The sequence below is a fragment of the Thiohalocapsa sp. ML1 genome (assembly GCF_001469165.1).
GTDB lineage: Bacteria > Pseudomonadota > Gammaproteobacteria > Chromatiales > Chromatiaceae > Thiohalocapsa.
In genome coordinates this window covers 1-57,086 of the sequence record NZ_JABX01000007.1, presented here as the reverse complement: position 1 = coordinate 57,086, position 57,086 = coordinate 1, and the positions used below count along the sequence as shown (strand labels likewise).

Genomic DNA, 57,086 nt, shown 5'->3' with positions numbered 1-57,086 from the left:
GCGCCCGCCCCTGCCGATCCAGTTGGACCCGCTTGGCCGGCGGGGTTCCCGCCATGGGGGCGCCGTCGCCGAGCACGCACAGGATCTCTGCCCGCCGCGCGATCCAGTCCGCCGCCGCGGCGTCGCCGGCGAGCGGGATGCGCCGTTCTGCCGCCTCCAACAGCCGCAGGATCGCGGTGCGTGCCTCGGGCTGCGCGCCCGCGAGCAGCCGCGGCAGCGCGGCCGGCAGCAACAGGAAGAGCCCCGCGTCTGTCTCGCGCAGCGCCTCCTCGGCCAGCCGGCGGGCGAGCGCATCGGACGGGTCGAGCACTAGGGTCAGACCGCGATCGGGGTAGCGCTCCAGGAGCCGCCGCAGCAGCTCCGCGAGCGCCCGACGCGGCACCCCGGGTGCCGCCGCCTCGCCGTCGCCGCGCACGGCCACCAGGAGCCGGCGCACGACCCCGAGCCCGGAGCGGGCCAGTAGTGAGGGCACCAGCCGCACGGCGAAGCGATCTAAGTCCTGCATCGCGTCCGAGAGCTCGGCGTAGGGGATTAGCTGCGGGTGCAGCTTGCGGGCGTTGTCGCGCACTGGCGCGAACGTCCAGCCGTCCAGCCAGCGCTCCACGGCCCAGCGCCGATGCTCGATGATGGCGAGCCGCTCCACCTCCGTCGGCGCGAAGGCGAAGGACTCCACCTGCTCCTCCGGCACGGCGCGACAGTCGGTAACGGCGAGCTTCGCCCATAGGTGATCGGCCTGGTGGCGGTTGGCGTTGCGATAGGACGCCGGCAGCTCCGGCCAGGGCCGCCCCGACGGCGCCGCCGCCGGATCGCGCCCCTGGGCCGCCGAGGTATCCCGGTAGTGCTCGTGGATCACCTCGGCCAGCACGTCATCACGCCCGAACAGCAGCCCTTCCCGCGAGAACGCGAGCGCCAACGGGCGCACCGGCACGAGCTGGCCGTCCCAGTCCCCGCGCGCGGCCTGCGGCCAGTCCGCATCCGCGGCCAGCAGCACCAGCGGCGAGGCGCCCTGCTCCGCCGCCGCATCCCGCAGCCCGCGCGCGCAGGCGAGCGCGGGCGCGGGCGGCAGATCGCAGACGACGATGGTGGTCACCGGCGCTGCGTCGGCAAGGTCCGGTGCCGGCAGCGACGCGAAGCGCAGCCGGCCGCAGACGCCCGCCTGCGGATGCTCGGCCTCGAGCCAGTCGCGCCACGCGCCCGGGTCATCCGCGGCGAGCGTGACCACCGGCGCATGATCGGCATACTGGCCGATGCGCAGCGCGTGCAGCAGCAATGCCCGCGCGAAGGGTCCGAACCCGGCGACGACCAGGTGCGGGTCCTGCCCGTAGGGCGGGTCGAAGGCGCGGTGCAGCGGCCAACGCGCAAGCAGGGCGCGCGCCGCCGTGGCCTCCGGATTGAGCCATTCGAGCCGCAGCCCTGCGCCCTGCTCCGCCGCGTCCTCCGCCGCCGTGGCCTCTGGGGCGCCACCGAGCACCACCGTACGCAGGGGCCGGCTGCGGCCCCGGCTGGCGTGGCGCGCCCAGTCCAGCTCGCGCCCAAGCCCCGTGCCGCGCGCGAGCAACAAAAGCGCCGTGCGCCGCGGCAGGCGGGCGCCGGCCGCGTCGCGCACGCGGCGCACCGCCACGCCCTGTGCAACGAGCGCCGCGGCGGCCTGCGTCAGCAGCGGCGCGTCGCCGACGACGAGCACGGCGCTTGCGCTCGCACCCATCAGGCCGCCCGGGGCCGCGGCGGCTCAGTCCGATGCATGCAGTAGCTGCCCGGCCTCGTCGACGACGGAGACGGCGATGGGGATGCCGTCGCGGATGCTGGCGGAGACGACGCAGAAGTCCTCGAACAGCGTCTTGCAGCGCTCGAAGCGCCGGTTGCCGACGACCTCGTCGTTGACGATGAGCTTGACCTCGAGCCCGCCGATGCGAAGGCGCTTCTGCGCGTTGCGGATCAGGATGCAGGTGGCCTCGGCACGCAGGGTGCTGTCCGGCGGCTCTTCCTTATAGAGGCAATAGAGCAGGCTCGCGGACAGACAGTTCGCGGCGGCCGCGGCCAAGAGCCGCGAGGCGTTCGGCCCGCCGGTCTCGCCGAGCGGCGGCGGCTCGTCCATGAGCAGATCGGCGGCGCGCTTCCAATCGAAGCGCACGTTGATCTGGTAGCCCTCCTGCTGTTCCAGGTGAATCGTGAAGCGGCCTTGTTCTTCCGACATGGCAAGGGTCCTCGTCGTCGTCGGCCGGCGCTGCCGGACGCTCAAGCGTCGCCGCCACGAACACGGCGGCGGTGGGTGGGGTTTTTGGGATCACGGCGGGTGCGCACCGCCGCCGCGCGCGGATGCCCGGCGCCGGCATAGCGCCGCCAGTCGCCATGGGCGAGCCGCGCTCGGTCGTGGCGCGGACCGCGGTAGAGATAGACCCAGGCGCTGCCGTGCACGGTCGGGATGATGCGCCGATCATAGAGCCTCGGGTAGTCCTCCAGCCGGTCCAGCCGCCGCAGACCCGCTGCATCCACGCCATAGACCTCGCCGGATACCGCCGTGTCGCCGCCGTCCACGAGACCCGGATAGGCGCCGAGGAGCAGCAGCGTAAACCTGGGCTCGGTGCGATGCGCGCCGAGCAGGCGCGCATCCTGCAGCAGGTAATGGTTGACCTCGCCACGCAACAGCGTGCCGTAGACGAAGACGCGGTGCTCCATGCGCGGGGGCCGCTCGCGCTGTCCGCGCTCAGGGCTCGATGCGGCTGCCGAGCACGGCCAGGAACTGCCGCATCCACTCGGGGTGGGCCGGCCATGCCGGCGCCGTCACCAACGTGCCGTGGGTGTGGGCGTTGTCGAAGGTGGTCGCGACCTCATGCCAACTGCCGCCCGCCATCTCGATGTCGGGCTTGAGTGCCGGATAGGCGGTGCAGGTCGCGCCCTCCAGCACCCCCGCCGCCACCAGGATCTGCTGGCCGTGGCAGATGGACGCGATGGGCTTGGCCGCTGCTGAGAAATGCCGCACCAGCTCGATGACGCGCGGGTTCAGGCGCAGGTACTCGGGTGCGCGCCCGCCGGGGATGACGAGCGCATCGTAGGCATGCACATCGACATCCGCGAAGCTCGCGTTGAGCGTGAAGTTGTGGCCCGGCTTCTCGCTGTAGGTCTGAGCGCCATCGAAATCGTGTACTGCGGTGCGTACCTGCTCGCCCGCCGCCTTGTCCGGGCAGACCGCGTGCACGCTGTGCCCCACCATGGTCAGGATCTGGAACGGCACCATGACCTCGTAGTCCTCGACATAGTCGCCCACCAGCATCAGGATTCGCTTGGCCGCCATCGTCTGCACCTCCACCTCTGGGTTTACTGGAAGCCGGTCACGCCGACCCCCGCGACTATAGCCAAATCCCCCCGAGCCACGCATCCCGATGTCAGACAGACCCGTTCCGGCACCAACGCGCGGTCGCGGCAGCCAGAGCAACCCCGACAGCCGCTTTGCAGCGCACGCCCGCGAGGCCGTGGACGACGGCTGGTGGCAGGAGCCCGCCGACGGCGCCCCGCGCACGGAGATCGGCATCGACACGAGCCGCACCGTTATCAGCTACAACAGCTCCCCGGACCTCCCGTTCGACCGCAGCGTCAACCCGTACCGCGGCTGCGAGCACGGCTGCATCTACTGCTACGCCCGGCCGACCCATGCCTGGCTCGGGCTGTCGCCGGGGCTCGACTTCGAGCGGCGCCTGTTCCACAAGCCGGACGCGGCACAGCAGTTGCGACAGGCGCTCGCGCGACCGGGCTATCGCCCGGCGACGCTGGTCCTCGGCGCCAACACGGACCCCTACCAGCCCATCGAGCGCAGGCTAGGCGCGACGCACGCGCTGCTCGCGGTGCTGCTGGAGACCCGCCACCCGGTGGCCATCACCACCAAGTCCGCGCTGGTGCTGCGGGACCTGCCGCTGCTGCGGGCGCTCGCCGCGGAGCGCCTAGTCGCCGTGCAGGTGTCGGTGACGACCCTTGATGATGACCTCGCGCGGCGTCTGGAGCCGCGGGCGGCGGCACCGCGCCGGCGGCTGCGCGCCGTCGCCGAGCTCGCCGCCGCCGGCATCCCCACGGGCGTGCTCGTCGCACCGCTGATCCCGGGGCTCACGGACAACGACCTGGAGCGCATCGTCGCCGCCGCGGCGAGCGCCGGTGCCGAGCGCGCCGGTGCCCTCCTGCTGCGGCTGCCGCTGGAGCTGAAGCAACTGTTCGAGGAGTGGCTGCGGGCGCACTACCCCGAACGCGCCGACAAGGTGCTGTCGCTGATTCGCCAGTGCCGCGGTGGCACGCTGAACGCCAGCGCCTTCGGCACGCGCATGACCGGCACCGGACCCGTCGCCGAGTTGCTGCAACAGCGCTTTCGGCTGGCGCTGCGCCGGCATGGGCTTGCGCGCCAATACAGTGGCTGGGCGTTGGCCGCGGACGCTTTTCGGCCGCCTGCGGCGGACCCGCGGCAGTTGTCTTTGTTCGATTGAGCCGGTCCAGGCAGCTTACAACTCAGGGTCACGCCGCGTCACAGGCTATAGCAAGGCAGAGCCTCAGACCGGCGAGGGCACGGGGCGTCGCCGTGCGCGGTCGGCTCGTTGCCGCACGTAAGCCAAAGGGCCGACGGCCAAGGGCCGAGGAGGGCTCCCTCGGCCCCGGCCCTTTTGCCCTCAACCGCTTTGTCGCCATGAAACTCGACTCATCTGCACGCATTCGGCGTCGTCAAGCAATCTAGGCGTCGTTCGGTACCGCACCCCGTCGTGTGAGGGATTGCAATCTGGAAACCGGCGCCATATCGTGCCGCCGTTCGGGGAGCGCGGCTCTCGGCAAGCGACGGCGCGATCAGTTGGAGCCAGCGCAACGCCCACCAACCTTGGCCGACAGGACTCTGGCTCAGGCTCGCGTGTACGCAGCGCCGGCCCCGTCGTCTTTGTAGCTTCGACGCAGCACGACACCTGCGCCGAGAACGTGATTCCGTGTCAGGAGCGTCGCTGCCTATGTCTGCGCTTCTCGCGCACACGACACTCCGAGCCCTACGCTGCCGTTGCGGCGCCCCTGCACCGAGGTACTGATGCACGTCGGCACACCAACCGGCACCAACGCGCCTTCCCTCGTTCGGCATGGGCCTTTGGCCCTGCGCCGGTTGCTGATAGCGGCCGGGGCACGCTGCGCCGTAGGCTTCGGGGCGCCTCGCCTGTCGGTCTTGATCTTCCACCGCGTGTTGGCGAAACCGGACTCGCTCCTGGCGAGCGAGCCCGACGCGAAGCGCTTCGCCCAGATCATCGATTGGATTGCCACACGCTTTACGCCGCTGCCACTGGCGGAGGCTCTTGAACGGCTCCAGACCGGGACGCTTCCTGACGGCGCCGTGTGCCTCACCTTCGACGATGGTTACGAAGACAACCTGACCGTGGCCGCCCCAATCTGTCGCCACCGGAACGTCCCCTTTACCGTTTTCATCGCGAGCGCATACCTGGACGGGGGGATCATGTGGAACGATCTCGTCATCGAATCCATCCGGCGCGCTCAAGGCGACGTCATCGATCTCACGGACTTGGGCTATGGACGCCATCCTCTCCCAGATACGCAGGCCCGGGCGTCTCTAGTCGATTCACTGCTCCGAAGCTGGAAGTATTTGCCCTTCGACCGCCGCGAGCAATTGGCCCATGAGCTTGCGGCGCGCTGCGCACCCAAGGTTCCATCGCCGATGCTCTCCCGAAACCAAGTCCGCAAACTGGCGTCCGCCGGCGTTGAGATAGGTGGCCACACCGTCACCCACCCTATCTTGACGCTGACCGAAAAATCCGCGGCCATGCGCGAGATCGCCCAGAATAAAGCGGATCTGGAGGGGTTGATCGGGCATTCTCTTCGTTTCTTTGCTTACCCAAACGGGTCTCCGGACAAAGACTTCACGGAGTCCCACGCAGGCATGGTCCGGAGCGCTGGTTATGCTGCAGCCCTGACGACCGAGTCCGGCGTTTCCAGCCCAGATACGGATACCTATCGTCTGCCGCGATTCACACCCTGGGATAGATCGGCGCTGCGCTTTTCCGTCCGTCTGCTGCTCAACGCACGCCATCCCCGCTAGTACCAAGCCCATACTTATTCCCATCCTCATCCGACGATCTCACTCCGTCCGATCGCCACCCCTAAGGCCCTAGCCCCATTCGCGAGCCGCGCAGTTCATGCCCTATCTCCTCCATCAACTTATCCATCGCTCGGCGCTTGCCACGCCGGACGCACCCGCGCTGCTCTTCAAAGGCCAAACGCTCTCCTACAGCCAGTTGGCCAGCCTCGTCACTCAGGTTGCAGGGGGGCTTCGCGGACTCGCAGTCGCCAAGGGTGCGCGCGTCGCCATTTATCTGCCGAAGCAGTTTGAAACCGTCTGTGCAATCTTCGGTGCATCAGCCGCCGGTGGTGTATTCGTGCCTATCAATCCGCTGCTCAAGCCAGAGCAAGTCGGCCACATTCTGCAAGATTGCAGCACCCACGCCCTCGTCACCAGTCCCGATCGCGCGAAGCTGTTGCGCCCCGTGCTCGACAAGTGTCAACACCTGCGCCATGTGATCATCGTTGGTGACTGCGACGCCGAGATAATGAACAACGCAGCTTATCGGTGCACCCCTTGGCGCGAGCTCATCGATGACGCGCTGACGGCAACCGCGGATCACCGCATCGATGTTGACGTCGCCGCCATCCTCTACACATCGGGAAGCACCGGACGCCCCAAAGGCGTTGTGCTGTCTCATCGCAACATGCTCGCCGGCGCAGAAAGCGTCGCTACCTATCTGCGCAACGCACCATCTGACCGGATGCTAGCCGTGCTGCCGTTCAGTTTCGACTATGGGCTCAGTCAATTGACGACTGCATTCTCCGTCGGGGCATCCGTCGTGCTTATGGACTATCTCCTGCCGGCCGACGTCACCCGGGCGCTCGCACGCTACGGCGTCACCGGCCTCGCGGCGGTCCCGCCGTTGTGGAATCAGCTCGCTGCGTTGGAGTGGCCGGAGCAGGCAGTAAGGAGCCTTCGCTACATCACGAATTCCGGCGGCGCAATGCCCCTGGAAACCACTCGGCGTCTACGCGCGCTACTGCCGGACACCGCTGTTTACTTGATGTACGGACTCACCGAGGCGTTCAGATCCACCTATCTTCCCCCGGCCGAGGTCGATAATCGCCCCGACTCCATCGGCAAAGCCATTCCGAACGCCGAAATCATGGTTGTTCGCCCCGACGGCACGGAGTGCGACGCGGACGAACCGGGCGAGCTCGTGCACCGCGGTGCACTCGTCGCGCTCGGATACTGGGGCGATCCGGACAAGACCGCAGCACGCTTCAAGCCAGCGCCCGGACAGTCGCCGGAGCTGCCGCATCCCGAGCTGGCGGTATGGTCCGGCGATCAGGTGCGGCGTGACCGGGACGGCTACCTCTACTTTATAGGCCGAACCGATGAACAAATAAAAACGTCCGGCTATCGCGTTAGCCCCGGGGAGATTGAAGAGATTGCGTACCAACTCCCGACGATCGAGCAGGCCGTAGCTTTCGGCGTGCCGCATCCGCAGTTGGGCAGCGGAATAGTCCTGCTCTTTCAAGCCGAATCACCGCAGCTCGACGCGGAAGCCGTACGAGCACACTGTCGTGCCCATCTTCCGGCATTCATGGTCCCCGGGCTCATCGAGCGCGTCGACGACATGCCCAGAAACCCAAACGGTAAGCTCGATCGAAAATCCTTGTCGGCCCGCTACCAAACTGCCTTCGCAGATCAAACACCAGCACAATGAAAGCAAAGCTCGCCCACGCGTCCCTTGTGCAGTTTCCGGTGGTGGAGGATGAGCTCGTCATCGGCGGTGTCCCGATTGGTCAGCTCGCCGGCCGGGTGGGACGTACCCCTTTTTACGCCTATGACCGATCGGCAATCTCTTCCCGGATTGCCGACCTCCGTGCGACCTTGCCCGCCGGCATTTCGCTTCACTACGCCATCAAGGCCAACCCGATGCCCGCCGTTGTCGGCCACGTTGCACAGCTTGTAGACGGGCTGGACGTCGCCTCCGTTGGGGAAATGCACGTCGCGCTCGACACGGGCACGTGCTCCTCTGCAATCAGCTTCGCCGGACCGGGTAAGAGCAGCGCAGAACTCAGCGCCGCGGTCAAGGCGGGCATCTGCCTCAACATCGAGTCATCCGGAGAGTTGGAGCGTGTCGTACAGACTGGCGAAACGCTCGGCTTAGGACCCCGGGTCGCGGTCCGCGTGAACCCGGATTTCGAATTAAAGTCATCCGGAATGAAGATGAGCGGTGGCCCAAAGCCCTTCGGCATCGACGCCGAGCAGGTGCCCGCGATTCTTCAGCGAATCGGCGAGACAGGGCTCGACTTTCAGGGATTTCACATCTTCAGCGGCTCCCAGAACCTCAAGGCCGGAAGTCTGATTGAGGCGCACGATAAGACATTCGAGCTCGCTTATCGCCTCGCCGATCACGCACCCTCTCCGGTCAATACACTCAACATCGGCGGCGGCTTCGGTATCCCCTATTTCCCGGGCGAGCAACGCCTCGACTTGGCCCCCATATGCAACAACCTAGCCGAGCATAGGGACGCGTGTCGCGAGCGACTCGGCAATGTGGAGCTCGTCCTGGAGCTCGGGAGGTATCTCGTGGCCGAGGCCGGCGTCTACGTATGCGAGGTCGTAGACAAGAAAATCTCTCGCGGAACCACCTATCTCGTCACCAACGGCGGACTGCACCACCATCTCGCCGCATCAGGCAATTTCGGCCAAGTCATTCGCAAGGATTACCCGGTGGTGACCGCTCATCGCGTCCATGGCGGCCCACGTGAGCTGGTCAGCGTGGTGGGGCCGCTGTGCACACCGCTTGATATCCTCGCCGATAGCATGGAGCTTGGCCAAGCGGACGTGGGCGACCTGATCGCCGTACTGCAATCCGGTGCCTATGGATTCACAGCTAGCCCGCACCTCTTTCTCGGGCACCCGGCACCGGTCGAGGTTCTCGTGTGATACCTCAGCGCCCTGCCTGATCAAGGCCTAGTATCCATTCGCTAGTCCACAAGCTTACCTGGTCGCGCCACTGCCGGCTTGCGAAGGTATGGTCGGCCTCCGGCAGCCTCTTCACCGTCACTCGGTCGGACCCCAGCCAGTCGCTCCACGGCGTCGATTCCGCGACCCGCGCTTCATACTCCCTCGCCGTCAAGTCCTGGCCGCTCAAAATGATCAGTGTCTGCCCAACGAAGGATGTCTGGGCGGCACGCAGTCTTTCCGGCAGCGCCCCCTTGCTTCCGGCGTCAGTCCCGCCGCCGCCAGCGCGCCGCGATGCGAACCAGTTTTTCACGAAGTCCTTCACCGCATACGCAGCATCGGTTCTGCCGCCGATCAGATCAGCCCAAAATCCGCGACTCAACAGGCGCTTCAGGTAATAGTGGCGTACGTACGCCTGTGCTTGTCCTTCCGCCGTTCGCACCCAGGGATTCAGCGCAACCTGGCCGACAAGACGCTCATCATTGCTGCGCGCCCCGTAGAAAGCATTTGCGGTGGCGGCGTCGCACAGACCCCAAAGGACCATCCGGCGAAGGTGCGGGCAGGCGTCGAATAAGACATCCGCGGCCGCCGCGATGTCATCGTGGATGGACCCAAAATCCGTTGGCGTGCCCTGGCTATCGCCCATGCCGCGGTAGTCGAAACGCAGCACCGCGATCCCGGCATCCGCAAGGGATCTTGCCAGCATGACGAACTGGCGGTGACTGCCGATGCGATACTGCGGCCCGCCCACGACAAGCAAAACGCCCACATCGACCCCGACGACTCGCGGAGCGTGAACGATGCCGCACAACTCGTCGTCTCCGCAACGGAAAAGGACTGCTTTCTCGGAGTCCAAGGGGTTAGTCCTGCCAAGCGGAGACGATGGCGTCGATCAACGCCGGGCACGTTGCAATCTCCTGTGTTGCCCAAAGCTGCGCGCAGCCAATTACGGCCGTGGAAACGTCCACGCCGTTGCTCAACCAGTCGTCGATCACGATCTGGCTCGCCGGCAACAGCGGACGCTCCGCCGACACCGCAAGCTCCAACCAATTGACGCGCCCTAGGTTCCCCACAAACAACTCCTGAAGCCTCAGCGCCGCCAGCCCTTCAGCGAGCCGACGCGACAGCAGATAGCCAGCAATCTCAATACGGTCTTCGTCGATCAAGCGCTGCTTCAGGTCGGCAATTGATTCGCGGGGGCCTTTACCGAGAAAGCTTCCGGCCAGGCCAAGCCGAAGAAACTGATCGAGGTGCCTCGCACCGTCGGTCACGGGGTGGACAAGACTCAAGACATCGACGCGATGCCGTCGAGCAAAATCGACAGCGAGCAGCGCTCCCGCCCTCATCGCAACGACATGCAGAGGGCCGTCGTTAGGCAGCAGGCCGCGAGCAACGTCGAGATCGGAACGCCAGATCTCCAGAGTGGCGTCGCCGAAGTCTCCCTCACTGTCCCCCGTACCGAACAGGTCCGGCAACAGGACGGTATGACCTAGGGCGCCAAGGGAACGCGCGATCTCAGCCAGCACGTGTCGCGACTTGTTCATCTCCTCCGCGAAAGGGGGGATGATGAGTGTCGAACAGCGGTGGCCGGTCCCAGATGCAACGGTGTTGACGCACAGCAGCCGGCCGGCGGCGCCCCTGACGAAAACAATATCCCGCAAGACCGCGCCCGCCTACAGCTTGCCATCCACGAAGGCAGCCAAGGATCCGAGCGTCTCGAAGGTCGCGGCGTCGATCTCGTCGTCTTCGACGATGATCCCGAAGTTGTCCTCAAGTGCGGTGATGACGCTGACCACGGCCATGGAGTCGAATTCGGGGATGTTGCCCAACAGCGCACTGTCCGCCGTCAGCGCGGCCGTGCGCGTGCCTAGCTGCAAAACGTCGCCGACAATCAGCCGAACTCCCTCGAAAGTGTTCATATGGTAACTGGACCCTAAAAAAAAGCTGGCCGCGAGTATAGCAAACCCACTTAGGGCGCACGGACCCTCACCTTCGGCGGATGCCTGCGCCCCCAACACAGATTCACGAACGGCCTGACGGTGAAGAACGAGATCTGCAGTTTGCCGGCGACGAAGAATATACCGCGGCCCATAACCCTTGCACCAAGCCGTCTATGCGCGCGAATCGACGCGGGGTTGAATCCATCGATACGACTCATCGTCCACCGGTAACCGTTATCCTTCAACCACTGGAATGCCTCGTCCCACAGATACGCGAACACGCGTCCACCCCGGTGTTCCGGCTTGACGTAGACATCGAAATCCCACACCGCCAAATGTGCGGGCTGCGGCACGAAACGGCACGCAACCTCATCCTCCCGGTATTCATCCCGCGCCAGCCACAAGCAGCCGACAGCCTCGTCGCCTTTGAACGCCGCGAAACATAGGCCGCCTTGCCTGAACCGATCCGCTATCACGTGTGCCGGCCTCGGGAACCACGCCAGCCTATAGTTTTCAGGCGCGACGATGTCAACGCGAACCTGCCGACGTCCTGACACCCTAATCAACGGACGCTCCGAAACAGGCTGCGCGGTGAACAGATAATACCGGAGCATGTCGCGCCCCGTGACAAGTCTCAGTACGCGGGACACCGAGTACAAAACCGCATTTGCGATTCCCAAATCGCCCATGCGACCCATCGATCGCGCATTCATCGGCCGAGCACCGTGGTGAAGAAGCCCAATCGCCCAGCTCGCAAACGATCCTGGTGGAGCGAAGAGACATCGAGACTGCGGGCTGTAGACCGCATTAATTTACGCCACTGTCGCCGCTAGCCGCCCGGATTCACATGCTCGTTATCCCACCGGGCATCTGAGAGGGATCGCTGCTTGGTTCGGCATGCCGCCTCAACAGGGGGAGGGCTGGAAACATTGCTTATACGCGCGTTACCAGCGACAGCGGGAAGGGTGATCAGGCCCACATATCCGTCGCGCCAGCGATCGCCCGAACCATAAACGCCCAGTCACCGCTGCCCTGTTCCACAACATCACCGACCATTACGGAAAGCTTCCCGGATTCTCTGGCGCGCACGAACCAGCATTGATTTCGCGCCACCGAAAGTCGATGCGAGAAAAGGCGTCATATCTCCAAAATCGAAATACACACCGACAAAGCCCGAAAGCACCGCACGCGGCCGGTGCAAAACAAGCCATGCGAGAGCCATTGAATGGCGCTCGCCGTTTAACCAGGTGCGCGCTCCCTTCTGCTGACAGAGTGGTAGCGGAAGACCCAAGGTCGCCGCATACTCGATCAGCGGAAAGTTAACTCCATTCGCACTGCACAACCCCGTCCAAAAATCCGTCCGCCCGACTGTCGGCTCGATCACCCAATACCGACCATCGCAACCCATCTTGACTTCGAGCGACACGGGGCCCGACAGATCCAGGCCATCAAAAAAGCAGACCGTCAGCGCGTTAACCTCATCGTCAGGAGCAGGCACTGCGATCGTTGTATGCCCCATTGGTCGCGAGTAAAGCTTACGCCCCTCAAAGCGAGCCAGAACCTTTCCCTCATCGAGGTATAGCGCCCCAAAATGGATCCGGTCGTCGCCGCCCTCTATGAACTCCTGTATGAGTACCGGGACGCACTCTTCAATCCTGCCGCGCTCTCGTTCGAGGGCTCGCAAAGAACGGACGACGATCGTCTTGAATGAAGAAAGCGGCCTAACTGGTTTTACAATCACCGGAAACGAGAGCGACCGAACTGTGTCGTGCAACTCGGACAAATCATCGAGCAGCCGCGTTCTCGGGTAGTTCAACCCGACACCGTTGCACCGTTCTTCAATCTTGCTTTTATCCAGCAGGGGCAGCAACCTCCCGGCGGAATCACCCCACGACAATCTGTACGAATTTGAAAGGTACGCCGCGTGTTGACCTAGGACTTGGACCATCCTGTCGTTTGTAGGTATAAGAACTGGCCTGCAATCGCCCGGAAGGCGACTCGCCAGATCTTGCAACGCGCTGATCAGCATGTCGCCATTGATATCCTCCACAAATGACACTCGCCCCCATCGTGAGCGCGTACCGGGTAAGGTTTGGTCTACTTCCAAGGCAATGACTGGCACACCAGCCCTCGCGATATCCCTGACGATTCCCAGGCCATGCGCACAGAGGCCGATCACAACTGCAGGTGTGCCCATCATAGTCGTACCCAGCATCCGAAATCCATCGATCAGTTATCTATTCCAACGCAAGCGCCAGCATGCGCCCCGTAAAAACGCACCAACGCCGACCGACATATTGCGAGAGCGCCAACCTACGACCCAGGGGGGGGAAAGCGCCGACAGCCGCCTTATTTGCCTGGCCAGCCTCAAAAGCGACCCACTTTAAATCCGGAATGACGATATCTGACGCTTATTCCTATGTTGAAGTTCGAGACAAACGCGCTACAGAGTGCACAACGAGGATCGGCATACGTTAGATGATGCCCTTGCGGCCCTGACCGAAACCCGACCAGCGCCACACGCGGGATCCGTAGTAAAACCTCGGCCCCTGATGCTGTCAGGCCAGGTTGGTGCGACTGCGCAGGCGACCGCTAGGCTGTTCAACTTCACGGTCTTCAAACACTTTTCGGTCCGACAGTTCGGTGTCGGCAAGGTGGCTCCTTAAGATGCATGAGACCATTAGTGCAATGCAAACATCGAACGATAAGCGACGCAATGAAAACCAGAACGGGTCCAATTGACTGCCTAGGCGACCGCTACCGTGGTCGGGGTAATGATTAAGGGCATGGATCGACACCGCCGAGCTGCACGCTCCAATCGGCCTGGCCCAGGGCGCTACGATGGCTCAGATTCAACATCTTCGAAAACAGCCACTCCTGAGATGCACTTTCACGCGAGATCACGCTCAGTCAACCAAGCATCAATGGCGAACTTCGCCGACCAATTCAGGTATTCATAACGCCCATAGTCCCCGTGAACGGGGAACGCACCTTTTATGCCCCCGCGCTCGCCGACGTCACCCGTCAATAGCAGCGTTCTCCGCACAAAGGCATTGGCGTCGCGCGCGGCCCTGAGCAGCGTGGCATCGTTTAATGTCGTCCCCAGATAGAACCAGCTATCGGCGATCTGGACATTCCCAGTCAAGCAAGACCAAGAGACAGCCGCACGCCACTGAGGCGTCAACCGTCCAGGCAACGCCCCATCAGCGCGTTGCGCGCCGGCCAACCCTTTAGCTGTCAGCAAGGCAGCGGCGAGCAAGTCCTCATCCGGTCGCCAACGATGCGCCTCGACCAGGCCTTTCAGATAGTACCCGAGGGTATGCGTCAGCGGAATGTCCGGACGATTGAGACAGCAATCGCGAACCCAGCCATTCGGTTGCTGTTTGGTGAGTGCCCACTGCACCTGTCGCCAGCCCGCCGCGCCATAACCTTCATTCGGCGCTATGCGATCCGCCGCAAACAAGCCCCAGGCCACATGGGTTTCGTAAGCCTTTTCGCCAGCCGCGGCAAACGGGGTGGGATGTTTCCGCCAACATCCGTCCGGGTCTTGTGAATCCCGCAAGAAACGCGCGGCAGAGTGCATCGCACCGTGATAGCGCCCAAAGCTCTCAACCCCTGCGGTAAGACCCAAAAGTATCTGTCCAGTGTTGAAGGTCACCGGCACCACCGGCTGTGCATCCACCCGGCCGCCCTGAAACCCTCCGCCCGGAAGCTGAATGCGCACGCACCAATCGAGCATTCTTGCGGCTCGTTCGCTGAGATCATCGCGGCGCCGCAACTGCGCCACTGCCAACATGGTGGGGATGATATATCCTGTCGTTTCCGGATAGGAGCTTGCCCACCCGCTTTGCAAGCTGTAATCGCGGGCAACGCCCCCGTCTTGCGATGCCGAATGATCCTGAGCCTGACATAGCCAGTCGGTTGCCGCATCAATGCAGGCATCCAATCCAGGGTCTTGAGCGTGTGCGAGACCGCAAGCATCACGCCGATATGCCTCTTGCGCCGCGGTCGGTAGAGCGCGCGTGTGCCACCAAGAATACAGCGGTTGTAACATGCGGGTTAGCAATACTCTACGTTAGAGTGATGAATGCCATTCTTGGCGGAGCTGGCCTGGAATCACTTAACTTCGTGGGCTACATCTGACGCCGCGCGCGCTCGCGATCGGTGGACAGCCAACGTTTCCCGTAACGGCTATAAGCGACCGAATGTCTTCCAGGTACGATTTATTGCCATGCGGCCCCTTGAAAATGTTGATGGAATTTCAGTCGGGCCTGGCGCGGCGCATTCTTTCTAACAACGATTCTCTGTGGTAACCCATCTTTCTCAAGAAACGCTGGCTGCGACCGCCACGATCGAGCAGATAGAGCAGTTCCAGAAATAGGGCAGACAGACGGCGTGGTATATGTTCGTAAACAGGATAATCCAGCTCTTTTAAAAGTGGCCCCGCAATTCGCTCGAATACGATTCGTTGAGTCACTGTCATTTCGTGACGCCAACGCTCAACTTTCGAGGCCTGCGGCGGCAATTTCAACGCCGGCCACAGCCACTGCTTTTCTTGGGGCACCCGTTCATCAACGCTCGCACCATAGTTCAGCATCTCGCGCGAGAACGGTACGCCGATAAATCCGCATAACTGTGTCAGCGTTTGCTCGGCGTCAAGAATCAACTTTTCGTACCGAACCACATGATAATGGTCGGAACCCAAAATCGCACCCATGCGTAAATTCGTTCTCAGGCTTGCGGTCCACTTTTCGGCACACTCATAAATGTTGCCCCGTCCATAAGGCGTTGTTTGATTGGAAAGCGCCACATCGCGCCCGTCACGGATAATATGCACAAAGCGGGCATTCGGAAACCAATGGTAGGCACGGTGCATCTGATCAAGGGTAGCAATGTCGCTATTCGCCCAACAACGCTTCTGCTTCTGACGCGCATATTCTTTATGGAACGCGGCAACAACAGATTCAATTCCCCCTTCGTGGACGTCGCTGACGATCCGTGCGAGATCCAGCTCGGTACGCCACAGGCGTATCCGCTCGTGTTCGGCGACATCGTTGACAATACGTTGTAAATCTCCCGATGTGCGCAAATTGTGGTAGTTGCCCAGTCGGTCAGCAAACTCATACCACATGCCCGTCGTTGCCAAGGGAACAGCGATCTCAGGATGTGCGCCAACCATCATCGCCAGCAGCGTCGTCCCACTACGGTCCATGCCGAACAGAAAAATTGGCGTGCAATCTGACATTGATTGATTCCTGGAGTAGTTTTTCAGCTGATCATATGCTCGAGCAATCCGGCAAACTGTTCCGTGCGTGCACGCCGGGAAGTATGTCGTATGCCCTCTTCCGCTGTACTAGGATCGAAACGATCGAGCAAGCTTGGCAAACGCGACAATAGTGCAACAATCTGTTCTGGGGCATCCAGAGATGCTTGCGTGTCAATGCCGTACTTTCGTAAACACCACGCCGTATCACCTGCGGGATCGGTCAACGCGATAATCGGCTTCCGTGCGCGCAAGTATTCGTATAATTTACCGGGAATCTGCGCATTGCAATTTGAAGCTTGCAAAATTAGTAGAGCATCGGCACTGAGCATTTCATTGATCGCATTTCGGTAATCGACAGGGGGCATTACTTCGATCAGATGACCCACGGCAAATCGTTGTGCGAGTGATAGCAAGAATTGAGTGTCCCCAGGGGCGCGAAATCGAAACCGCACGCGATCCGCCACATCCGGATGACGTGCTGCCAGAAACGATAATGCAGCAAAAAGATGCGTCGGGTCGCGTTCTTTCGGATACACAACGCCACTATGCAGCACGGTAATCTTGTCGGGAACTAAGGGCGGCGCCGCAACAGCACCAGAAAACAAGGCCTCGTCATAGCCGTTTTCCAATAAATGAATGCGCTCTGCCGCCCCCGCATAACGCGCCCGATACAGGGTGACTGCCCCAGGAGTAGTCAGCGTCACAAGCTTCGCCTGCGCGACGGTTGTCTTCTCCAACGCGTAATATGCCTGCCTTAGCTGTGGGTCGCTAGGATAGTCATGCTGCGCCATCGGATCACGAAAATCAGCCAGCCATGGCTTTCCGCTACCGCGCTGCAACGCGAGGCCAATGGCGTGCGCAGTACCGATAGGGTAGGAAGACCACAGGGCGCTTACGTCATGTTCGCGCAATAAGCGCTTGCCGCGACGAACGGCGTCAAAGCGCCAGCTTGTCCAGCGATCCGGAGTCGCCCATGCGCGTGGATAGCGCCCGCCAACGGAAAGATGTCGGGCTGTATCGAGCGCCCAGGCACGTTCGACATGCAAATGCGCCGGAACTTCCTCTGTCAACCCGACGCGCTGTTCGGGGTAGGCCTGGGGTTGCACGGTAAGCACCAGTGGTGTCCAGCCAAACTCAGGTAAATATCGGGCGAAGCTGAGGGCGCGATGGACCCCACTACTGCCCAGTATCGGCGGGAAGTGATACGCAATAAGTAACACCTTCTTTGTCATTGCATGACGTCCAACAACAGCGTTCGCACCAGAACATTGCTGAAAATACCGATCGAACAACCGCGGAAGCGATCTCAGTAGCCGGGCGAAGAACAAATCCTCATCCCGGCTCAGCATGTCGCCACTGCACTACCGGCATCGGGGACGAAGGACTACGCGCAACATCGGCGGAAGATCTTCGCTCCGCTGTGGCGATCCGCGCGACCGCTCGTGGAGTTTGCAGCACCGCCGCCATAGGCACCGCCCCGCATTATTATCGCGACACGCTGCGACATTTTCCATATTACTGTCCCCCTACGCCGGTAGATTCGCAGGCCCGGAACTCGCTTTGCCGCGGGACGGTCTGCCTCGGCAGCACGCTGACGCCCTCCGCCGCGCAACAAACTGAGCTTTCGTAGCGTCGACTTCTCGTGCCCATGGATCTCCCTTCGCAAGGGTCAGCCCTTCGTTGCTGCCTTAGCTCTGTATAATTCCACCTCCGGGAACGGGGCGTCACCTTAACTCTGCGAGGCCGAACCCTAGGGCCCTGGCACCGCGGCGCAGCCGATAACTAGACCCGAAGCGTTGCAAAGATGAACGCCTTGGAGGCCCTATATCCCGTTCCGCTCCGTTCCGGCCCTGACGATAGCGCCACGGCCTGCGGTGTCGGCGCGCGTACACTCCTGACCGGCACGGCCTCGACCCTCATCGCGGCACTTGATAGGGTCAAGGGCAGGTTTCCTACCGAATTGGCGCGCGCCCGCACCGACTAGGACCTAGCCGAGTTACTCGCACAGCGCCGACTACGCCCGGTTGCACCTAATCATAAGTAATCTTACCATCCATTCCTAAGCGGTGGTCTTGCGCTTGGTCACTCTGCCTGCGACATCGGCGTCAGCGGCAAGCCAGGCGAACCGTTGCGCTGGACTTACACAGGCAACGTAACCGGCGGCTTGAGCCGCGTATGGCTCTGGGTGCGGCCTCGAATTAGTGTCAGAACCCGTCGCGATGCGGCAACAGAACGCTCTCGCAGAAGGACGATAAGAAGAAGCTCTCGCAGAGGCGCAGAGGAAGAAAGAGCATTGCTCAATGTTCCCAGTACGCTTCTCTTCTCCTTCCCTTCTTCTCTGGGCTTTGTGTCGTCTGCGTCACATCGCACCATCTGAGGGACATTATGCGGGGGCCGCACACCCTGGTCCCGATTATCTCAGCGCAACGTGCGCGCACAACTTCTATCAATTCCTACCGAGCCATGATCTAGCCGAGAACTTCACTATGATCTCAACTCCAAGCGTTACAGTGTTCATCCCTACGTTCAACTATGGCAGTTATATACCCGACGCCATAGAGAGCGTAATTCGGCAGACCTACCCGCAGAAGAACATCGAGATCATCGTCGTAGATGACGGTTCGACGGATAACACCCAAGAAGCAATATCCCCGTATCGGGATCGGGTCAGCTACCACTTTCAACCCAACGCTGGAAAGGCTGCTGCAACACAGAAAGGAATAGACCTCGCTCGCGGAAAGTATTTCTTCAACCTCGACGCCGATGACATCTACATGCCGGATTGCATCGCGAAAGTTGTCGCAGAATTCGAAAAAGACAACACGGTTTCGCAGGTAAGCTGGCTTCGGTATCGATGGAGCGGGTTGCCATCGGACCTGCCCCTGGCCGAAACTTACTATCGTCGCCACGGTACCGTGACCATAATTGGGAACCAGTGCCTAGGCGAATATCTAGCAGGCAAGCGACGAGTTGTGCTGGGCTCGGGATACGCTGGCCTTACGCAAATACTCCAGCGGCAAACAATACCCGCAGATGTGGACATGTACATTGACCGATACCTGTTAATCATTTGCGCGTGCTACGGCAACATTACGCTACTTGATGACGTGCTAACCAAATTCAGGCGCCACCCGACGTGCTTCTCCGAAGGCGAGATTTCGCGGGAGACCACGGCACGGCGAGCGCAGCGGTATGAGATGAGCGCCCTAGGCGTGCTTAATGCGAGTAGAAACCTGCCCCTGAATCGCCGCGCATTGAAACTAATGGAATTGTTTTACATGGAACACAAAGCAGAGGCCGAACGCCTTCGAAGCCATTTCTCGTTAGAAACTATCTCATCGTACACGTTTAGCCTGAGTGTTAATATAATGGCCAGACCATTGTTGGCTACATGGAAGGGATATGTATGGCTGAGCAAACGCTGTGCAGGACAGGTGCTTCGCGTCGTCGGACTGCGAACCGTCAGCTCATGACACCTTTTGGGGATTCTCCTGCGGGCACAAGATTGTGATGCGGCCAACTGTTTAGCCTTACCGAACTGCCCGCGCGGAACATAAAGCCCCTCAGGGCCCTGGCCCTGCGTTCCATCGCCCGAAGTCGCCTCCGTAGTGCTTCGCGAACCATGCCCCTACGATCAACCGCGAACCGCTGGCTTTTACATGGCGTGCAGCGCGACCCGATTCGCGACATGACGCCAGACAACCCGGAAAATTGGCCAGCGAAACAGCGCGCCGATGACAAGCCAAGCGACGAAGCTGAACAGGCCGGCCATAAGGGTGGCAGCTACGGGCCCCACCTCGCCTGATTTATCTAACCAGAGTGGAACCCACACTCCGATCATAAATGTGGCAGCAACGGCGACTGCCGGCCCCCTAACTTCGCGCAACAACTCTATGCTCGTAACGCCCATCATGCGCCGCAGCTCCATCTGCATTAGGATGACGTATGCAACTGCCGCTACCATTAAGCCAATGGCGACAGGGACAAGTCCAAACCAGACGAGCGCCAGCAATGCCGCTAAACGGAGCGCAAACGCCTTTAACTTGAGCGCGAAGAGTCGGCGCACCAGACCCTCGGCGATCATAACCCTTTCTCCCAAAGCGAACGTCGTCGTCAGCATGAATTCAACGGCCGCGATCGTTGCGATCGGGGCAGCGGCACCCCATTGAGCGCCGAAGAGTATATCGATCAAAGCTTGCGCATGAACCGCTAGGAACGCGTAGGTCGGGCCAAGAATGCTGGCGAGGATGCCAAAGTACGCGAGAAAATCTTCCTTATGGGAAAGACCCAGCCTGCGCTTCTCCGCGAACACCGGCAGCAGCACGCGCAAAATTTCGGTAATCAGTTGTTCTGCCACGAGTCGGGCGAGGGCGAAGCCCTTGTCAAACATCGCCGTCGCGTCGACGCCTAGATGCTTGCCGATCACGAGCTCGTTACCGCGGGCGCTGAGCTGGTTGGCCAATGTTACGCCGCTCGACCAAGCGCCAAAGCGCAGCACACCGCCCAGCTCCCAGAAGCCGGGCAGCAGGGTGAACGCGGGCAACCGAAGCAGGAGAAACGCAAAGAAGCCGGACAGCGAATGGGCGACGACGCCGAGCGCCAAGGCGAGCGGCCCCAGTCCGGCGAGAACCAAACCGATACCCACTACTGCATGGACGATACCCGAAACGGTCTCGATGAGCACCAAGTCTCGGAATCGGTGCTGTCGGATGAGTATGGCGGTACCGATGGCCAGCCATGGCGCGAACAAGAAGTTGACGGCAAGCACATTTGCGATGTTTCGCATGTCTGGCTGTTCGAAGAACTGCGCCAATGATTCACTCGAGACAGCAAGCAGTGCGCCAACGGACCAGGATATCAGCGCGGTGACGGTCAGGGCCGAGGCCACGCTGCGTTTCGTCAGCTCGGGGTTCTGGATCAGATAATTGCTGGTTCCGAAGTTCTTGAAAGCTGCCAGCAGGGCGGATAAACCAGCCACAATCGCATAGGTCCCGAGCTCTTCGGGCGTCAGCAGTCGGGCGAGAATCATGGTGCTCCCAAGCATCAGGAACAATGCCACGACCTTCCCTGCGAGACTGATGGAGACGTTTGAAAGGACGCTCATTCGGACAGATGCTCTGAAGCGAACTCACGCAAATGCCAAGCGCGTTGCGGTCTGGCGACCCACTGCAGGCCCTGTAGATCCTGCGGCTGGAGCATGTCCATACTGAGCAAGGCCAAGACAAGGCCCGGGGGCGCGAATTGCTCAAAGGGTGGGATACCTTCCTGGCCGTGGGTCCCGCCAATGGCGTGCTCGAAGGCCGCGTGCGTCGCGAGCCGCACGGCTAGAAGGCGGCGACGAAGGCCGCGATGAAGTCCTCCACTCGCGCGTCCGGAAGGTCGTTAATCCCCGCCGCCGCCTTGCGCCCGCCACCCGTTTCGAACTGTCGGCACAGGGCGTCGGCCCCGTCGCGGGTGACTAACGGCGCACGCACGCTCACCACATAACCGCCGTCTTCGCGCGCCGTGAGCAGGGCGTGCGCGCGTTCGGGCTCCCGCTGGGCCAGCGCGTTGGCGAAGACGCCACCGACGCGGCGCGCCCAAGCCGCGGCGGGAAGCACGACATAGGTATGCCGCGGGCCTGGATGCACGCGCTCCGCGGCCTCGGCGCGGGCCATGTCTTCGCGATAACCATCGCGGAGCTGCGCGAAGGCCGGGGCCTCGCGGGCGAAGGCGAGCGGGTCCGCGTACGGTGCAATGCTGCGGAACAGCGCATCCGGCGCGAAGTGCAGGTCTGCGACTTCCGCGCCATAGCCGTTGTAGTTGATCAAGATCCCGAGCTCCCGCAGCAAGGCCAGCTCGGCATCCGCGAGGCCGAGGGGCTCGGCAGCGCGGGCGGCGGCCTCGTCGAAGTTGTCGCCGTAGGTGCCGACGACGGCCCAGGCGCGATGCGCGCCGCCGAGGTACTCGTCCACAAGCAGCGCGGTGCCCTTATCCGGCAGCGTCTCGATGTGCGTCTCCAACGCCGGGTGCTCTGGCACTTCGCCCGCGTAGTGATGGTCGAAGTAGCGAACGAACGCGCCCCGCTCCAAGAGTGCCAAGCAGGCATCGCGGTTCTTGTCGAAGGACACGTCCAGCACCGTGACGCTGTCCCCGGCGACGGCGGGCACCCGCGCAACCAGTGCGATATCGCGCTTGACGCCGGTCACGAGCACGGAGTCGCGCGGGGCGGCGAGCCGGAGCTGCTGCAAGGCGCAGATGCCATCGGCATCGCCGTTGAAGACGTCGTAGCAGGCCATCGGTGCGTGTCAGCTTCACGGTGGAGCGCGGGTCAGGGCGCGAAGAGTACCCGGCCGGCGGCAAAAAGGCGACCCGGCAGGCACCGCTGTCTCACCGCTGTCGCCCCCCCCCCGCTCATCGGCTCCCCGACGGCCGCCCGCCGTCGTGATTCGCCACGGCATCGTAGGCCATCGACTTGTGCGCCCCTCCTCCACGCCCAGGCGTCTCGATGCGGCAACTGGCGAGCCACACCGGGAAACCGTGGCGATCTGCGCAGCCCCTGATCGCCGTTTCCTTGGAACCGGCCTCAGCCTAGTTCGCTATACTGCCGGGTCGCCGCCAAGCGCAGCGATCCGCGGGCCAATCCGCCGGCGGCGACATAAGCCACAATGCATGCAGCGCCGACCACGCGAGCGCCTCACGGCCGGCGCACATCCGACATCATGACGACACCAACGCCAAATCACATCGTGGCCACCGACGGGCGACTCGACCTCCTGAATCTCGACTTGCGCGGCTGCGAGGCCCTGGCGCAGTCCCTCGGCTGCAAGGCGTTTCATGGCCGCAACCTGTTCAAGTGGGTGCACAAGCATGGCGTCGACGACTTCGACGCGATGACCGATCTGCCCAAGGGCCTGCGCACCGCCTTGCCCGAGCGAGCGTACATCGGCCAACTTGATGTCGCCGCCGAGCTGCCATCCGCGGACGGCACCATCAAGTGGCTGCTGCAGTTGCCCGAAGGGCAGCGCGTGGAGACAGTCTTCATACCCGAAGAGCGCCGCTCGACCCTCTGCGTGTCCTCGCAGGTGGGCTGCGCGTTGGACTGCGCCTTCTGCGCCACCGCGCGGCAGGGCTTCAATCGCAACTTGAGCGCAGGCGAGATCGTCGCGCAGGTGCGCCACGCCGCGCGCCGCCTGGGCAAGCCGCCGAGCAACATCGTGCTCATGGGCATGGGCGAGCCGCTCGCAAACTTCGACGCCGTCGTGCGCGCCACCGATGTCATGCGCGACGACCTGGCCTACATGCTGTCGAAGTATCGCGTGACCCTGTCCACGTCCGGCATCGTGCCGAATATCTACCGGCTCGCCGAGGTCAGCGACATCTCCCTGGCCGTCTCCCTGCACGCGCCCGACAATGCGCTCCGCGACGAGCTGGTGCCGATCAATCGCAAGTACCCGCTGGAAGAGCTGATCCCCGCCTGCCGTGCCTATCTGCGCGGCGACAGCCGGCGGCGCATCACCTGGGAATACGTCATGCTCGACGGCGTCAACGACAGCATCGCCCAGGCCAAGGCGCTCGGTCGGCTGCTGGAAGGCACGCCGTCCAAGATCAACCTGATCCCGTTCAACCCCTTCCCGGACAGCGGCTTCGAGACCAGCCCGCCGGAGCGCGTCGCGGCCTTCCGCGAGCGGCTGCTGCGCTCGGGTCTCGTCGCCACCACGCGCAAGACGCGCGGCGACGAGATCGCCGCCGCCTGCGGCCAGCTCACCGGCCGGGTCCAGGATCGCAGCCGCCGGGTGCCCGCGCCGGCTGTCGTCGTGCCGCCGCCGGTGGCGCTGGGCCGAGCGGTGTCGCCGCAGCTATGAACCGCGCCGAGGAGGTCAAGCTCAGGCTGCCCGGCGCCGCGCTTGCGCTCTTGTGCATCGGGCTGCTCGCCGGCTGCGCCGGCAGCGAAGCGAAACGCGAGGCCATCGCCCTCGGCGTGGAGCCGAGCTCGAGCCCCGCCGACCTGTACGTCGAGATGGCCTCCGCCTACTACCAGCGCGGCCAGATCGACGCGGCACTCGAACGCGGCCTGCGCGCGGTGCAAGCGGACAAGCGCAACAGCGACGCACATTATGTGCTCGCCATCATCTTCAGGCGCTTGAACAAGGAAGCAGAAGCCGAGGAACACTTCGCCGAGGCGCTCCGGCTTGACCCCAACAACCCGGATTACCTCAACGCCCAAGGCACGGCGCTGTGCACGCGCGGGCGCTATGCCGAGGCCATCGAGCTGTTCGAAAAGGCGGTGGCCAATCAGCTTTATCGCGCGCCAGAGGTGGCGCTGATGAACGCGTCGGACTGCTCCCGCCGCGCCAATCGACTCACCGAGGCGGAGCGCCTCCTGCGCGAGGCACTGACGCGCAATCCGAGCTACCCGCCGGCGCTCCTCGCCATGGCGACATTGAGCTTCGAGCGCGGGGACGCGCAGGCGGCGCGCGACTACATCACCCGCTACGGGCGCGTCGGCGCGCCGACGCCGACGGCGCTGCTGACGGCCTACCGCATCGAGCGCAAGCTCGGCAACAAGGACAGCGCCAAGGCGCTCGCCGATGCATTGCGCGCTCGCTACCCTGATGCCCCCCAGGTGATGGAGCTCTAACCAGGCTTCGCCTCAGACCGACGAGTCGTGCTCATCGCTATCGAAATCCCTATCGAAATCGGAATCGAAATCGGATCGAGTGGCAACCGATCCCAATCCCGATGCCGACGCACCTGGCCAGTCCGACCCCGCTCGAAACTTGACTCATCTGCAAACATTCGGCGCTTCCAAGTAATCTAGGGCGGAGTCGCTGCCGCAGCCAACAGCGCTGCGCAGCCCTGCCTCCCCGCGCCGCCCCCGAACAACCCGAGACGCACGGAAACCAACCAACCGATGTCTGAGCGACTGCAAGCCATCCGCGGCATGCACGACGTGCTCCCCGAGCGCGCGCCCATTTGGCAGCATCTCGAAGATCGCGCCCGGGCGGTCATCGAGGGCTACGGCTACCGCGAGATGCGCACCCCGCTGGTGGAGCCGGTGGAGTTGTTCAAGCGCTCCATCGGCGAGGTCACCGACATCGTCGAGAAGGAGATGTACGCCTTCGACGACCGCGGCGGCGACCGCCTCGCGTTGCGCCCCGAGGGCACCGCGAGCTGCGTGCGCGCCGCCATCGAGCACGGCCTGCTCGATCAGCCCCAGCGCATCTGGTACCGCGGCCCCATGTTCCGCCGCGAGCGCCCGCAGCGCGGCCGTTACCGGCAGTTCCATCAGATCGGCGTTGAGGTGCTCGGGCTCGCCGGGCCGGACGTGGACCTCGAGGTCATTACCATGACCCGCCGGCTCTGGCAGGCGCTCGGTCTCGCGGACCTGCGCCTGGAGCTGAACAGCCTGGGCGACAGCGACGAGCGCGCCCGCTATCGCACCGACTTGGTGGCGCACCTGCAAGCGCATGAGTCGGCGCTCGACGACGACAGCCGCCGGCGGCTCGACACCAACCCGCTGCGCGTGCTCGACAGCAAGAACCCGGCGCTCGCCCCCGTCATCGCCGCGGCGCCGAGCCTGCTCGACTACCTGGGCGACAACAGCCGCGCGCACTTCGAGGCGCTCTGCGCCGGGCTCGACGCCGCCGGCATCGGCTATCAGGTCAACCCGCGCCTGGTGCGCGGGCTCGACTATTACAATCGCACCGTATTCGAATGGATCACCGACGCCCTCGGCGCCCAGGGCACCGTCTGCGCCGGCGGGCGCTACGACGGGCTCGTCGCCCAGCTCGGCGGGCGCGACACGCCGGCGGTGGGCTTTGCGCTCGGCGTCGAGCGGCTGCTGGACCTCATCGACACCAGCAGCATCGACACCGGCCCCGACGCCTATCTGGTGACCTTGGGCGAGGCCGCCGCCGCTGCCGCGCCGGCCATCGCCGAGCGGCTGCGCGATGCGGTGCCGGGCCTTAAGCTGCTGATGCACTGCGGTGGCGGCGGCTTCAAGAACCAGTTCAAGAAGGCGGACAAGAGCGGCGCGCAGCTCGCGCTGATCCTCGGTGACGAGGAGGTCGCGCAAGGCACCGTCGGCTGCAAGCCGCTGCGGGGCGCCGGCGAGCAGCGCAGCCTCAGCTTCGACGACCTGGTGGCGACCCTGCACGAGCGCGTCAACCAACGCACCTGAGCCACGCCGGGCGACAGTCAGCCGACCACGACCTCACGACCACGACCTCACGACCGCGACCACGACCTCACGACCACGACATCACGACGGAGCACCCCAAGGAGTACCCAATGGCCGAGCTGGACACCGACGAAGAGAAAATCGAAGCCATCAAGAAGTGGTGGAAGACCAACGGCGTCGCCGTGGTCGCGGGCGTCGCCATCGGCCTCGGCGCCGTCCTCGGCTGGCGCACCTGGGTGGACTACCGCACCAACCATGCCCAGCGCGCGAGCCTCGCCTTCGAGCAGTTGCAAATGACCGCGGACGCGGGCGACGCCGCCTCGGTGCAGAAGCAGGCAGAGCTGATGGTCAAGGACTTCGGCGGCACCCCCTATGCGATGTTCGCGGAGCTGACGGCGGCCCGGGTCGCGCTCGACAACGGCGACTCCGCTGCGGCGGTCGCCGCGCTCACGCGCGCCATCGACCGGGCACCGGACCCGGCCCTGGCGACGCTCGCGGCGCTGCGCCTGGCCCGGGTCCAGCTCGATCAGGGCGACCTTGATGCCGCGGCAAAGACCATCGAGCGCCACGGCACCAGCGGCGCCTTCGCCGGTGACTTTGCCGCGCTGCGCGGCGACATCGCCGCGGCCCGGGGCGACAGCGACGAGGCCCGCGCCGCCTATCGGACCGCGCTGGATAGCAACGCCGGCAATGCCCGGCTGATCGAGCTGAAGCTTCAGGATCTGCCAGCGGGCGGGGCCTCGTGATGCGACGCCTCGCACCCCCGGCGGCAGACCGCACGACCCGCCCGGGCGCGCCCTCGCCGCGCGTGCGCTTGGCCGGGCTTCTGGCCGGGCTGCTGGCCGCCGCGCTCGCGCTTACGGGCTGCGCCAACCTGCCCGGGCTCGGCGGCGAGCGCGACCCGACGCCGCCCACCAAGCTCGACAAGAAGATGACCCAGCGCGCGCAGCCGCGCGTGCTGTGGAAGACGCGCATCGGCAAAGGCACCAACGAGCGCCAATTGCGCCTGCGCCCGGCCGTGGCGGGCGGACGCGTCTTCGCCGCCGACCCAAGCGGCGTGGTCGCGGCGCTCTCCGCCACCGACGGCCGCACGCTGTGGGAACGCAAGACCCGCCTGCCGTTCAGCGGCGGACCCGATGTGCAGGGGGAGGTCCTGGTGCTCGGCACCACCAAAGGCGACCTCCTCACCCTGTCCACCCGCGATGGTGCGCAGCGCTGGCGCACACAGCTCGACAGCGAGGTGGTTTCCGTCCCGCGCATCATCGGTGACCTGGTGCTCGTGCATACGGTGGACGATACCGTGTATGCAATCGAGCTCGCCGACGGCGCCGAACGCTGGCGCTACGAGCTCCAGGGTCAGATCCTATCCCTGCACGGTGCGAGCTCGCCGGTGCCGACGGCCGAGGGGGTCGTGGTGGGGGTCTCCGGCGGCCGCCTGGTGCACTTGGAGCTCGAGCGCGGCGCGCCGCTGTGGGAGGCCGTCATCACGCCACCACGCGGTCGCAGCGAGCTCGACCGCATCGCCGATCTGGACGCGGACCCGGTCGTTACGGGCGACACCGCCTTCGTGGTCGCCTTCAACGGCGACTTGGCCGCCGTGGACATCCCGAGCGGCCAGGTGCTCTGGCGGCGCGAGCTGTCGTCCCATGCCGGACTCACCGCGGACGCATCCCGGCTCTACGTCACCGACTCCGATGACAACCTGTGGGCGGCAGACCAGATCGACGGCGCCGGCATCTGGCGCCAGGAAGGGCTGCGGCATCGCCGCCTCAGCGCACCGGCGCTGCTCGGCAACACGCTCGCCGTCGGCGACCTGGACGGCTATGTGCACCTGGTATCCGCCGACGACGGACAACTGCTCGGCTTCGAGCGCGTCACCAAAGGTCGCATCGGCCACCAGCCCGTCGTCGCCGGCGGCGTCGCCTACGTCTACGCCGACGACGGCACCGTCGCCGCGCTGCGCGCCGGCGCCACCGGTGCCGCCGGCGGCGGCGGGGGCAGCGCCGCGGTGCGCGCGCCGGCGCTCGGCATCGATGCGCTGCCGGACCTCTCCCCCGTGATGAGCCCACCGACGGCGCCGACGCTCGGAGCCGACGGCCCGCCTGCCCCATCACCACCGCCCGGCGCCACCGATAGCGGTGCGCTGCCGCCCGAGCCCACCCCCTGAGCGACACGCCCATGCTCCCGGTCATCGCGCTCGTGGGGCGCCCCAACGTCGGCAAATCCACCCTGTTCAACCGGCTGACCTGCACCCGGGATGCCCTGGTCGCGGACTTCCCGGGGCTCACGCGGGATCGCCAGTACGGCATCGGCAAGGTCGGACCGATGCGCTATGTCGTCGTCGACACCGGCGGCATCAGCGGCGGCGATGGCGTGGAGGCGCTGATGGAGCGCCAGGTGCAGGCGGCCATCGACGAGGCAGATCATCTCCTGTTCCTGCTCGACGCCCAGGACGGTGTCACCGCCGGCGATCTGGACATCGCCGCGGCGCTGCGCCGCACCGGCAAGCCGCTGACGGCCGTCGTGAACAAGATCGACCACCTCTCGGAGGACCTGGTCGGGGCGGAATTCCACAGTCTGGGGCTCGGCCGGCCCTGGCTCGTCGCCGCCGAGCGGGGCCGTGGCGTCAGCACCCTGATGGACCACCTCGGCACGCTGCTGCCGCCCGCGACGGATGAAGCCGAACAGACCGACGACGGGCGCGTGCGCATCGCCGTCGTCGGCCGACCCAACGCCGGCAAGTCGACGCTCATCAACCGCATCCTCGGTGAGGAACGGCTGGTCGCCTTCGACACCCCGGGCACCACCCGCGACAGCGTGTACATCCCCTTCGATCTCGGCGAGCGCCGCTATACCCTCATCGACACCGCCGGCGTGCGGCGCCGCGCACGGGTCTCGGAGGTTATCGAGAAATTCAGCGTCATCAAAACCTTGCAGGCCATTGAGGCATGCAATGTGGTGTTTCTGGTGCTCGATGCCCGACTCGGCATCGGCGAGCAGGACGCGACCCTGGCGGGCCATGTCGTCGAGAGCGGGCGCGCACTGGTGGTCGCCATCAATAAGTGGGACGGGCTCGACGCCGAGCAGCGCAACCACCTCCGCAATGAGTATCAGCGCAAGCTCGCCTTTCTCGACTTCGCCGAGGTGCACCGCATCTCCGCCCTGCACGGCAGCGGCGTCGGCCTATTGCTGGAGGCGGCGGATGCCGCCTACGCCAGCGCGATGCGGGACCTGCCGACACCGCTCCTCACGCGCCTGCTGGAGGACGCCGTGCAGACGCACCAGCCGCCGTTGGTGCACGGGCGCCGGATCAAGCTGCGCTATGCGCACCAGGGTGGACGCAACCCGCCCATCATTGTGGTGCACGGCAACCAGACCGACGCCGTGCCGGCAGCGTACCGGCGCTACCTGATCAACCGTTTTCGCGAGGCGCTGAAGCTCGCCGGCACGCCGCTGCGGATCGAGCTCCGCTCCGGCGTTAACCCCTACGAGGGCCGGCGCAACACGCTGACGCCGAGGCAGGTGCAGAAGCGCCAGCGGCTGAAGGACTTCGTCCGCCGCAAGCGCTGAGCGGCCCCGGCAGCGCGCTGCGCCTCGGCCGCGCGGCGGCACGGGATCGGGATCGGGATCGGGATCGATTGGCACTCGGTTCGATTTCGATTTTTCGATAGCGATCCCGACGCGCCTGGCCGGTCCGACGCCCCGCTCGCCGTCAAGCAATCTAGGGATTTACCCCGTCAGACGCCTTCTTAGTCGAGGCAGGCGCGGCTTCTTAGCCGCAAATCAGCCGCCTCGGCCCTAGGCCCGCAGCGGCGCGCTTCCGATACTACAAGGCAACAGGATCACACCCGACCCATGTCGCCAGCTCGGCGCGCGCATCCGAGGAAACTTCATTATGTTCCGGGTACTCGTTGTCGATGACCGGCCACTGTTCGCCGACGGCGTGCGCCGCATCGCCCTGAACGCGGGCATCGCCATTGAGGAGCCGCGTTACGTCTCAACGCAGGACTTCATGCCGCTGCAGGCCACGGCGGCGTTCGATACGGTGGTCATCGGCATTGCGTCTCCCGGCCTGGATGATGGCGGCCTGAGCGCGCTGCGAAGCCTCGGACAAGCGGCCTGCGCACCGCCCGTGCTGGCCGTCTGCACCCCATGCGACAGCGTTTACGGGATCCGGCTCCTGCGCCTCGGTGCCCGCAGCGTAGTGGCGGCGCAGGCGCCGGAACAAGAGATCGCAACCGCGCTGTCGCGCACCTTGGCTGGACGCCGCTACCTGAGTGAGGCATTGGCCGAGCACCTGGTCGCCCATGTCGTCAGCCATCGCGACGGCGACGGGATCAGGCTGCGCGACGCGGTGGCATGCGACGCGCAGTTGCGGATCGTGCAGCTCATCGCGCTCGGCAAGCCCTTGGACGTCATTTGCAGCACCCTGCGTATCAGTGCCGACGCGGCGCACGCACATCGCCACGACATCCTCCGCCGCACGGGCCTCGCCGACGAGCAGGAGCTCAAGCGTCAGGCATTCGAGCAACGGCTAATTCCGGACCGGCGCGGACGTTCGCCGTCACAGCGCCGGCTGCCGTCGGCGGCCTGATCGGCTGCGCCGGCGTTTCGGCCCTAACCATGGGTTCAGCGCGGCACACCGGCCGCGCAGCGCCGTCAGTGCTTCACCTCCACCCGGTCCACGGAGACGCCGATGCGGCCGTAGACGGTCGGCCCCGATGACGCGGCTCCGTCCGCCTCGGCGCTGCGCCTTGGCGCATCGGCCGAGCAGCCGCCGAGCGTGACGGCGACGATGAGTGAGAGCAATAAAGGCAAGTGCGGCATGGGTTGAGAGCCTCCCGGGGTGTTCAAGCAGCGCCGAGCATCTGCAACCGGTACACATGCTCGGCAAGACGATCCAGCCCCCGGGCGGCGAGGCCCGGATTCTCCGGCAGCACGTCGAAGCTCGTCAGCTCGTCGATGCGAAAATCACGCTCGAACAGGGCCTGCACCTCGCCCGCCGCAACGGCGAACGGGGGTCCGGGCATGCGCGACTGGTCATAGTCGAAGGTCACGAGCAGGGAGACGGGCGCAGAGCCGCCCGGCAGCTCGCGCAGCAGCGGGGCAAGACACTGGGCATAACGTGCCCGAAGCTCTGGCGGCAGCGCGACCAGTGCGGCGCGATCGTACACCGCATCGATACGGGAGATGCCGATCGCACGCAAGGCCCCTGCCGACAGGTCGAAGAAGTCGCCCACCAGCAGCCTGATCTCATCGACGTGATAGCAACAAAAGGGATACGGCGCCAAGTCGGTAACGACCGGGCTCAAGCCGTTCTCGGTGAAGAAGGCCTCTGCGGCCGTCGCGCTCAGCTCCACACCCACAACGCTATACCCCTCGCCGGCTAGCCAGAGCATGTCCAGGCTCTTGCCGCACAGCGGCACCAGCACGCATGTCGCCTTTGGCACGGCAAGGCGTGGCCAATAGTCCGTGAGGTGGCGGTTGACGGCGTCGCTATGCCAGCCGATCTCGCCACGCTGCCAGCGCTGCTGCCAGAACTCGGGCGTCATGGCCGGTTCAGTCTCCCAGTTTGCGGAAACGCAGGAAATAGTTGGTTTTCAGCTTCACCGGCTCGTCCACGTAGACGAAGCCGGCGCGCTGCACCTCGTTGATGACCTGCTCCCGCCCAGCCCGCACGTGCCCCATGACCCAAGGGCTCGAGAAGCCCGGCTGACGCCGGAAGTCGATGATCGCGAGTGTGCCGCCGGGCACCAGCGCCTGGTGCATAGAGCGCAGCATGCTCTGCGGATAGGCAAAGTGGTGATAGGTGTCCGCGAGAAACACCAGGTCCACGGCGCCTGGCGGTAGCTCGGCGCTGTGCTCGGCGTTGACAATGCCGATAATGTTGTCCACGCGATAGGCCGCAGCCCGTTCCTCGATGGACTCGACGAAGGTCGGCGAGATGTCCACCGCGTAGACCTTGCCCTGGTCGCCGACGGCGCGGGCGAAGAGCATCGTATACAGCCCTGTGCCGGCACCGATGTCCGCCACCCGCATACCAGGCTCAAGCTCAAGCGCCTCGACGACCCGGAAGCGCTGATCGAAGACCTCGCGCCCGCTGCCCTCGAAGATGCTGCGCCACTGCGGCACGTCGGCGTCCAGATAGTGCCGGTTCATGCTCGGCGGCACGGCCGGCTCCTCCGTCGGGGACGGCGCCGATACGGCAGCCTGTGCCGCCAGCGCCGTGAGTGCGAGCACAGAACCAAGCAGCCTGAGCACAAGGGGTCGAGATGCGAGCATGGTGTGCGGGTGCAGGTGCGGGTGCGGGTGCGGGTGCGCGCCGATGGAAGTGCTCACGGTTGGACCGGCGCGGTCGCGGATCAGTTCAGTCGCGCCAGGATGCGCCGGACATAGTGCTGAGTCTCGGCATAGGGCGGGATGCCGCCGTGGCGCTCCACCGCGCCCTCGCCCGCGTTGTAGGCGGCGAGCACGAGCGCCAGATCGCCGTCGAAGTAGCCCATCAGCCAGCGCAGGTAGGCCATGCCGCCGCGGATGTTCTGCTCCGGGTCCCAGACGTTCTGCACGCCGAAGCGCTCCGCTGTTGCCGGAATGAGCTGCATCAGCCCCTGCGCGTTCTTCGGCGAGCGCGCGCTCGGGTTGAAGCTCGACTCCGCCTCGATCACGGCCAGCACTAGGTTCGGGTCGAGTCGGTATTCGGGCGCCAGCCTGCGCACCATCTGCGCCAACCGCCCCCGCGCCGGATGCTCGCTGGTAATGCTGGCATACTGCCGACCGCCGCCGCCGGCGTAGCGCTTGGCCTGCTCGATACCGCCGCTCGAGGTGGCGCGCCCGCCGTCCGACAACAGGCAGACGGTCTGCTGCCGCGGCTTGCCCGCGTGGCCCAGGCGCTCCAGCATCCGCTGTGCGTGCGGGTCGTTCTTCTGCGCAGCGCGGTGGAACCAGGCCGCCGCGAGGTCATCATCGCGGTCGCCGGCGCGACCGACCGCGTAGATCCAACCGAGGTGATAGTGTGCCGCCGCATCGCCCTTGGCCGCCGCCTTGCAGTAGAGCCGGATGGCGTGGTCGATGTCGCGCTTCACGCCCTCGCCATGCTCGAAGCGCTGCCCCCAGCGGGCCAGCTCGCTCGCGTTGTTGCCCTTGATGACGGCATTGAAGGACTCTGCCCCCGCCGGCGCTGCCGCGGCAAGCGCGACGCCGAGCAGCGCGCCGAGCAGCCCGAGTCGCGGGCCTGCCGAACCGGGTTCTTGCTGCGGGCAGCGAATGGCGTCGGTAGTGGCCTGCATGCGGGGTACCTATTGCAATACGATCAACGCCTTGGGAGGCCGATATGATACCCGCTCTAGGTGCGCTGCACACGGGCCGGCTGGTGCTCGTGCCGACTGATCCGCTGCAAGCGGCAGATCAGGCGACGATTGCCAAGAACCTCGAAGCCATCGGCCTCATCGGCGCAGCCCTGCCCACGACCGCGGCCGGTGAGCTGCGGTTTCGCATTGGCCCCGCCTTCGGCAGCCTCATCGCCTTCACGGGCTGCGCCGTGAGCTTCGGCGACGCCGACGCGGCAGACTCCCCTGGCCCGCGGATCGCCTTCCCGCCACCAAGCGCGGCGCCCCGGCTCTTCGTCGGCCGCAACACGCGCCCGCCGCGCTGTCCCGCCTGCCGGGCGCCACTGCGCGACTGGCTCGGCCCGTTGCGCGCCGCAGCAAGCCGCGCCGACCCGACGGAAAGCTTAGAAGCCGCGGCCAGCCTGCTGTGCCCCGGCTGCGGCACAGAGGCCTGTGCGTACCAGTGGGACTTCGGCCGCCACGGCGGTGCCGGGCGCAGCGTCGTGCTGATCGACGAGGTATTCCCCGGCGAGGCCGCGCCCTTGCCCGGGTTGCTCAGGGCATTGGAACGCAGCACCGGCTGCGCCTGGGGCTATTTCTATCAGCAGGACTGAGATCGCGCCGCAAGGACAAGACAGCCCGCAAACGCCAGCGGCGGCCTATCGAAGGCCGCCGCCGGTGTCACGAGCCGGGCAGATCGGCAATGGCGACGGGGATCAGCGCGCGGGGCGCCGTTACTGGCTCAGACCCTCGATGTAGGCCGAAACGGCCTGGATTTCCTGATCGGTCATGTTCGCGGCGACGCCGCGCATCATGCCGTTCGGGTCATTTGCACGCTCGTGGGACTGGAACAGGTGCAGGGTCTGGGCGACGTACTCGGAGAACTGCCCGGACACCCGCGGGAACTTAGCCAGGTTGCTGCCGCTGCCGGCGGGGCCGTGGCAGCCGGTGCATGCCGGCACGCCGGTCACGGGGTTGCCGGCACGGTAGATCTTCTCGCCCAGCTCGACAAGCTCGGCCTCGGCGGTGCCGCCGCTCTGCTCCAGCGACGAGTAGTAAGCGGCCAGGTTGCGGACCTCATCTTCGGTCAGCGGCATGGCCATGGGCGACATCATCACGTTGTAGCGCTCGTTGTTCTTGAAGTTCATGAGCTGCTTGTAGATGTACTCTGGATGCTGGCCCGCGAGCTTGGGCCAGATCGGCTGCCCCGGGACGCCGTTGCCGTCCAAGCCGTGGCAGGCCTGGCAGATCTGGCCCGCCTTCTCCTTGCCCAGCTCCGGGTCGCCGCCGAGGCCGGTCGCGGCAGCCGCCGGGGCCTCCGATCCGAGCGCGGCCCCGGCCGTCAGCAGGGTAGCGGCGGCAAGAGCTGAAATCAGCGAAGTCTTCATGGCACCTTCCGAGTCGATGATCATTGGTTGTCGTCTGGCCTCCGGTCGGCTGCGCGCCGAAAGGGCCTCGTGAATTAAGCCGTTCATGTATATCAGCAATCGCGGATATGGGTCAATTTCGGAAGGCCGATAATCGGCATCCCGCGTCCGCTCAACCCCATCGGGTCACGGCGCTATGGATCGCCGGGGCCGCGTCGAGTTCCCCCGCGAATCCGCGACAATGCTGCGCAAATCCGACCGTGAGCGCTGCATCCTTGCTCCTCAGTCACCCTTGGCCAGCAGCCGCCGCAGCAGCGCGCCGAGCTCGGCCGCCGGCGTCGCGTGCGGCAGCGTCGCAACCAGCGTTCCGTTCGGATCGATCACGTAGGTGAAGGCCGAATGGTCCACCAGATAGCCCATCGCCGAATCGGATTGCTCGACGATGCGGTAGGCGGCGCCGTACCGCCGCGCCGCCGCGGCAACCGCTGCCGCCGTGCCGGTGACGCCCAGGAACGCAGGGTCCCAGTAAGCCGCATACTCGGCGAGCCGGTCCGGATCATCGCGGGCCGGGTCCACGCTGACGAAGATCACCTGCACGCCGGCGCGCTCCGCCGGGGCCAATTGCTTGAGCGCATAGGCGATGATCGCGAGGTTCGTCGGGCAGATGTCCGGACACGCCGTATAACCGAAATAGAGCAACACCACCTTACCGCGGAAATCCGACAACGCCACCGGTCCGTCCACGCCCATCAGGCGGAAATCGCCGCCGGTGGGCTCGCCGGCGAGGTCGAGACGCCGGTGCGTCACCCCATCCGCCTCGCCAACGGCGCCCGGCTGCCAGACCCACACAAGCCAGACGAGCAGCAGCGCGAGCAGCGCCGCGAGCACGGCAGGCAATGCAAGCCTCGTCGATAGGCGCGTCATCATCAGGGCCGGGCTCCCTCGGGTCGCTGCGGGTCGGGCCGCGCCGCACAGGCGCTGGCCGATAACGGTCTCAGGCCGCGGTGGCGCGATGCCGGATCGCGAGCTCCATGTAATGGAGCGCCGCGTAGTCCAGATACTCCAGCTCCAGGTCCGTCAACATTCGGGCGCGCTTCGCCGGCGCACCGACATAGAGCCAGCCGCCGTCGAGGTGCTTGCCCGGCGGCACCAGAGCGCCGGCGCCGAGCATGACGCGCGGGCGCAGCACCGCCCGGTCCAGCACCCGCGCGCCGATGCCAACCAGGCAGTGATCGTGCACCTCGCAGCCATGTAGCATGGCCTGGTGGCCCACGGTGACGCGCTCATGCACGATCGTCGGCGCACCGCCGGGCAGGAAGCGGCTGTCATGGGAGACGTGCAGCACGCTGCCGTCCTGGATGTTGCTGCCGGCACCGATGCGGATGCGGTGGATGTCGCCGCGAACCACGACCATGGGCCAGATGGACGCCTGCGGCCCGATGTCCACGTCGCCGATGACGACGGCGCTCTCGTCGACATAAGCGTCTGGTGCGATGCGCGGCTCCAGTCCCTGGTAGCTGCGTACGTTGTTCATGTCGCCCTCCGGCGCAGGCTGGTCACGGCAAGGCGCGCATGCTACCACGCACGCGCAAACAGACCCCGGACCTCGATCAATGACAACGCGCCGAGGAGTCCGTCCGCCGCCGGACCCCGGGGGCACGAAACGCCTTTTGCTATGATCTGTGGCCTTTGCATCGCCGCCCGGAGAGCACCGTCATGCCGCTCGCGCCACCCACTGTTCGCAAGGCCCATCCGTTGCCGTTGACAGCGCTCGTCCTACTCGCCCTGTGCGCCGCGCCGACGGCCGCCGGCCCGCATCCGGACACGCCCTTCGTCAACGACGCGGCGCCGGACGCCCCGAAGAGCGTGCGTCCGGGCCGTGCGTGGGAAGAGGCTGATTACCGCCTGCCCGCCTGGCCGCGGGATGCCGACCTCATCGAGGTCAAGCTCGACGGGCCGCAGCAGCCCCTGACCCACTACATCGATGCCCGCAGCCTGCAAACGGGCAGCGACGGCGTCGTGCGCTACACGCTCGTGACCGAGACCGCCTCGGGCGCACGCAGCGTCGGCTTCGAGGGACTGCGCTGCACGCCCAAGGGCCGCTGGAAGCTCCATGCCGTCGGCAGCGACGGGCGCTTCACGCCGCCGCGCATGGGCGACGACTGGCAGGAGATCAGCGCCACCGCGCCCGACCCCCTGCACGACGAGCTTTGGCGGCATTACCTCTGTATCCCACGCGCCTTCAGCGCGCGAGCGACGCGAGATCAGTTGCGCATGCTGAAATCCGGCCGCGTGCCGCGGGTCGAGAACGCGGGATTCCTGTCGGACTGAGCGCAAGCGGCCGCCGCCGGTGGCGCCGAGCGCTGGCAGCCGGTATTGAAACCGGCCCGCCGGCACCGAGTTCCGGGGGCAGTCGGCACGCGCCGAACCACGCACCCGAGAGACCTTCAACCCATGACGAACCCGCTCCTCGACGACCGCACCCTCCCCGACTTCCAGCGTATCCGGCCCGAGCACATCGAGCCCGCCGTCGATCAGTTGCTCGCAGACGGCCGCGCCCTGATCGCCGAGCTGACGGCACGGGCGGACGAGGCCACCTGGGAGGGCTTCGTCGAGCCCATCGAGCTTGAAGACGACCGCCTGTCCCGGGCCTGGTCGCCGGTGAGCCATCTCAACTCCGTGGTCAATTCCGACGAGCTGCGCGCGGCCTACAACGCCTGCCTGCCGAAGCTCAGCGACTACGCCACGGAAGTGGGCCAGAACCCGGAGCTCTATCGCGGCTACCGGCGGGTCGCCGAGCAAGCGGGCCTGAACGATGCCCAGCGCAAGATGCTGGCCAACACGCTGCGCGACCTGCACCTCGCCGGCGTCGACCTGCCGGACGACAAGAAGGCGCGCTTTCGCGAGATCAACCAGCGCCTGAGCCAGCTCACCAACCAGTTCGCCGAGAACGTGCTCGACGCCACCAACGCCTGGCACAAGCACATCACCGACGAGGCCGCCCTCGCCGGTCTGCCCGCTGCGGCCAAGGCCCTGGCCCGGCACGAGGCCGAGTCCCGCGGCCTCGACGGCTGGGTGCTAACGCTGGACTTCCCGTCATTCGAGCCCGTCATGAAGCATGCCCGCGACCGCGCGCTGCGCCGCGAGGTGTACGAGGCCTACAGCACCCGCGCCTCCGACCAAGGCCCGCACGCGGGCAAGTGGGACAACACGGCGGTCATGGACGAGATCCTGGCGCTGCGCCACGAGCAAGCCCGGCTGCTCGGCTTCGGCAGTTACGCCGAGCTGTCGCTCGCCCCAAAAATGGCGCGCGACACCGACGCGGTCATGGGCTTCCTGCGCGATCTCGCCGAGCGCGCCCTGCCGCAGGCGCGCGCCGAGCTGCAGCAATTGCGCGACTTCGCCCGCGAGACCGACAGCCAAGACGACCTCGCGCCCTGGGACCTGATGTACTACGGCGAGCAGCTCCGCGTCGCCCGCTTCGACATCAGCGACGAGGCGCTCAAGCCCTACTTCGCGCTGGAGGGCGTCATCGGCGGCATGTTCCGCGTCGTCGAGAAGCTGTTCGACGTGCAGATCGAGCAGGCCCCCGCCGACAACACCTGGCACCCGGACGTACGCCGCTATGTCGTCAAGGACCCGGACGGCACGCCCCGCGCCGAGTGCTTTCTCGACCCCTTCGCGCGCCAGAAGAAGCAGGGCGGCGCCTGGATGAACGGCGCCGTGAGCCGCATGGTGATGGCCGGGCGCCGTCAGCTTCCGATCGCCTACCTGGTGTGCAACTTCACCCCGCCCGTGGCCGGCCACCCGAGCCTGCTGACCCATCGCGAGGTCGAGACGCTGTTCCACGAGCTCGGGCACGGCCTGCACCACATGCTCACCCGGGTCGACTACCCGCCCGTCGCCGGCATCCACGGCGTGCCCTGGGACGCCGTCGAGCTGCCGAGCCAGTTCCTTGAGAACTGGTGCTGGGAGCGCGAGTCGCTGGATCTCTTCGCCCGCCACCACGAGACCGGCGAGCCCATCCCCGATGCCCTGTTCCGGCGCCTGCTGGACGCCAAGCACTTCCAATCCGCAATGCAGATGGTGCGGCAGCTTGAGTTCGCACTGTTCGACTTCCGCATCCATCTGGAATACGACCCGGACCAAGGCGCCCGCGTCTACGACATCCTGGACCAAGTGCGCGACCAGGTCGCCGTGCTCAAGCCGCCGGCCTGGAACCGCTTCCCGCACGGCTTCTCCCACATCTTCGCCGGCGGCTACGGCGCGGGCTACTTCAGCTACAAATGGGCGGAGGTGCTGTCGGCGGATGCCTTCTCGCTGTTCGAAGAGCGCGGCGTCTTCGACACGGACACCGGCCAGCGCTTCCGCGAGCTGATCCTGGAGCGCGGCGGCTCCGCAGACGCCATGGAGCTCTTCACCGCCTTCCGCGGCCGGGAGCCCCGCGTCGACGCCCTGCTCCGCCACAGCGGCATCGGCACCGCCATCGAGCCCGCCAACGCCGACGGCGATATGCAGCGGGTAGCCTAGCCGCTATACTGCTCCGCTTCGCTCCGGCCGCCCGACCGGAGCGACCTCCCGGAGAGGTGCCAGAGTGGCCGAATGGGCCTGACTCGAAATCAGGTGTACGCGCGAGCGTACCGTGGGTTCGAATCCCACCCTCTCCGCCAAATCCACGCCTTAACCCTCCTGCCTTCCCCGCGACCCGTATGTTTTCGCCGCCGCGTGGCCGCTGCGTGGCGTGCCGGCACGGCGCGGTCGCGCAGCATGGGCGGCCGGCTCCGCCGCACGGTACGCCAGCCCATTGGCGCAGCCACCCCGTCGATCCCGCGATCCGCGGTGCCGTGGACGGCCGCCTGCGCGGCGGCCGTCCGCGTCCGGCTCAACATCAGGCTAGTTGACCGTGACCTCGCCGGTGACGACCCGCCGATACTTGACCACCACGCCGTCGCCGACCTTGACTTCATCGAGCCTGACCGGCTCCTGGACCGGGAAGACCTGCGTGCTGTCGGCGCCCTGAACGGTCACCGTGCCCGCGGCTTTGTTGACGTCGACGATCTTGCCGTACAAGGTCATGCTCTCGGCGATGCTGCCGGCGGGTTTGTCGCCGGGCAGCCCCTGCACTTGGACATCGCCCACGGCACCCATCGCCCCGGCATCACGACCGCTTTGCAGCTCGATCAGCGCGGCGGTGGTCTCGGTGATGGTGACCTTGTCGCCGATCTTGATCTCGTCGAGACGCTGCACCTCCGGCGGCACATGCAGCACCTCGTAGGTGCCGTCGGGGGTCTTGAGGGTCATGAGCCGGGTGTCGGTGTTGACCACCATCACCTCGCCCTCGAGGCTGGCCTCCGTCACCTCGGCTCGCACGGGCTGGGTATCGAGATCGACCTGCGCGTAAACGGGTGCGGCCAGCAGCGTAGCGATGGCGGCAATGAGTGCGGGGTTGTGAAGCATCGATGGATTCCTCTTGGTTTCGGGGCTATTCGGACACAGCGGCGCGGGAGGTTCAGGCACGGCGCAAGCCCGCCCGGACCAAACGGCCCGGCCGCTGGGCGACCGACTGCGGACCCACAGTCGCGCTTTGTTAGCCAGCAAAGAACGCGCCAGGCGGGCGCAGCCAGCACCCGCGGCGCGATGTCCGAGCGTTTAGGGACATGCCATGCCTCGCGGCCCGGTCGGGGCGACGCCCTAACCTGCTCACCCGGCGTATCGTGTTCTCTATGACTTGGTGGGACCTGGCCGACGTGGCAAATCGGCACACCACGACGCCTTGGGCAGCGGCGGACCGGTGGCAATCCACACCCGCGGGGGACCGGTCCGTGGGAGTCACCAGGCGCTTGCGGCGAAAGGGCCGAGCGGCAAGGGAGCCCTGCTCGGCCCTTGGTTCAGTTGCGCCAACTGGTGCAATTGCGCCAACGCGCGCTGGGCAAGACGATGCGCCGAAGTATTCGGCGTTTCCCGCCGGCCAGCACGCCCGGCCATGCCCAATCAATCGGTGCCTGCGGACGCGCTCGGCGCTTGCTCATTCTCCAGCGCCTTGGCGCTGATCTCGCTGTACAGATTGATGACCTGGGCAACGAGGCCCTGATACTCCGGATGCCGATCGATGATGGGCTTGGCGAGCTTCGCGTCTTCCACGATCTGATGCAAAAAGCTCAGATCCTCGTCGGCGAGCTTTTCGCCGGCATCGACCTTGTCCTTTACGGCCACGAGCCGCGGGCCGCGACGCTCACGCTCAATGCCCGCTCAGCACCAGGGCCTGGACCGGCATCAAGAGCGACTGGATGCGCAGCAGCAGCGCATGCACCAGGCCCAGGGTGTCGATGGCGTGCAGCCCCAAGCTGCGCCCGAAACCGATGTCCGGGTCTTGCAGCGCCTCGTGGTTGCTGGTGTACAGATTCGCGATGCAGTTGCCGCCCAGGGGCAGATCATCAAGCTGGCCCGCGTAGAGGGGCTCCATGATGACCGTGATGCTGCCGGGGCGCCCGAGCTGCTGGAGATCGATCAGCGTCTCTGTCGCCTTTACCTGGCCGGAGGCAATCACCGGCTGGACCTCGGTCACCACCATCGGGATGATCTGCCAGGGCTTTGCGATGCAGGCGACCTCGCCGATCATGCCCACCTTGATGACCTGCGCCTCTATCTGCCCGAAGCCGGCCACGAGACTCGCGGCCTGACGGTCCGGCACCAGGATGCCGGCCGGTCTGAGCATCGGGTTGACGATATCCCCCGGGCGCAGCGTGAACTGCTGCAGCATGCCGTCCGTCCCGGCCGTCACCAGGGTCTTGCCGAGCGCGACCTCGGCCTCGTCGAGCGCGGCCTCGGCGCTCGCCTTCTGCGCCGGCAGGGCAAACTCGATCTCCGACTGCGTCGCCTCGCGGCTCGCGAGGGCCGCGTCGACGGCCCCCTGCGCGGTCTCCACCTGCACCTGCATGCGCGCGACATCCGCCTCGGCGATGGAGCCCGGGCTGCGCCGCTGCACGTCCTGCCGCCGCTTGAGCTCGTCGACGGCCTGTTTCAGCGCCCCGCGCGCCTGGACGATGCGCGCCTCGGCTTCCGCGAGCCTGGACTTCGCCGTCACCATGGCGGCCTCAGTCTCCTCAATCTTGCGCTTGGCGGTCTCCACCGCGGCCTCCTGCTTGCTGCTGTCCAAGCGGAACAGGGGCTGCCCCTCCTTGACCCGTTCATTGATGTCGACGAAGGTCTCGGCGACCCGCCCTACCCCCTCGCTCGTCAGCGTCACGGTCCGGTACACCGAGGACGCGGCCTTGGTCGATGGGTGGAAATAGAACACGCTGGTGATCAGCGCCAGCGTCAGGAGCACGCACAGCGTGATGCCGTAGCGCAGCTCGAACCACACCGTAAACAGATTAATGTCGCGCCCGAGCCGCTTGCCCTGGACAAAGCGCCGATACAGGAAGTCCGGGAAGATGGTGACCAGCGAGCAGAGAAACAGCTCCAACATTGTTTATGCCCTCCGCTGCTCTGGCAACGGCTCCTCGGGCACCGTCGGCGGTGGCAAGCGCGTCGCCGAGACGGGCTCTGGGCTCGCCTGCTTCACCGCCTGACCATCGGCGGCCGGCTGCGTCTCCGCGACGGCGGGCGGCGGCGCGCCTGCTGCAAGTCGTTCCAGGGAGCGCGCGATGGACCGCAGCGGGCTCGTGAAATCGGGCAGCGGAATCAGTGCGAGCAACAGCGCGGCGATCCAGAACACATGGTTGTGGGTGAACAGCGCGATGAGGGTCAACACCGCGACGATCTCCATCTGCACCTTCTCGCCGCGATGGGCGAGCTGCTCGGGCAGGGCATGGAGCCTAAAGTAGAAGACACCGATGCCGATTACGCCGAGCACGACGACGATGGCCGTGAAGACGAACAGAACATCGGTCTCCCCGGGGGCGGTAACGAACACCGGTAAGTGGTGCGTCGCGGCCGGGTGAATTTCGTCAGCCATCAAGGGCGGGTCCTCTCCAGTCGTTTGTGCTTGCGGGCACCGCAGAACAGTGTCGGGGTGCCTATGCGGGGGCATGATGGCCTGCACGCGGTCGGGCTTGCGCAGGTGCTCGCTACAGGCTGCGCATTCTCCGCTGCGGATCAGTCGCCTGTCGATGCCGACGCGGCATCCGACGGCGGTCGCAATGCTCATCGGTCGGCGCGATGTCGGCCTGCGACGCTCAGTCCGCCCGCCTCGCCGGTGTCCCGGCACCGCCCGCTGCAGGGGCACCGAGGGGGCGAAAACGTGCTGCGCGCGGGGCGGGCGACGCAGACTTCGCATTTCTTTCTGCCAGCGCACCCCCAACTGCCGAGGACGGGCGAAGTATTGCTGACGGCAGGCGATTCAGGCTGGGCTCAACAGTCCGGATCGATGTGCCCGGAAATTTATCGCAGGCTTACGGACGAAAGCCTGTACAGTCTGGAGCTGCGAGTTGCCCGCGCAAGCTCCCGGGGGCTTGCGTTCGCGCCCACGCCGCAGAGCGTGCCGTTCGGTGGATGGCGCCGGCATGTTGCCCGGATTGGCGTGCGGTAAGCCGCGCTGCCTTGCCGCCATCCGACTCAGACCCTTACCACGTGGATGATCCTTCCACCTCGACGTGGTGTCCCCCGTGCGCGTGCGCGCGCATCAACAACAGAAGCAGAAATAGAGGCAGATACTCATGACCACCCTTATCAAAACCGTCGGCATCGCCGCCATTGTCGGTCTCGCCAGCGCCTCTTTCTCGGCCAGCGCCTGGTGGGGCGGCCCCGGCGGCTACGGCGGAAACAACGGCATGATGGACGGGCTGACCGACATGTTCGGCGACGGCACCGGGGACTTCGACATGAACATGAGTGGCGGGGGCAGCGGCCGCGGGTATGGACGCGGTTATGGACGCGGCGACGGCTACGGACGCGGCTACGGACGCGGCTACGGCGCACCCTACGGCTACGGTGGGCCGGGCTACGGTGGGCCGGGTTACGGTGCTCCGTACGGCGGCATGGGCGGACCCTATGGCGGCTACGGCGCCCCTTACGGTGGTGGCGCACCCTACGGCGGCATGCCCCCCTACGGCCCGCCGCAGCAGGCCCCAGTCGCGCCGCCCGTGCAGTAAGCCGCACGAGCGATTCGAAATCGCACCGCCCCACGGGGCGGTGTGAGCGGCAAGCCACAACTAGCTCAAGGGCCGAGGGCCGAGGGCCAAGGAGCGTGTCCTTGGCCCTCCGCCCACGCCCGGACTACAGCGCCGATACCCAGACCCCGACGTTGAGGTCCGTCCCCGGCGCGCCGACGTAGCTACCGGCAACCGGCGGAACGGACTCGGGCAGTCGCGCCACGGCCACGGCAATATGCTGCGCACCGGCCATCGCGCCGATGGAGGGATCGAACCCCTTCCAGCCAGCCCCCGGCAGATAGACCTCCGCCCACGCATGGGTCGAGCCGTAGTTGAATGCCGACGGCTCGGCTTGGAGGTACCCGCTGACAAAGCGTGCGGCGAGCCCCAGACAACGGGCGGCCTCGATGAAGAGCGCGGCGGAATCGCGGCAAGAGCCCGTGCCCAGCCCAAGTGTTGCCGCGGCGTCCTGAACACCGGGCTCTTCACGCATCCGGTAGGCCACGCGCTCATGGATACTGACGCAGAGGCGTTGTAGCAGCGCGTAGGTCTGAATCTGCTCCCCGGGTCTCCAAATCGTTTCCACCCAGGCCATCAGCGGGTCGCTGCTGCTGCGTGGAGTACCACCCATATAGGGGAAAAGTACGGGTTGGTCTTCGGCAGCATAGGCGAAGGGGTAGTCGACCGCTCGATCGTCGACCAGAAAATCGAGCGGCGCCGCGTTGAACTGCTGAATGACGACGTCGCTCTCGATCGCGAGCTGGGTGGCGGCTACCTCGAATGTGGCAATGGCCACGGAATTGTCTTCCACATCCCGATGCCAGCGCAGTGTGGCCGCGGGCGTGATCACCAGCGTCGCCGACTCGATGCGAAGCTCGTGATGCTCCCTAGGCCGCAGCCGCAGAACATGCGGGCCAAGCTGGACCTCGCCCGAGAACGTGTAGTAGGTCCGATGCAGGATGCGGTAGCGTTGCATGAGTTAGGAACGCTTCAAATACAAGTGGTACAAATACAAGTGGTACAAATACAAGTGGTACAAATACAAGTGGTACAGTCCGCGGTCTCGCCTCGACGGCCAAGCGTTTCAGGATCGCCCACGTCGCTCGGTTTGGGCTCCTTGCCATCTCCATCGAAATCGACATTGCGTCCCTCATCGCCATACCCAGTGTCGTGCCCTGTCGATCCCGATAACGATTTTTCTAGCGATTTCGATAGCGATTTCGATGCCGTAGACGTCGGGTTCGCTGCGCTGACTCGACCCCGGGAGTGTACCGGTCAGTTCTGAACCGTCACTGACCTTGCAGGCCCCGGCCGGCACGCGTGGGAACTGCATTGTAAGGCCGCTCACGGCCCGCGCGTCGACTGATCTCCGACGCCCGCCCGTCGCCCGCCAGGTCTCAAGGCGTCTCCGCGGACTCGTAGGCCCTCTCGGTGATGCGGGCCTGCAGCCGCTTCGGGGTCACGCGCCGGGTGAACGTCATCACCGTGTTTGCGATGCCCGGGATGTGCACGCGCTCGCCGTCCATCAGCGCCTGGTAGCCCGCATCGGCCACCTGCTCCGGGTCCATTGCCAGCTTCGCGGCCCAGGTGTGCTCCATGTCGGCGCGCTCGAAGAAACGGGTGTCCGTGGGTCCCGGGCAGAGGCAGGTCAGCGTCACGTCGCTGCCCATGTCGCCGAGCTCCGTCTGCACCGCCTCCGAGAAGGACACGACAAAGGCCTTGCTCGCGTGGTAAATGGCCATGCGCGGCCGATCGACCAGTGCATCTTCGCCGGCCGCTCGCAAGGCCGGCAGCAGCCCCTGCTCCTCGCGCTGGAAGTGGGGCTCCAGCTCGTCGGCGAAGCGCGCCTGCATCGCCGTCCAGGCAGCGCGTCGTTCGGTCGCCTCGGTCGTTGCCGGCTCGCGTGCCCGTTTGGCCAGCACCAAGCCGGTGTGATGATCGCGGGACAGGCGCACGACGTTTGGATCGCGTTGCATCTTAGGTCTCACTCAGTGGCGTTCGGTGACGCCGAAAGTCGACGACAAGCCAGGGAAGGGACAGCACCGCGAAGGTGAGCAGCGCGGTCGCGAACAGTCTCACCAGGGCTAGGCCGGACGCAGTGGGGGTGGCGACGTCGAACCGGGCAAGGCGGATTTCGGGCCGTTGGCGGGGCGCCGGGAAGCATCGCTCAAAACGAGCCTGCCCGTGGATCAACGCAAAGGCGCGGCCAGTCGTCAACGCAGACGCTAGCGACGCAAAGCCTCAGACCGACCAGGGCAGGGCGCCTCGTCTTGCGCAGCCCGCTAGCCCCCGTATTGAACCAAGAGCCGAGGGCCAAGAGCCGAGGCGGACTCCCTTGGCCCTTGGCCCTCGGCCCTTTTGCCTGCAAGCGCCGTGTCGTCGTGAAACTTGACTGATCTGCCAACATTCGGCGCCGTCAAGCAATCTAGTAGCGGCCTGAACCACGCGCTGTTGTGGGCGAATGGGTGGGCGGGAACGCGGGTTCGCTAAAAGATTGCTTGTGCAACAATAAGTTGCGCCAAGGAGTGGCGGAGAGGGAGGGATTCGAACCCTCGATAGGCTGTTAACCTATACACACTTTCCAGGCGTGCTCCTTAAGCCACTCGGACACCTCTCCGGGAGAATCGGGTCGCGCTGGCCGTCAGGATCTGAGTTTGGCCGGGCACGCAACCGCGAGCCGGATAAAATAGCCCATCGTCAGTCTCATTTCAAATTATCTCCATGCCCCCGAGCCGCCCCGCCACCGTCGCGCGTGCCCACCCGGCATCGCCGCCGTACCCCGAACATCCGCACCGCCTCTACGAGCGCGCGGTGCAGTGCCCGGAGGCGGAGGTGGACTTCCTCACCGAGCACTTCCGCCGGCTGCGCGGGCGCGACGCCCGCCTGCTGCGCGAGGACTTCTGCGGCACCGCCGCCGTCTGCTGCGAATGGGTGCGCCGGCATGCGGATAACCGCGCGCGGGGGCTGGACCTGGATGCCGCGGTGCTCGATTGGGCCGGCACGCACAACCTGCCACTGCTCGCGCCCGCCGAGCGCGCCCGCCTGCGGCTTGTGCACGCGGACGTACTGACACCGCCGCCGGACGAGCCGCCGGACCTCGTCGCCGCGATGAACTTCAGCTATTGGCTATTCGCCGAACGCGCCAGGCTCAAGGCCTACTTCGCCGCCGTGCAGCGGGCCCTCGCCGCCGACGGGGTCTTCTTCCTGGACGCCTACGGCGGCTACGACGCCTTTCGCGAGATCGTCGAGGAGCGCGCCGTCGAGGACGCTCAGGGCAGCTTCACCTATCGCTGGGAGCAGGCGAGCTACGACCCGATCAGTGGCATGATGGACTGTCACATCCACTTCGCGTTGCCAGACGGCAAAGCGCTTGAGCGCGCCTTCAGCTATCGCTGGCGGCTGTGGACCTTGCCGGAGATCCGCGAGCTGTTGCTTGAGGCGGGCTTTCGGCGCGTTATCGTGTACTGGCAGGGATGGACCGACGACGGCGAGGCCGACGGCTGCTTCGAGCCCGCCGAGAACGCGGACGCCGATGCGGGCTGGATCTGCTACCTGACGGCGGAGAAGTAGGGCCAAGGAGGGCTCCTCGGCCCTCGGCCCTCGGCCCTCCTAAACCGCCGTCTGCCGCCCGAGGGAGAACACTTGCGCGGAACGCTCCAGCAGCGCAACGCGCTCCAGGGCCTCGGCCAAGTCCGCGCCCCACGCGTAGGCGCCCTGCCCCGCGAGAATGCAGACGGGCTGGTCCACCAGCCACTCGGCAATGGCCGCGGGCGCCTTGTGCGCGATCTCGTCGGGCGCAAGGCTCAGCACCGGCACGCTGCCGAGCAGCGCAAGGCCGTCCGGGTCCAGCGGCTCGAAGCTCCGGCCCTGAAAGCCGACCGCCGCCGTATAGGGCATGCGCGCACCGACGATGGCCCGCGCCCGCGGCTCGGCGGCATAGATCTGCCGGTGGATGAGTACCTCGGTTTGCGCGATGCGGATGTCGGCGCCATCATTCCCGCCGTCGGCGGCCTCAGGCCCGGCAATCTCGCAGGCCATGATGTCCGCAGGCCCGGGGTCGTCGCCGGCAAGGGCCAGGCGCAGCAGCCAGCAGCGCTCACCGCCCCGCACCGAGAGCCAGCCGGCGCGCGGCTCGATGCCGGCGCGCCGCAGCCCCCGCGCCCGCCCCAGCAGCTCCTCGCGCGGCTCCGCGGTCGCCAAGCCCCCGCCCTCGAGCCGCGCCAGGATGAAGTCCGCGATGGCGCCCGGATCCTCGATGGGCAGGCGCACCGGGGCCGCATCCGGCGGCAGGCGGGCATCGGTGGCGACGGCGATGATGTCCGGGTCGTCCGGGTAGAGCGGCGGCTTGCCGGCGGCGATGCGGTGCACCTCGATCTTCGGGCAATGCTCCTGCCGGAAACCCTCAATGAGCAGGAGATCGAGCCGCTCGGTATCGAAGCGCTCAATGAGCGAAGCCAGCGGCATCTGCCCGTCCGGCCCCACCCGCGGTGCATAGTCCATCAGCCCCCAGCCGCCGGCGGCCGCGAGCAGCACCTGCTCGGCCCCCGCCGTGGCCAGGGCATGGCTGTCCTTGCCGGGCTGGTCCAGCACGAGTGGGTGGTGGGAGCGCTTGAGACAGCCGACGCGCAGCCCTCGCTGGCGCAGTTGCGGCATCAGCTTGCAGAGCAGCGTGGTCTTGCCGCTGCCGCTCGGCGCGACGAAGCCCAGCACCGGCACACACCGTTGCATCATCCTCATCCTCCCGGCGCCGCGAGCGCCTATTGTTTTGTTGTTGATCCGGCGGGCGAGCGGCGCCCGCCGGCCGGCTGCTTGGACATTTTGGAGCCCAGCGCGCAAAATCCCGGGGCTGTCCGCGGCGCTCTCGCAAGCGCCCGCTCCGCCTGCACGCGAGCCGTGCGAGCATCGAGCCCCGGCCATGAGGGCCGCGCCGGCGGTGGCCTGCGCCGCCGCGCCTCGTCCGCTGCGGAGCCGACGGACCCAAGCCACCACTCGCAATAATCGATCGCAATAATCGCTCGCAATAGGTACCACGAAATACCATGGCGCAGTACATCTACACCATGAACCGCGTCGGCAAGATCGTGCCGCCGAAGCGGGTCATTCTCCGCGATATCTCGTTGTCCTTCTTCCCCGGCGCCAAGATCGGCGTGCTCGGCCTGAACGGCGCCGGCAAGTCGACGCTGCTCAAGATCATGGCCGGCATCGACACCGAGATCGAGGGCGAGGCCCGCCCGCAGCCCGGCATCAACATCGGCTTCCTGTCGCAGGAACCGCAGCTCGACCCGGCGAAGGATGTGCGCGGCAACGTCGAGGAGGCCGTTGCCCACATCAAGCAGGCGCTGGAGCGCCTCGACGCCGTCTATGCCGCCTACGCCGAGCCCGACGCGGACTTCGACGCCCTGGCCAAGCAGCAAGGGGAGCTTGAGAACATCATCGAGTCCACCGACGGCCACAACCTGGAGCGCACGCTGGAAGTTGCCGCCGATGCGCTGCGCCTGCCGCCTTGGGATGCGGACGTGACCAAGCTCTCCGGCGGCGAGCGGCGCCGCGTCGCGCTGTGCCGGCTGCTGCTCTCCAAGCCCGACATGCTGCTGCTCGATGAGCCCACCAACCACCTCGACGCCGAGTCCGTGGCCTGGCTGGAGCGCTTTCTGCACGACTACACCGGCACCGTCGTGGCGGTGACGCATGATCGCTACTTCCTGGACAACGTTGCCGGCTGGATATTGGAGCTCGACCGCGGCTATGGCATCCCCTGGCAGGGCAACTATTCGAGCTGGCTGGAGCAGAAGGAGGCCCGCCTGGAGCAGGAAGAGAAGACCGAGCAGGCCCGCATCAAGGCCATGAAGCACGAGTTGGAGTGGGTCCGCTCCAACCCGAAGGGCCGCCACGCCAAGAGCAAGGCGCGCCTGGCACGCTTCGACGAGCTGCAATCGCAGGAATTCCAGAAGCGCAACGAGACCAACGAGATCTACATCCCGCCGGGCGAGCGCCTGGGCGACCTCGTGGTCGAGGCCGAGGGGCTGCGCAAGGGCTACGGCGACCGGCTACTCTACGCGGACCTGTCGTTCAACCTGCCGAAGGGCGGCATCGTCGGCATCATCGGCCCGAACGGCGCCGGCAAGACGACGCTGTTTCGCATCATCACCGGGCAAGAACAGCCCGACGCCGGCGAGCTTCGCGTTGGCCCCACCGTGGACATCGGCTACGTGGACCAGAGCCGCGATGCGCTCGACGGCTCGAAGTCGGTCTGGGAAGAGATCTCGGGCGGTTCGGACAACATCATCGTCGGCAAGTACGAGATGCCCTCGCGCGCCTACGTGAGCCGCTTCAATTTCCGCGGCTCGGACCAGCAAAAACGCATCGGCGACCTGTCCGGCGGTGAGCGCAACCGCGTGCACCTGGCCAAGCTACTCAAGAAAGGCTGCAACCTGCTACTGCTCGACGAGCCCACGAACGACCTGGACGTCGAAACGCTGCGCGCGCTGGAGGAGGCCATTTTGGCCTTCCCGGGCTGCGTCGTGGTCATCAGCCATGATCGCTGGTTCTTAGACCGCATCGCGACCCACATCCTGGCCTTCGAGGGCGACTCGCAGGTGACCTGGTTCGAGGGCAACTACGCCGACTACGAGGCCGACCGCCACCGCCGCATGGGCGCCGACGCCGACCAGCCGCACCGGCTCAAGTTCCGGTCGCTGAACGCCTGAGCCCGGCACGGAGTAGCGCCGCCGACGCCGCATGTTCCCGCCCGCAGACGGCCTTGCCACATCGCGTGGTGCCGCGCTCGTCGCCGCCGAGCACCGCCGCGTCCGCAACTATCTGCTGCTGGCGGGCGCGCTGGCGCTCGCCCTGATCGCCTTCGAGCTCTCGCAGGGGCTCCGGCTCGCGCGCTTGGAGCGCGCCAACGCCGCCGCCGACAGCGCCCGCGACATCGCCGCGGAGCTGTCACTGATGTTCCAGCGCGAGCAGGTGCGGGTGGAGCGCGTTCTGCCGGAGCTCCAGGAAACGCTGACCGCGCTGCCGGAGCAGGTCGGCTCCGAGGCCTGGTGGGCAGCGGCAGAGAGCCGACTCAAGCAGTCGCTGCCGACGCTCATCGCGCTGCTCCCCGTGGTGCGCGACAGCAACGCCGCCGCCGCGCTGGCGGTAGACATGCAGGCGCACGCCGGCGCCGAGCATCCGCGCATCGACACCCATCTCGTCCCCGGCAACGAGCGCCCGCTCCTCGTCCACCACGCGCTGGTGGCCGGGTTGCTGCTGGAGCTGCACCGCGACTGCCTGCGCTTGCGGGACCTGCTCGCGGCCGACCGCAACGACGCGCACCTGGTGCACCGCGACGGCGCGGCTTGGCCCCTGGCATCCGCCGCCGAAACACACCTCCTTGACGCGCTGCCGTTGCTCGCCGCACAGATCGCGAGCGCCCCCATCCCGCACGCCGGCGCGGAGGGCTGGCGCGTGGTGGTGGCGCGGTCCGGCGGCGGCGTCGCCGCCCTGCCGGCGCTGATCCCGGCGCTGGTACTCGTGGTCGTCACCGCCGTCGGCGGCTGGCGGCTCTGGGCCTGGACCCGCCGGCGCGAGCTGCTGCTGCTCGCCGAGCAGCAGCGCCTTGTCGCCAACCAGCGCAAGCTGGAGGCGGTGCTCGACGCCACCACCGACGGCATCGTCATGCTCGACCCCGCCGGCCGCATCGAGCTGCTCAACCCCGCCGCCGAGGTGATGTTCGGCCAGTTGGAGTCCGACGTGCACGGCGCCGGCATCGCGATGCTGCTGCCGGGCCTCGCCGCCGGCAGCGACGCGGCAGCGCGGCCCCCGGCCGCCGGCGTCTACGACATCGAGGCCCTGCGCGGCGGCAGCCACCCCTTTCCGGTGCGCATTGCCGAGCGCAGGCTCAACCTCGACGACGGCTGGCGGCGCCTGCTGCTGGTGCAGGACCTCACCGAGCAGCAGCGCCAGGCCGAGCAGTTGGCCTTCCTCGCGCAGCGCGACGTCATCACCGGGCTCCTGAACCGCGCCGAGTTCGAGCGCCGCATGGGGCGGCGCCTGGCCGAAGCCGCCGACAGCGACACCCCGCACGCGCTGCTCTACATCGACATCGACCAGTTCAAGGTCATCAACGACACCATGGGCCACGCCGCCGGCGACGCGCTCATCGGCCAGCTCGCAAAGATCATCGAGGTCAAGCTGGAGGCCGCCGTCATCGTCGGACGGCTCGGCGGCGACGAGTTCGGCGCACTGTTCGCCGACCACACGGAAGAGGAGGTGCTCGACATCTGCGAGGACCTGATGCAGACCGTGCGCAACTTCCTGTTCACCTGGCGCGAGCACTCCTACGACGTCGCCATCAGTATCGGCGTGACCGCCTTCCTGCCCGAGCACGAGAGCCCGGCGTCGGAGCTCGCCAAGGCCGACGTCGCCTGCCACATGGCCAAGAGCGAGGGCCGCGACCGCGTGCACGTGTACCGCGACAGCGACGTCTCCCTGATCCGCCGCCACGGCGAGATGCACCTGGTCTCGACCATCTCCCAGGCCCTCACCAGCGGGCGCTTCCGGCTCTATTCACAGCCCATCATGCCGCTCACCGGCGCCGACAAGCGCACGCACTTCGAGATCCTGGTGCGCATGCTCGACGAGCACGGCGAGCTGGTGGCGCCGGATGAGTTCATTCCGGCGGCGGAGCGCTACATCCTGATGCCGTCCGTGGACCGCTGGATCATCCAGCAGCTCTTCAGCACCCAGGCCCCGCGCATGCGCACCTGGCACCGCGAGGCACCCGGCGAGTTCATGTATGCGGTCAACCTCTCCGGCACCTCCATCAGCGACGAGGGCTTTCTGCCCTACCTCAAGCGCCAGTTCGACGTCCACGACGTGCCGCCCGCATGCATCTGCTTCGAGGTCACCGAGACCGCGGCCATGCGCGACTTGGGCCAAGCCCGCAGCTTCATCGACACGCTCGCGGCGCTCGGCTGCAGCTTCGCGCTCGACGACTTCGGCAGCGGGCTGTCGTCCTACGGCTATCTGCGCGACCTGCCGGTGCAGTACCTCAAGATCGACGGCAGCTTCGTGCGCAACATGGAGAGCGACCCCGTCAACTACGCGCTGGTGGCCTCCATCAACCAGGTGGCGCACGTGCTCGGCCTCAAGACCATTGCGGAATGGGCCGAGAGCGAGACCGTCATCAATCAGCTCCGCGCGCTCAACGTGGACTACGTCCAGGGCTTCGCCATCGGCACGCCGCTGCCGGTGGTGGACGTCCCGCCGGAGCTCGCGGCCACCCTCCCCGGCCCGCACCTCGAACCCGGCCCCGGCGATGCCTGACCTCGACACGCACATCATCACCGCCTTGCTTGAGCGCGCCGACGCGCTGCTGGAGCGGCTCGCGACGCACATGCCCGCGCCGCCGCCGGCCCCGGACTGGGGTGCCCACGCCTTCCGCTGGCGCGCCCCCGTCGGCACGACCCCCGGCTGGCTGGAGCCGGTGCACCGCCCGCACGCGCTGCGGCTTGCGGATCTCTGCTGCATCGATGCGCAACGCGACGAGATCGACCGCAATACCCGCCAGTTCCTGGCCGGCGGCGGTGCCAACAACGTGCTCTTGTCCGGCGCCCGTGGCACCGGCAAGTCGTCCCTCATCAAGGCCCTGTTCAACACCTATCGCGCCCAAGGCCTGCGACTCATCGAGGTGGACAAGGACGAGCTGAAAGACCTGCCCCGCATCCTGACGCTGCTGGAGGGTCGCGACGAGCGCTTTATTCTTTACTGCGACGACCTCTCCTTCGAGGCCGGTGAGGGCAGCTACAAGGCGCTTAAGGCCGCGCTCGACGGCTCCATCAGCGCCCCGCCGGACAACGTGCTGATCTACGCGACCTCCAACCGCCGCCACCTGCTGCCCGAATTCCAGCGCGAGAACCGCGAGACGCACCTGCAGGACGGCGAGATCCACCACGGCGAGGGCGTAGAAGAGAAGATCTCGCTGTCCGATCGCTTCGGGCTCTGGCTGTCGTTCCAGCCGTTCAGCCAGGGGCAGTACCTCAGCGTCTGCCGGCACTGGCTGACGCAGCTCGGCGCGCGCAGCGCGAGCGGCGCGGACATGGAGCGCGCCGCGCTGCAATGGGCGTTGCGGCGCGGCTCCCGCAGCGGGCGCACCGCCTACCAGTTTGCCCGCGACCGCGCCGGGCGCGAGCGGCTGGGATCTGGCTGACGGGCTGGCCCGGCGCCGGTCGGCGAGCGCGCCCGTCGCGCCGCGCAGGGCGCTCCGGCAAAAGCCATCGCGCTGCACCGCCAAGCCGTTGCATCATCCCACCCGAAGCGGACACCACGCCGCCGAACCGGACCCCCACTGCCGCCGCGCAATCCACAGGAGCCCACCGATGTCCAAGCCCGCCACGCTGCCCCGCATTCAGTACCGCGTCGTCGGTCAGGATGACTACATGCTGAACATCGATGTTGCCGAGGACGGCAGCTTCATCATCGACGCCGGCGACTACACCAGCCACAAGCCCGTGCACGGCGCCGTAAGTCCGGCGCAAATGGAGGAGCTCGGGGCGCTGCTCGCCGCCCTCGGCGAGCCCGCCGAGCACCCGGCGCCCGAGGACGCCAACGGCTTCACCGCCGAGCTCACCGTCGGCAACGGCCCCGCCGTGCGCCACTGGCGGTTCTGGGAGGGCGCCATGGACCAGGTGCCGGAGCTGTCGCGGTTGGTGCGTGCGCTCGAGGTGCTCGGATGACGGCAGCCCTGGACGCCGGCGCCGAGCGGCTCCTCGCCCTCGACGCCGCCCACGCCTGGCATCCCTATACCTCCACGCTGGACCGCGACCCGGTCTACCCGGTGCGCGGCGCCGCCGGCTGCGAGATCGAGCTGATGGATGGTCGCCGCCTGGTGGACGGCATGTCCTCCTGGTGGTGCGCCATCCATGGCTACAACCACCCCGTGCTCAACGCCGCCGCCACCGAGCAGCTTGGGCGCATGGCGCACGTCATGTTCGGCGGCCTCACCCACGCGCCCGCGGTGGGGCTGGTCGAGCGCTTGGTGCGCCTCACGCCCGCGCCCCTGCAGCACGTCTTTCTGTGCGACTCCGGCTCCGTGTCGGTCGAGGTCGCCATGAAAATGGCCTTGCAGTTCCAGCAGGCCGCCGGTCGCCACGCGCGGGTGCGCTTCCTCACCGTGCGCGGCGGCTATCACGGCGACACCTTCCACGCCATGTCCGTCTGCGACCCGGTTACCGGCATGCACGGCCTGTTCGAGCGCGTGCTGCCCAAACAGCTCTTCGCCCCGGTACCCGCACCGCGCTTCGGCCAGCCCTGCACCGACGCGGACATCGCCGCCTTCGCCACGCTGCTGGCAGAGCGCGCGGAGGAGATCGCCGCCGTGATCCTGGAGCCCATCGTGCAGGGCGCCGGCGGCATGCGCTTCTATGCCGCCGACTACCTCGCCCGCGTGCGCGCGCTCTGCGATCGCCACGAGGTGCTGCTGATCCTGGACGAGATCGCGACTGGCTTCGGGCGCACCGGCCGGCTCTTTGCGTGCGAGCACGCCGGTATCGCGCCGGACATCCTCTGCGTCGGCAAGGCGCTCACCGGCGGCTATGTCACTGCTGCCGCGACGCTCGCGACGGAGCGGGTCGCAACCACCATCTCCGCCGGCACGCCCGGCACCTTCATGCACGGCCCCACCTTCATGGGCAACCCGCTGGCCTGTGCCATCGCCAACGCCAGCATCGACCTGCTGCTGGCGCGTGACTGGCAGGCCGAGGTCGCCGCCATCGAGTCCGGCCTCGCCGTCGGGCTCGCACCCTGCCGCGACCTGCCCGGCGTGCGCGATGTGCGCGTGCTCGGCGCCATCGGCGTGGTGGAGATGACCGACCCCGTGCCCATGCGCGCCGTGCAGCGGCGCTTCGTCGAGCTCGGCGTCTGGGTGCGGCCCTTCGGCCGGCTCGTCTACCTGATGCCCCCCTTCATCATCAGCGCCGACCAGCTCGTGCAGCTCTGCAATGCCACCCGCCGGGTCGTCGCCGAGCTTGGCGCCGGACGGCTCGCCGCGGCGGCTGAGTGAAAAATCCGCCGCCGACGGCAGGGCTAGGGGCTAGCGAGGCAGAGCCCAGAACAACCAGGGCACGGAGCGTCGTCGTGCGCCGCCCGCTCGTCCCCGCAAGTGAACCAAAGGGCCAAGGGCCAAGGGCCGAGGCGGGCTCCCTTGGCCCTTGGCCCTTGGCCCTTGGCCCTTTTGCCTCAACGAGCTAGCGAGGCTTCGCCTCAGACCGACGAGTCGTGCTCATCGCAATCCAAATCGAACCGAGTGGCGACCGATCCCGACCTCTGCGCCGCGGGGCCGTGAGGCGCCGGAACGGCGGAGACTCGGCAGCGAAGCACTTGCCCTCCCGTAGCCGGGCCGGGCCGGGCCGGAGAGCCGACATCCAGGTCGGCTCCGCAGTCGCGACAGCAGTGCATCCCGCGCTCTGTGGCCGTGTTGACCTGGAGGTCAACACTCCAGTCAACGCCCGTCAACACCGCGAACGTTCTATTATGACCACGATTACGACAACGACGACGACGACGACGAAACCACATTGAACCAAGCACCCGGCTCGGCGCCGGCGCGCCTGACTGGGATCGCCGGCTTTCCAGCCGGCTCGGCGCTGGCGCGGCTCGATGCCGCGTCGGCGGCGTCCGGGCCGATCAGAGGGCGCATGCGCGCTCGTCCGCCCGGCGGCGCGGCATGGGCAACGGCCCGGCTCCCGCACCGCAGATCGCGCGCCGGGGGCATCGAGCCCCCGGCACGCGAGGCAGGCTGAAAGCCGGCGCTCCCAGTCCGCGCCTGACCGGGATCGCCGGCTTTCCAGCCGGCTCGGCGCCGGCGCGGCTCGATGCCGCGTCGGCGGCGTCTGGGCTGATCAGAGAGCACATGCGCGGTCGTCCGCCTGGCAGCGCGGCATGGGC

The 57,086-nt window shown here is 66.3% G+C and carries 51 protein-coding genes and 2 tRNA genes (1 of these 53 running past the window's edge); 23 read left to right on the top strand and 30 right to left on the bottom strand.

Translation table 11 applies throughout. From position 1 onward, the window contains the following. The 4 genes in view from ML01_RS06145 to ML01_RS06130 are tightly spaced (at most 41 nt apart) and all read right to left on the bottom strand, a layout consistent with a single transcriptional unit that may run on beyond the window. Positions 1 to 1,705 carry the 5' portion of a RyR domain-containing protein gene (locus tag ML01_RS06145; RefSeq protein WP_058554523.1) on the bottom strand. The gene continues 20 nt to the left of window position 1, outside the view, so only the first 1,705 of its 1,725 coding nucleotides appear in the window; it begins with the start codon at positions 1,703 to 1,705; the stop codon falls past the left edge of the window. A 24-nt stretch (positions 1,706 to 1,729) separates the two neighbouring features. Beyond that, positions 1,730 to 2,194: an OsmC family protein gene (locus tag ML01_RS06140; RefSeq protein ID WP_058554522.1), complete on the bottom strand. Its 465-nt coding sequence runs from the start codon at positions 2,192 to 2,194 to the stop codon at positions 1,730 to 1,732. A 41-nt stretch (positions 2,195 to 2,235) separates the two neighbouring features. After that, a complete protein-coding gene (locus tag ML01_RS06135; protein WP_058554521.1) occupies positions 2,236 to 2,676 on the bottom strand; it encodes a gamma-glutamylcyclotransferase in 441 nt (146 codons plus the stop codon). A gap of 28 nt (positions 2,677 to 2,704) precedes the next feature. Next, positions 2,705 to 3,292, bottom strand: a complete 588-nt coding sequence (locus ML01_RS06130; protein WP_058554520.1) for a DJ-1/PfpI family protein — start codon at positions 3,290 to 3,292, stop codon at positions 2,705 to 2,707. 88 nt (positions 3,293 to 3,380) lie between these two features. On the opposite strand from ML01_RS06130, the gene ML01_RS06125 reads away from it, so the two are divergent. From ML01_RS06125 to ML01_RS06110, 4 genes are all read left to right on the top strand, one after another. Beyond that, the gene (locus ML01_RS06125; protein ID WP_058554519.1) at positions 3,381 to 4,466 is read left to right on the top strand and encodes a PA0069 family radical SAM protein; all 1,086 of its coding nucleotides are present in this window, start codon (positions 3,381 to 3,383) and stop codon (positions 4,464 to 4,466) included. A 581-nt stretch (positions 4,467 to 5,047) separates the two neighbouring features. Next, positions 5,048 to 6,064: a polysaccharide deacetylase family protein gene (locus ML01_RS06120; RefSeq protein ID WP_082674003.1), complete on the top strand. Its 1,017-nt coding sequence runs from the start codon at positions 5,048 to 5,050 to the stop codon at positions 6,062 to 6,064. 97 nt (positions 6,065 to 6,161) lie between these two features. After that, positions 6,162 to 7,757, top strand: coding sequence for an acyl-CoA ligase (AMP-forming), exosortase A system-associated (locus ML01_RS06115; protein ID WP_058554518.1), 1,596 nt, complete (start codon positions 6,162 to 6,164; stop codon positions 7,755 to 7,757). After that, the gene (locus tag ML01_RS06110) at positions 7,754 to 8,986 is read left to right on the top strand and encodes a pyridoxal-dependent decarboxylase, exosortase A system-associated (RefSeq protein WP_058554517.1); all 1,233 of its coding nucleotides are present in this window, start codon (positions 7,754 to 7,756) and stop codon (positions 8,984 to 8,986) included. Before ML01_RS06115 ends, ML01_RS06110 begins: the two co-directional genes overlap by 4 nt. 4 nt (positions 8,987 to 8,990) lie before the next feature. On the opposite strand, the gene ML01_RS06105 is transcribed toward ML01_RS06110, so the two are convergent. The 8 genes from ML01_RS06105 to ML01_RS26910 all read right to left on the bottom strand — a co-directional run bounded on the left by ML01_RS06105 (position 8,991) and on the right by ML01_RS26910 (position 17,442). Beyond that, a complete protein-coding gene (locus ML01_RS06105; RefSeq protein WP_082674002.1) occupies positions 8,991 to 9,860 on the bottom strand; it encodes a hydrolase 1, exosortase A system-associated in 870 nt (289 codons plus the stop codon). A 4-nt stretch (positions 9,861 to 9,864) separates the two neighbouring features. Next, positions 9,865 to 10,665, bottom strand: coding sequence for a hydrolase 2, exosortase A system-associated (locus ML01_RS06100; RefSeq protein ID WP_058554515.1), 801 nt, complete (start codon positions 10,663 to 10,665; stop codon positions 9,865 to 9,867). A gap of 12 nt (positions 10,666 to 10,677) precedes the next feature. Continuing rightward, entirely contained in the window at positions 10,678 to 10,923 is a 246-nt protein-coding gene (locus tag ML01_RS06095; protein ID WP_058554514.1) for an acyl carrier protein, read from the bottom strand. A 50-nt stretch (positions 10,924 to 10,973) separates the two neighbouring features. Beyond that, positions 10,974 to 11,657 (bottom strand): GNAT family N-acetyltransferase, encoded by a 684-nt coding sequence (locus ML01_RS06090; protein WP_082674001.1) that lies wholly within the window; start codon positions 11,655 to 11,657, stop codon positions 10,974 to 10,976. 332 nt (positions 11,658 to 11,989) lie between these two features. Further along, positions 11,990 to 12,814 carry a hypothetical protein gene (locus ML01_RS26920; RefSeq protein WP_156427579.1) on the bottom strand — a complete coding sequence of 275 codons (825 nt, stop codon included), beginning with the start codon at positions 12,812 to 12,814 and terminating at the stop codon, positions 11,990 to 11,992. Positions 12,815 to 13,834: 1,020 nt separating this feature from the next. Continuing rightward, complete coding sequence (locus tag ML01_RS28425; protein WP_156427578.1) at positions 13,835 to 14,890, bottom strand: hypothetical protein; 1,056 nt, start codon at positions 14,888 to 14,890, stop codon at positions 13,835 to 13,837. A gap of 315 nt (positions 14,891 to 15,205) precedes the next feature. Next, positions 15,206 to 16,189 carry a sulfotransferase gene (locus ML01_RS26915; RefSeq protein ID WP_082674000.1) on the bottom strand — a complete coding sequence of 328 codons (984 nt, stop codon included), beginning with the start codon at positions 16,187 to 16,189 and terminating at the stop codon, positions 15,206 to 15,208. 23 nt (positions 16,190 to 16,212) lie between these two features. Beyond that, entirely contained in the window at positions 16,213 to 17,442 is a 1,230-nt protein-coding gene (locus ML01_RS26910; protein ID WP_082674022.1) for a glycosyltransferase, read from the bottom strand. Between the two features lie 1,254 nt (positions 17,443 to 18,696). Here ML01_RS26910 and ML01_RS26905 point away from each other — a divergent pair. After that, complete coding sequence (locus ML01_RS26905; RefSeq protein WP_162267972.1) at positions 18,697 to 19,683, top strand: glycosyltransferase family A protein; 987 nt, start codon at positions 18,697 to 18,699, stop codon at positions 19,681 to 19,683. 182 nt (positions 19,684 to 19,865) lie between these two features. Here ML01_RS26905 and ML01_RS06075 read toward each other — a convergent pair whose 3' ends face one another. Then, positions 19,866 to 21,314: an oligosaccharide flippase family protein gene (locus ML01_RS06075; RefSeq protein WP_058554510.1), complete on the bottom strand. Its 1,449-nt coding sequence runs from the start codon at positions 21,312 to 21,314 to the stop codon at positions 19,866 to 19,868. Between the two features lie 220 nt (positions 21,315 to 21,534). Then, positions 21,535 to 22,488 carry an acetyltransferase gene (locus tag ML01_RS06065; RefSeq protein WP_058554508.1) on the bottom strand — a complete coding sequence of 318 codons (954 nt, stop codon included), beginning with the start codon at positions 22,486 to 22,488 and terminating at the stop codon, positions 21,535 to 21,537. A gap of 423 nt (positions 22,489 to 22,911) precedes the next feature. Here ML01_RS06065 and rlmN point away from each other — a divergent pair, with 423 nt between their 5' ends. The 7 genes from rlmN to ML01_RS06030 all read left to right on the top strand — a co-directional run bounded on the left by rlmN (position 22,912) and on the right by ML01_RS06030 (position 30,966). After that, positions 22,912 to 24,054, top strand: a complete 1,143-nt coding sequence (rlmN, locus tag ML01_RS06060) for a 23S rRNA (adenine(2503)-C(2))-methyltransferase RlmN (RefSeq protein ID WP_058554507.1) — start codon at positions 22,912 to 22,914, stop codon at positions 24,052 to 24,054. Further along, entirely contained in the window at positions 24,051 to 24,830 is a 780-nt protein-coding gene (gene pilW, locus ML01_RS06055; protein WP_058554506.1) for a type IV pilus biogenesis/stability protein PilW, read from the top strand. The genes rlmN and pilW overlap by 4 nt, the downstream gene beginning before the upstream one ends. A gap of 273 nt (positions 24,831 to 25,103) precedes the next feature. Further along, positions 25,104 to 26,372, top strand: a complete 1,269-nt coding sequence (hisS, locus tag ML01_RS06050; RefSeq protein WP_058554505.1) for a histidine--tRNA ligase — start codon at positions 25,104 to 25,106, stop codon at positions 26,370 to 26,372. A 110-nt stretch (positions 26,373 to 26,482) separates the two neighbouring features. Continuing rightward, positions 26,483 to 27,118 (top strand): tetratricopeptide repeat protein, encoded by a 636-nt coding sequence (locus ML01_RS06045; protein WP_058554504.1) that lies wholly within the window; start codon positions 26,483 to 26,485, stop codon positions 27,116 to 27,118. Beyond that, on the top strand, positions 27,118 to 28,539 hold the full coding sequence (gene bamB, locus ML01_RS06040) for an outer membrane protein assembly factor BamB (RefSeq protein ID WP_058554503.1): 1,422 nt from the start codon (positions 27,118 to 27,120) through the stop codon (positions 28,537 to 28,539). Before ML01_RS06045 ends, bamB begins: the two co-directional genes overlap by 1 nt. Before the next feature lie 11 nt (positions 28,540 to 28,550). Next, positions 28,551 to 29,942 carry a ribosome biogenesis GTPase Der gene (der, locus tag ML01_RS06035; RefSeq protein ID WP_058554502.1) on the top strand — a complete coding sequence of 464 codons (1,392 nt, stop codon included), beginning with the start codon at positions 28,551 to 28,553 and terminating at the stop codon, positions 29,940 to 29,942. Positions 29,943 to 30,315: 373 nt separating this feature from the next. Then, positions 30,316 to 30,966: a response regulator transcription factor gene (locus ML01_RS06030; RefSeq protein ID WP_162267971.1), complete on the top strand. Its 651-nt coding sequence runs from the start codon at positions 30,316 to 30,318 to the stop codon at positions 30,964 to 30,966. Between the two features lie 65 nt (positions 30,967 to 31,031). On the opposite strand, the gene ML01_RS28420 is transcribed toward ML01_RS06030, so the two are convergent. The 4 genes from ML01_RS28420 to ML01_RS06015 are packed head-to-tail and all read right to left on the bottom strand — an operon-like array spanning position 31,032 to position 33,658. Then, complete coding sequence (locus ML01_RS28420) at positions 31,032 to 31,199, bottom strand: hypothetical protein (protein ID WP_156427577.1); 168 nt, start codon at positions 31,197 to 31,199, stop codon at positions 31,032 to 31,034. A gap of 23 nt (positions 31,200 to 31,222) precedes the next feature. Further along, positions 31,223 to 31,924, bottom strand: a complete 702-nt coding sequence (locus tag ML01_RS06025; RefSeq protein ID WP_058554500.1) for a thiopurine S-methyltransferase — start codon at positions 31,922 to 31,924, stop codon at positions 31,223 to 31,225. Positions 31,925 to 31,931: 7 nt separating this feature from the next. After that, positions 31,932 to 32,711, bottom strand: coding sequence for a class I SAM-dependent methyltransferase (locus ML01_RS06020; protein ID WP_254045148.1), 780 nt, complete (start codon positions 32,709 to 32,711; stop codon positions 31,932 to 31,934). A 23-nt stretch (positions 32,712 to 32,734) separates the two neighbouring features. After that, a complete protein-coding gene (locus ML01_RS06015) occupies positions 32,735 to 33,658 on the bottom strand; it encodes a transglycosylase SLT domain-containing protein (protein WP_082673998.1) in 924 nt (307 codons plus the stop codon). 44 nt (positions 33,659 to 33,702) lie between these two features. Here ML01_RS06015 and ML01_RS06010 point away from each other — a divergent pair, with 44 nt between their 5' ends. Beyond that, a complete protein-coding gene (locus ML01_RS06010) occupies positions 33,703 to 34,311 on the top strand; it encodes a hypothetical protein (RefSeq protein WP_058554499.1) in 609 nt (202 codons plus the stop codon). Positions 34,312 to 34,431: 120 nt separating this feature from the next. Here ML01_RS06010 and ML01_RS06005 read toward each other — a convergent pair whose 3' ends face one another. From ML01_RS06005 to ML01_RS05995, 3 genes are all read right to left on the bottom strand, one after another. Beyond that, a complete protein-coding gene (locus ML01_RS06005) occupies positions 34,432 to 35,085 on the bottom strand; it encodes a cytochrome c (RefSeq protein WP_058554604.1) in 654 nt (217 codons plus the stop codon). 261 nt (positions 35,086 to 35,346) lie between these two features. After that, positions 35,347 to 35,952, bottom strand: a complete 606-nt coding sequence (locus ML01_RS06000) for an SCO family protein (protein WP_371258186.1) — start codon at positions 35,950 to 35,952, stop codon at positions 35,347 to 35,349. A 106-nt stretch (positions 35,953 to 36,058) separates the two neighbouring features. Next, positions 36,059 to 36,598 (bottom strand): gamma carbonic anhydrase family protein, encoded by a 540-nt coding sequence (locus tag ML01_RS05995; RefSeq protein WP_058554497.1) that lies wholly within the window; start codon positions 36,596 to 36,598, stop codon positions 36,059 to 36,061. Positions 36,599 to 36,780: 182 nt separating this feature from the next. On the opposite strand from ML01_RS05995, the gene ML01_RS05990 reads away from it, so the two are divergent. From ML01_RS05990 to ML01_RS05980, 3 genes are all read left to right on the top strand, one after another. Further along, on the top strand, positions 36,781 to 37,395 hold the full coding sequence (locus ML01_RS05990; RefSeq protein ID WP_058554496.1) for a CNP1-like family protein: 615 nt from the start codon (positions 36,781 to 36,783) through the stop codon (positions 37,393 to 37,395). A gap of 123 nt (positions 37,396 to 37,518) precedes the next feature. Then, entirely contained in the window at positions 37,519 to 39,594 is a 2,076-nt protein-coding gene (locus tag ML01_RS05985; protein WP_058554495.1) for a M3 family metallopeptidase, read from the top strand. A 50-nt stretch (positions 39,595 to 39,644) separates the two neighbouring features. Further along, positions 39,645 to 39,734: transfer RNA gene (locus ML01_RS05980), tRNA-Ser, on the top strand. A gap of 223 nt (positions 39,735 to 39,957) precedes the next feature. On the opposite strand, the gene ML01_RS05975 is transcribed toward ML01_RS05980, so the two are convergent. The 4 genes from ML01_RS05975 to ML01_RS05960 all read right to left on the bottom strand — a co-directional run bounded on the left by ML01_RS05975 (position 39,958) and on the right by ML01_RS05960 (position 43,021). Beyond that, a complete protein-coding gene (locus ML01_RS05975; RefSeq protein WP_058554494.1) occupies positions 39,958 to 40,521 on the bottom strand; it encodes a hypothetical protein in 564 nt (187 codons plus the stop codon). Positions 40,522 to 41,055: 534 nt separating this feature from the next. After that, entirely contained in the window at positions 41,056 to 41,277 is a 222-nt protein-coding gene (locus ML01_RS05970) for a hypothetical protein (RefSeq protein ID WP_216819116.1), read from the bottom strand. Positions 41,278 to 41,302: 25 nt separating this feature from the next. Beyond that, positions 41,303 to 42,532 (bottom strand): HlyD family secretion protein, encoded by a 1,230-nt coding sequence (locus ML01_RS05965; RefSeq protein ID WP_058554492.1) that lies wholly within the window; start codon positions 42,530 to 42,532, stop codon positions 41,303 to 41,305. 3 nt (positions 42,533 to 42,535) lie between these two features. Beyond that, positions 42,536 to 43,021, bottom strand: a complete 486-nt coding sequence (locus tag ML01_RS05960; RefSeq protein ID WP_058554491.1) for a hypothetical protein — start codon at positions 43,019 to 43,021, stop codon at positions 42,536 to 42,538. 700 nt (positions 43,022 to 43,721) lie between these two features. Here ML01_RS05960 and ML01_RS05955 point away from each other — a divergent pair. Continuing rightward, positions 43,722 to 44,156, top strand: coding sequence for a sulfur globule family protein (locus tag ML01_RS05955; protein WP_058554490.1), 435 nt, complete (start codon positions 43,722 to 43,724; stop codon positions 44,154 to 44,156). A gap of 124 nt (positions 44,157 to 44,280) precedes the next feature. Here the strand turns inward: ML01_RS05955 and ML01_RS05950 are convergent, their stop codons facing one another. From ML01_RS05950 to ML01_RS05935, 3 genes are all read right to left on the bottom strand, one after another. Then, on the bottom strand, positions 44,281 to 45,132 hold the full coding sequence (locus ML01_RS05950) for a transglutaminase family protein (protein ID WP_058554489.1): 852 nt from the start codon (positions 45,130 to 45,132) through the stop codon (positions 44,281 to 44,283). Positions 45,133 to 45,553: 421 nt separating this feature from the next. Continuing rightward, positions 45,554 to 46,132, bottom strand: coding sequence for an SDR family oxidoreductase (locus ML01_RS05945; protein WP_058554488.1), 579 nt, complete (start codon positions 46,130 to 46,132; stop codon positions 45,554 to 45,556). A 550-nt stretch (positions 46,133 to 46,682) separates the two neighbouring features. Beyond that, positions 46,683 to 46,773 (bottom strand) — tRNA-Ser (locus ML01_RS05935). Between the two features lie 104 nt (positions 46,774 to 46,877). On the opposite strand from ML01_RS05935, the gene ML01_RS05930 reads away from it, so the two are divergent. Then, positions 46,878 to 47,726, top strand: coding sequence for a trans-aconitate 2-methyltransferase (locus ML01_RS05930; RefSeq protein WP_156427576.1), 849 nt, complete (start codon positions 46,878 to 46,880; stop codon positions 47,724 to 47,726). A 39-nt stretch (positions 47,727 to 47,765) separates the two neighbouring features. Here ML01_RS05930 and mobB read toward each other — a convergent pair whose 3' ends face one another. Next, the gene (gene mobB, locus ML01_RS28415; RefSeq protein WP_156427575.1) at positions 47,766 to 48,887 is read right to left on the bottom strand and encodes a molybdopterin-guanine dinucleotide biosynthesis protein B; all 1,122 of its coding nucleotides are present in this window, start codon (positions 48,885 to 48,887) and stop codon (positions 47,766 to 47,768) included. Positions 48,888 to 49,195: 308 nt separating this feature from the next. Here mobB and ettA point away from each other — a divergent pair, with 308 nt between their 5' ends. The 5 genes from ettA (at position 49,196) to bioA (ending at position 56,202) form a co-directional block, all read left to right on the top strand. Further along, positions 49,196 to 50,863 carry an energy-dependent translational throttle protein EttA gene (ettA, locus tag ML01_RS05920; protein WP_058554486.1) on the top strand — a complete coding sequence of 556 codons (1,668 nt, stop codon included), beginning with the start codon at positions 49,196 to 49,198 and terminating at the stop codon, positions 50,861 to 50,863. Positions 50,864 to 50,894: 31 nt separating this feature from the next. Further along, on the top strand, positions 50,895 to 53,468 hold the full coding sequence (locus ML01_RS05915) for a bifunctional diguanylate cyclase/phosphodiesterase (RefSeq protein WP_058554485.1): 2,574 nt from the start codon (positions 50,895 to 50,897) through the stop codon (positions 53,466 to 53,468). Further along, positions 53,461 to 54,351: an ATP-binding protein gene (locus ML01_RS05910; protein ID WP_058554484.1), complete on the top strand. Its 891-nt coding sequence runs from the start codon at positions 53,461 to 53,463 to the stop codon at positions 54,349 to 54,351. Before ML01_RS05915 ends, ML01_RS05910 begins: the two co-directional genes overlap by 8 nt. 169 nt (positions 54,352 to 54,520) lie before the next feature. Then, entirely contained in the window at positions 54,521 to 54,877 is a 357-nt protein-coding gene (locus ML01_RS05905) for a hypothetical protein (RefSeq protein WP_254045146.1), read from the top strand. Then, a complete protein-coding gene (gene bioA, locus ML01_RS05900) occupies positions 54,874 to 56,202 on the top strand; it encodes an adenosylmethionine--8-amino-7-oxononanoate transaminase (protein ID WP_058554483.1) in 1,329 nt (442 codons plus the stop codon). Before ML01_RS05905 ends, bioA begins: the two co-directional genes overlap by 4 nt. Positions 56,203 to 56,682: 480 nt before the next feature. Here bioA and ML01_RS29525 read toward each other — a convergent pair whose 3' ends face one another. Beyond that, positions 56,683 to 56,838 carry a hypothetical protein gene (locus tag ML01_RS29525; RefSeq protein ID WP_162267970.1) on the bottom strand — a complete coding sequence of 52 codons (156 nt, stop codon included), beginning with the start codon at positions 56,836 to 56,838 and terminating at the stop codon, positions 56,683 to 56,685. Positions 56,839 to 57,086: the final 248 nt, after the last annotated feature.

Bases quoted from the DNA above. Each gene is read 5' to 3' on its own strand.
- ML01_RS05905 (WP_254045146.1), top strand. From the start codon at position 54,521: ATGTCCAAGCCCGCCACGCTGCCCCGCATTCAGTACCGCGTCGTCGGT.
- ML01_RS05975 (WP_058554494.1), bottom strand. From the start codon at position 40,521: ATGCTTCACAACCCCGCACTCATTGCCGCCATCGCTACGCTGCTGGCC.
- ML01_RS06110 (WP_058554517.1), top strand. From the start codon at position 7,754: ATGAAAGCAAAGCTCGCCCACGCGTCCCTTGTGCAGTTTCCGGTGGTG.
- ML01_RS06090 (WP_082674001.1), bottom strand. From the start codon at position 11,657: ATGAATGCGCGATCGATGGGTCGCATGGGCGATTTGGGAATCGCAAAT.
- ML01_RS06005 (WP_058554604.1), bottom strand. From the start codon at position 35,085: ATGAAGACTTCGCTGATTTCAGCTCTTGCCGCCGCTACCCTGCTGACG.
- bioA (WP_058554483.1), top strand. From the start codon at position 54,874: ATGACGGCAGCCCTGGACGCCGGCGCCGAGCGGCTCCTCGCCCTCGAC.
- ML01_RS05995 (WP_058554497.1), bottom strand. From the start codon at position 36,598: ATGAACAACGTACGCAGCTACCAGGGACTGGAGCCGCGCATCGCACCA.
- ML01_RS05955 (WP_058554490.1), top strand. From the start codon at position 43,722: ATGACCACCCTTATCAAAACCGTCGGCATCGCCGCCATTGTCGGTCTC.
- pilW (WP_058554506.1), top strand. From the start codon at position 24,051: ATGAACCGCGCCGAGGAGGTCAAGCTCAGGCTGCCCGGCGCCGCGCTT.
- ML01_RS06125 (WP_058554519.1), top strand. From the start codon at position 3,381: ATGTCAGACAGACCCGTTCCGGCACCAACGCGCGGTCGCGGCAGCCAG.
- ML01_RS05930 (WP_156427576.1), top strand. From the start codon at position 46,878: ATGCCCCCGAGCCGCCCCGCCACCGTCGCGCGTGCCCACCCGGCATCG.
- ML01_RS06115 (WP_058554518.1), top strand. From the start codon at position 6,162: ATGCCCTATCTCCTCCATCAACTTATCCATCGCTCGGCGCTTGCCACG.
- ettA (WP_058554486.1), top strand. From the start codon at position 49,196: ATGGCGCAGTACATCTACACCATGAACCGCGTCGGCAAGATCGTGCCG.
- ML01_RS06065 (WP_058554508.1), bottom strand. From the start codon at position 22,488: ATGGCCTGCTACGACGTCTTCAACGGCGATGCCGATGGCATCTGCGCC.
- ML01_RS26915 (WP_082674000.1), bottom strand. From the start codon at position 16,189: ATGTCAGATTGCACGCCAATTTTTCTGTTCGGCATGGACCGTAGTGGG.
- ML01_RS26910 (WP_082674022.1), bottom strand. From the start codon at position 17,442: ATGACAAAGAAGGTGTTACTTATTGCGTATCACTTCCCGCCGATACTG.
- ML01_RS05965 (WP_058554492.1), bottom strand. From the start codon at position 42,532: ATGTTGGAGCTGTTTCTCTGCTCGCTGGTCACCATCTTCCCGGACTTC.
- ML01_RS06130 (WP_058554520.1), bottom strand. From the start codon at position 3,292: ATGGCGGCCAAGCGAATCCTGATGCTGGTGGGCGACTATGTCGAGGAC.
- ML01_RS29525 (WP_162267970.1), bottom strand. From the start codon at position 56,838: ATGCGCCCTCTGATCGGCCCGGACGCCGCCGACGCGGCATCGAGCCGC.
- ML01_RS06135 (WP_058554521.1), bottom strand. From the start codon at position 2,676: ATGGAGCACCGCGTCTTCGTCTACGGCACGCTGTTGCGTGGCGAGGTC.
- ML01_RS06025 (WP_058554500.1), bottom strand. From the start codon at position 31,924: ATGACGCCCGAGTTCTGGCAGCAGCGCTGGCAGCGTGGCGAGATCGGC.
- ML01_RS06095 (WP_058554514.1), bottom strand. From the start codon at position 10,923: ATGAACACTTTCGAGGGAGTTCGGCTGATTGTCGGCGACGTTTTGCAG.
- der (WP_058554502.1), top strand. From the start codon at position 28,551: ATGCTCCCGGTCATCGCGCTCGTGGGGCGCCCCAACGTCGGCAAATCC.
- ML01_RS28420 (WP_156427577.1), bottom strand. From the start codon at position 31,199: ATGCCGCACTTGCCTTTATTGCTCTCACTCATCGTCGCCGTCACGCTC.
- ML01_RS05985 (WP_058554495.1), top strand. From the start codon at position 37,519: ATGACGAACCCGCTCCTCGACGACCGCACCCTCCCCGACTTCCAGCGT.
- ML01_RS05960 (WP_058554491.1), bottom strand. From the start codon at position 43,021: ATGGCTGACGAAATTCACCCGGCCGCGACGCACCACTTACCGGTGTTC.
- ML01_RS06045 (WP_058554504.1), top strand. From the start codon at position 26,483: ATGGCCGAGCTGGACACCGACGAAGAGAAAATCGAAGCCATCAAGAAG.
- ML01_RS05915 (WP_058554485.1), top strand. From the start codon at position 50,895: ATGTTCCCGCCCGCAGACGGCCTTGCCACATCGCGTGGTGCCGCGCTC.
- ML01_RS06075 (WP_058554510.1), bottom strand. From the start codon at position 21,314: ATGAGCGTCCTTTCAAACGTCTCCATCAGTCTCGCAGGGAAGGTCGTG.
- ML01_RS06140 (WP_058554522.1), bottom strand. From the start codon at position 2,194: ATGTCGGAAGAACAAGGCCGCTTCACGATTCACCTGGAACAGCAGGAG.
- rlmN (WP_058554507.1), top strand. From the start codon at position 22,912: ATGACGACACCAACGCCAAATCACATCGTGGCCACCGACGGGCGACTC.
- ML01_RS26905 (WP_162267972.1), top strand. From the start codon at position 18,697: ATGATCTCAACTCCAAGCGTTACAGTGTTCATCCCTACGTTCAACTAT.
- mobB (WP_156427575.1), bottom strand. From the start codon at position 48,887: ATGATGCAACGGTGTGTGCCGGTGCTGGGCTTCGTCGCGCCGAGCGGC.
- bamB (WP_058554503.1), top strand. From the start codon at position 27,118: ATGCGACGCCTCGCACCCCCGGCGGCAGACCGCACGACCCGCCCGGGC.
- hisS (WP_058554505.1), top strand. From the start codon at position 25,104: ATGTCTGAGCGACTGCAAGCCATCCGCGGCATGCACGACGTGCTCCCC.
- ML01_RS05910 (WP_058554484.1), top strand. From the start codon at position 53,461: ATGCCTGACCTCGACACGCACATCATCACCGCCTTGCTTGAGCGCGCC.
- ML01_RS06120 (WP_082674003.1), top strand. From the start codon at position 5,048: ATGCACGTCGGCACACCAACCGGCACCAACGCGCCTTCCCTCGTTCGG.
- ML01_RS05950 (WP_058554489.1), bottom strand. From the start codon at position 45,132: ATGCAACGCTACCGCATCCTGCATCGGACCTACTACACGTTCTCGGGC.
- ML01_RS05945 (WP_058554488.1), bottom strand. From the start codon at position 46,132: ATGCAACGCGATCCAAACGTCGTGCGCCTGTCCCGCGATCATCACACC.
- ML01_RS05990 (WP_058554496.1), top strand. From the start codon at position 36,781: ATGCCGCTCGCGCCACCCACTGTTCGCAAGGCCCATCCGTTGCCGTTG.
- ML01_RS06015 (WP_082673998.1), bottom strand. From the start codon at position 33,658: ATGCAGGCCACTACCGACGCCATTCGCTGCCCGCAGCAAGAACCCGGT.
- ML01_RS06010 (WP_058554499.1), top strand. From the start codon at position 33,703: ATGATACCCGCTCTAGGTGCGCTGCACACGGGCCGGCTGGTGCTCGTG.